55 protein-coding genes, 2 tRNA genes and 1 riboswitch are annotated in these 56,551 nt (G+C 44.3%); of the genes, 31 read left to right on the forward strand and 26 right to left on the reverse strand.

What is annotated here, in order from left to right; all coding sequences use genetic code 11:
• The 4 genes from Q4592_RS18525 (at position 1) to Q4592_RS18540 (ending at position 2,452) form a co-directional block, all read left to right on the forward strand.
• A tRNA-Ala gene (locus Q4592_RS18525) sits at positions 1-76 on the forward strand.
• Positions 77-207: 131 nt separating this feature from the next.
• Positions 208-606, forward strand: a complete 399-nt coding sequence (locus Q4592_RS18530; protein ID WP_303515968.1) for a hypothetical protein — start codon at positions 208-210, stop codon at positions 604-606.
• 146 nt (positions 607-752) lie between these two features.
• Complete coding sequence (locus Q4592_RS18535; RefSeq protein ID WP_137674982.1) at positions 753-1,445, forward strand: iron-sulfur cluster assembly scaffold protein; 693 nt, start codon at positions 753-755, stop codon at positions 1,443-1,445.
• Positions 1,446-1,456: 11 nt separating this feature from the next.
• A complete protein-coding gene (locus tag Q4592_RS18540; RefSeq protein ID WP_303515970.1) occupies positions 1,457-2,452 on the forward strand; it encodes a GGGtGRT protein in 996 nt (331 codons plus the stop codon).
• 224 nt (positions 2,453-2,676) lie between these two features.
• Here the strand turns inward: Q4592_RS18540 and Q4592_RS18545 are convergent, their stop codons facing one another.
• The 3 genes from Q4592_RS18545 to Q4592_RS18555 all read right to left on the reverse strand — a co-directional run bounded on the left by Q4592_RS18545 (position 2,677) and on the right by Q4592_RS18555 (position 6,369).
• Positions 2,677-3,402, reverse strand: coding sequence for an ion transporter (locus Q4592_RS18545; protein ID WP_303515971.1), 726 nt, complete (start codon positions 3,400-3,402; stop codon positions 2,677-2,679).
• Positions 3,403-3,517: 115 nt separating this feature from the next.
• Entirely contained in the window at positions 3,518-5,008 is a 1,491-nt protein-coding gene (locus Q4592_RS18550) for a DUF4041 domain-containing protein (RefSeq protein ID WP_303515973.1), read from the reverse strand.
• Between the two features lie 737 nt (positions 5,009-5,745).
• Positions 5,746-6,369, reverse strand: coding sequence for an FMN-dependent NADH-azoreductase (locus Q4592_RS18555; RefSeq protein WP_303515975.1), 624 nt, complete (start codon positions 6,367-6,369; stop codon positions 5,746-5,748).
• A 153-nt stretch (positions 6,370-6,522) separates the two neighbouring features.
• Between Q4592_RS18555 and Q4592_RS18560 the strand changes: the two genes are divergently transcribed.
• Positions 6,523-7,395, forward strand: coding sequence for a LysR family transcriptional regulator (locus Q4592_RS18560; protein WP_303515978.1), 873 nt, complete (start codon positions 6,523-6,525; stop codon positions 7,393-7,395).
• A 166-nt stretch (positions 7,396-7,561) separates the two neighbouring features.
• On the opposite strand, the gene Q4592_RS18565 is transcribed toward Q4592_RS18560, so the two are convergent.
• Positions 7,562-8,284, reverse strand: coding sequence for a sulfite exporter TauE/SafE family protein (locus tag Q4592_RS18565; RefSeq protein WP_303515980.1), 723 nt, complete (start codon positions 8,282-8,284; stop codon positions 7,562-7,564).
• A 140-nt stretch (positions 8,285-8,424) separates the two neighbouring features.
• Between Q4592_RS18565 and Q4592_RS18570 the strand changes: the two genes are divergently transcribed.
• Positions 8,425-9,294, forward strand: coding sequence for a LysR family transcriptional regulator (locus tag Q4592_RS18570; protein ID WP_303515982.1), 870 nt, complete (start codon positions 8,425-8,427; stop codon positions 9,292-9,294).
• A 44-nt stretch (positions 9,295-9,338) separates the two neighbouring features.
• On the opposite strand, the gene Q4592_RS18575 is transcribed toward Q4592_RS18570, so the two are convergent.
• The 3 genes from Q4592_RS18575 to Q4592_RS18585 all read right to left on the reverse strand — a co-directional run bounded on the left by Q4592_RS18575 (position 9,339) and on the right by Q4592_RS18585 (position 11,922).
• Complete coding sequence (locus tag Q4592_RS18575; protein ID WP_303516189.1) at positions 9,339-10,064, reverse strand: amino acid ABC transporter ATP-binding protein; 726 nt, start codon at positions 10,062-10,064, stop codon at positions 9,339-9,341.
• Between the two features lie 19 nt (positions 10,065-10,083).
• Positions 10,084-11,031, reverse strand: coding sequence for an amino acid ABC transporter permease (locus tag Q4592_RS18580; RefSeq protein ID WP_137674989.1), 948 nt, complete (start codon positions 11,029-11,031; stop codon positions 10,084-10,086).
• Positions 11,032-11,127: 96 nt separating this feature from the next.
• Positions 11,128-11,922, reverse strand: a complete 795-nt coding sequence (locus Q4592_RS18585) for a transporter substrate-binding domain-containing protein (RefSeq protein WP_137674990.1) — start codon at positions 11,920-11,922, stop codon at positions 11,128-11,130.
• Between the two features lie 493 nt (positions 11,923-12,415).
• Between Q4592_RS18585 and Q4592_RS18590 the strand changes: the two genes are divergently transcribed.
• Positions 12,416-14,275 (forward strand): TIGR00341 family protein, encoded by a 1,860-nt coding sequence (locus Q4592_RS18590; RefSeq protein WP_303515988.1) that lies wholly within the window; start codon positions 12,416-12,418, stop codon positions 14,273-14,275.
• A gap of 58 nt (positions 14,276-14,333) precedes the next feature.
• Here the strand turns inward: Q4592_RS18590 and Q4592_RS18595 are convergent, their stop codons facing one another.
• From Q4592_RS18595 to Q4592_RS18605, 3 genes are all read right to left on the reverse strand, one after another.
• Positions 14,334-15,242 carry a homocysteine S-methyltransferase family protein gene (locus Q4592_RS18595; RefSeq protein ID WP_303515991.1) on the reverse strand — a complete coding sequence of 303 codons (909 nt, stop codon included), beginning with the start codon at positions 15,240-15,242 and terminating at the stop codon, positions 14,334-14,336.
• Between the two features lie 207 nt (positions 15,243-15,449).
• Positions 15,450-16,178: an esterase family protein gene (locus tag Q4592_RS18600; protein ID WP_303515995.1), complete on the reverse strand. Its 729-nt coding sequence runs from the start codon at positions 16,176-16,178 to the stop codon at positions 15,450-15,452.
• A 2-nt stretch (positions 16,179-16,180) separates the two neighbouring features.
• A complete protein-coding gene (locus Q4592_RS18605) occupies positions 16,181-17,146 on the reverse strand; it encodes an acetylxylan esterase (protein ID WP_303515998.1) in 966 nt (321 codons plus the stop codon).
• 244 nt (positions 17,147-17,390) lie between these two features.
• Here Q4592_RS18605 and Q4592_RS18610 point away from each other — a divergent pair, with 244 nt between their 5' ends.
• Both Q4592_RS18610 and Q4592_RS18615 read left to right on the forward strand, forming a co-directional pair.
• On the forward strand, positions 17,391-18,083 hold the full coding sequence (locus tag Q4592_RS18610; protein ID WP_303516001.1) for a DNA-3-methyladenine glycosylase I: 693 nt from the start codon (positions 17,391-17,393) through the stop codon (positions 18,081-18,083).
• A gap of 104 nt (positions 18,084-18,187) precedes the next feature.
• The gene (locus Q4592_RS18615; protein ID WP_303516003.1) at positions 18,188-19,048 is read left to right on the forward strand and encodes a hypothetical protein; all 861 of its coding nucleotides are present in this window, start codon (positions 18,188-18,190) and stop codon (positions 19,046-19,048) included.
• A 15-nt stretch (positions 19,049-19,063) separates the two neighbouring features.
• On the opposite strand, the gene Q4592_RS18620 is transcribed toward Q4592_RS18615, so the two are convergent.
• Complete coding sequence (locus Q4592_RS18620) at positions 19,064-19,966, reverse strand: TIGR01777 family oxidoreductase (protein ID WP_303516006.1); 903 nt, start codon at positions 19,964-19,966, stop codon at positions 19,064-19,066.
• 85 nt (positions 19,967-20,051) lie between these two features.
• On the opposite strand from Q4592_RS18620, the gene Q4592_RS18625 reads away from it, so the two are divergent.
• Positions 20,052-20,765 carry an SDR family NAD(P)-dependent oxidoreductase gene (locus Q4592_RS18625; RefSeq protein WP_303516008.1) on the forward strand — a complete coding sequence of 238 codons (714 nt, stop codon included), beginning with the start codon at positions 20,052-20,054 and terminating at the stop codon, positions 20,763-20,765.
• Here the strand turns inward: Q4592_RS18625 and Q4592_RS18630 are convergent.
• Positions 20,724-21,203, reverse strand: a complete 480-nt coding sequence (locus Q4592_RS18630) for a 2-amino-4-hydroxy-6-hydroxymethyldihydropteridine diphosphokinase (RefSeq protein ID WP_303516010.1) — start codon at positions 21,201-21,203, stop codon at positions 20,724-20,726. The genes Q4592_RS18625 and Q4592_RS18630 overlap by 42 nt on opposite strands.
• 97 nt (positions 21,204-21,300) lie before the next feature.
• On the opposite strand from Q4592_RS18630, the gene Q4592_RS18635 reads away from it, so the two are divergent.
• The 8 genes from Q4592_RS18635 to Q4592_RS18670 all read left to right on the forward strand — a co-directional run bounded on the left by Q4592_RS18635 (position 21,301) and on the right by Q4592_RS18670 (position 27,725).
• On the forward strand, positions 21,301-22,362 hold the full coding sequence (locus Q4592_RS18635) for an AI-2E family transporter (protein WP_303516011.1): 1,062 nt from the start codon (positions 21,301-21,303) through the stop codon (positions 22,360-22,362).
• Positions 22,352-23,236 (forward strand): class I SAM-dependent methyltransferase, encoded by an 885-nt coding sequence (locus Q4592_RS18640; RefSeq protein WP_303516013.1) that lies wholly within the window; start codon positions 22,352-22,354, stop codon positions 23,234-23,236. The genes Q4592_RS18635 and Q4592_RS18640 overlap by 11 nt, the downstream gene beginning before the upstream one ends.
• Before the next feature lie 114 nt (positions 23,237-23,350).
• On the forward strand, positions 23,351-24,085 hold the full coding sequence (locus Q4592_RS18645; protein WP_303516015.1) for a DUF1538 domain-containing protein: 735 nt from the start codon (positions 23,351-23,353) through the stop codon (positions 24,083-24,085).
• The gene (locus Q4592_RS18650) at positions 24,085-24,879 is read left to right on the forward strand and encodes a DUF1538 domain-containing protein (RefSeq protein WP_137675002.1); all 795 of its coding nucleotides are present in this window, start codon (positions 24,085-24,087) and stop codon (positions 24,877-24,879) included. Before Q4592_RS18645 ends, Q4592_RS18650 begins: the two co-directional genes overlap by 1 nt.
• Positions 24,869-25,222, forward strand: coding sequence for a P-II family nitrogen regulator (locus Q4592_RS18655; RefSeq protein ID WP_137675003.1), 354 nt, complete (start codon positions 24,869-24,871; stop codon positions 25,220-25,222). The genes Q4592_RS18650 and Q4592_RS18655 overlap by 11 nt, the downstream gene beginning before the upstream one ends.
• 421 nt (positions 25,223-25,643) lie before the next feature.
• Positions 25,644-26,573: a DoxX family protein gene (locus Q4592_RS18660; RefSeq protein ID WP_303516018.1), complete on the forward strand. Its 930-nt coding sequence runs from the start codon at positions 25,644-25,646 to the stop codon at positions 26,571-26,573.
• A gap of 75 nt (positions 26,574-26,648) precedes the next feature.
• Positions 26,649-27,164, forward strand: a complete 516-nt coding sequence (locus Q4592_RS18665) for an RNA polymerase sigma factor (protein WP_303516192.1) — start codon at positions 26,649-26,651, stop codon at positions 27,162-27,164.
• Positions 27,165-27,725 carry a hypothetical protein gene (locus Q4592_RS18670; protein ID WP_303516020.1) on the forward strand — a complete coding sequence of 187 codons (561 nt, stop codon included), beginning with the start codon at positions 27,165-27,167 and terminating at the stop codon, positions 27,723-27,725. It begins immediately after the preceding gene.
• Positions 27,726-27,799: 74 nt separating this feature from the next.
• Here Q4592_RS18670 and pta read toward each other — a convergent pair whose 3' ends face one another.
• Both pta and Q4592_RS18680 read right to left on the reverse strand, forming a co-directional pair.
• The gene (pta, locus tag Q4592_RS18675) at positions 27,800-29,938 is read right to left on the reverse strand and encodes a phosphate acetyltransferase (RefSeq protein ID WP_303516023.1); all 2,139 of its coding nucleotides are present in this window, start codon (positions 29,936-29,938) and stop codon (positions 27,800-27,802) included.
• 68 nt (positions 29,939-30,006) lie between these two features.
• The gene (locus Q4592_RS18680) at positions 30,007-31,209 is read right to left on the reverse strand and encodes an acetate kinase (RefSeq protein WP_137672626.1); all 1,203 of its coding nucleotides are present in this window, start codon (positions 31,207-31,209) and stop codon (positions 30,007-30,009) included.
• 303 nt (positions 31,210-31,512) lie between these two features.
• Between Q4592_RS18680 and yfbV the strand changes: the two genes are divergently transcribed.
• Entirely contained in the window at positions 31,513-31,974 is a 462-nt protein-coding gene (yfbV, locus tag Q4592_RS18685) for a terminus macrodomain insulation protein YfbV (RefSeq protein WP_137672627.1), read from the forward strand.
• On the opposite strand, the gene rlmA is transcribed toward yfbV, so the two are convergent.
• The 4 genes from rlmA to Q4592_RS18705 all read right to left on the reverse strand — a co-directional run bounded on the left by rlmA (position 31,962) and on the right by Q4592_RS18705 (position 37,571).
• A complete protein-coding gene (gene rlmA / locus Q4592_RS18690; protein WP_303516029.1) occupies positions 31,962-32,759 on the reverse strand; it encodes a 23S rRNA (guanine(745)-N(1))-methyltransferase in 798 nt (265 codons plus the stop codon). The two genes, yfbV and rlmA, sit on opposite strands and share 13 nt — an antisense overlap.
• Before the next feature lie 30 nt (positions 32,760-32,789).
• Complete coding sequence (pflA, locus tag Q4592_RS18695; protein WP_303516032.1) at positions 32,790-33,530, reverse strand: pyruvate formate lyase 1-activating protein; 741 nt, start codon at positions 33,528-33,530, stop codon at positions 32,790-32,792.
• Positions 33,531-33,620: 90 nt separating this feature from the next.
• A complete protein-coding gene (gene pflB / locus Q4592_RS18700; protein WP_137672630.1) occupies positions 33,621-35,903 on the reverse strand; it encodes a formate C-acetyltransferase in 2,283 nt (760 codons plus the stop codon).
• A 126-nt stretch (positions 35,904-36,029) separates the two neighbouring features.
• On the reverse strand, positions 36,030-37,571 hold the full coding sequence (locus Q4592_RS18705) for a DUF3360 family protein (protein ID WP_303516035.1): 1,542 nt from the start codon (positions 37,569-37,571) through the stop codon (positions 36,030-36,032).
• Positions 37,572-38,432: 861 nt separating this feature from the next.
• Between Q4592_RS18705 and Q4592_RS18710 the strand changes: the two genes are divergently transcribed.
• From Q4592_RS18710 to Q4592_RS18735, 6 genes are all read left to right on the forward strand, one after another.
• Entirely contained in the window at positions 38,433-39,194 is a 762-nt protein-coding gene (locus Q4592_RS18710) for an ABC transporter ATP-binding protein (RefSeq protein WP_303516195.1), read from the forward strand.
• Positions 39,195-39,253: 59 nt separating this feature from the next.
• A complete protein-coding gene (locus Q4592_RS18715) occupies positions 39,254-40,018 on the forward strand; it encodes a transporter substrate-binding domain-containing protein (RefSeq protein ID WP_137672633.1) in 765 nt (254 codons plus the stop codon).
• Positions 40,019-40,075: 57 nt separating this feature from the next.
• Entirely contained in the window at positions 40,076-40,774 is a 699-nt protein-coding gene (locus Q4592_RS18720; RefSeq protein WP_303516037.1) for an ABC transporter permease, read from the forward strand.
• 9 nt (positions 40,775-40,783) lie between these two features.
• Entirely contained in the window at positions 40,784-41,503 is a 720-nt protein-coding gene (locus tag Q4592_RS18725) for an ABC transporter permease (protein WP_303516039.1), read from the forward strand.
• A gap of 54 nt (positions 41,504-41,557) precedes the next feature.
• On the forward strand, positions 41,558-42,700 hold the full coding sequence (iadA, locus tag Q4592_RS18730) for a beta-aspartyl-peptidase (protein ID WP_303516042.1): 1,143 nt from the start codon (positions 41,558-41,560) through the stop codon (positions 42,698-42,700).
• A gap of 77 nt (positions 42,701-42,777) precedes the next feature.
• Complete coding sequence (locus Q4592_RS18735) at positions 42,778-44,013, forward strand: cystathionine gamma-synthase family protein (RefSeq protein WP_303516044.1); 1,236 nt, start codon at positions 42,778-42,780, stop codon at positions 44,011-44,013.
• A gap of 59 nt (positions 44,014-44,072) precedes the next feature.
• Here the strand turns inward: Q4592_RS18735 and Q4592_RS18740 are convergent, their stop codons facing one another.
• The 4 genes from Q4592_RS18740 to Q4592_RS18755 form a co-directional block, all read right to left on the reverse strand.
• Entirely contained in the window at positions 44,073-44,552 is a 480-nt protein-coding gene (locus Q4592_RS18740) for an FKBP-type peptidyl-prolyl cis-trans isomerase (protein WP_303516045.1), read from the reverse strand.
• A gap of 118 nt (positions 44,553-44,670) precedes the next feature.
• Positions 44,671-45,651, reverse strand: coding sequence for an ion channel (locus Q4592_RS18745; protein ID WP_303516047.1), 981 nt, complete (start codon positions 45,649-45,651; stop codon positions 44,671-44,673).
• A 151-nt stretch (positions 45,652-45,802) separates the two neighbouring features.
• Positions 45,803-47,455, reverse strand: coding sequence for a tetratricopeptide repeat-containing response regulator (locus Q4592_RS18750; RefSeq protein WP_303516049.1), 1,653 nt, complete (start codon positions 47,453-47,455; stop codon positions 45,803-45,805).
• A gap of 170 nt (positions 47,456-47,625) precedes the next feature.
• Positions 47,626-47,710, forward strand: a riboswitch (cyclic di-GMP riboswitch).
• 291 nt (positions 47,711-48,001) lie between these two features.
• Positions 48,002-48,085: transfer RNA gene (locus Q4592_RS18755), tRNA-Tyr, on the reverse strand.
• A 165-nt stretch (positions 48,086-48,250) separates the two neighbouring features.
• Between Q4592_RS18755 and Q4592_RS18760 the strand changes: the two genes are divergently transcribed.
• The gene (locus Q4592_RS18760; protein ID WP_303516052.1) at positions 48,251-48,781 is read left to right on the forward strand and encodes a VC2046/SO_2500 family protein; all 531 of its coding nucleotides are present in this window, start codon (positions 48,251-48,253) and stop codon (positions 48,779-48,781) included.
• Positions 48,782-48,792: 11 nt separating this feature from the next.
• Here the strand turns inward: Q4592_RS18760 and purU are convergent, their stop codons facing one another.
• The 3 genes from purU to Q4592_RS18775 are packed head-to-tail and all read right to left on the reverse strand — an operon-like array spanning position 48,793 to position 51,761.
• Complete coding sequence (gene purU, locus Q4592_RS18765; RefSeq protein WP_303516055.1) at positions 48,793-49,629, reverse strand: formyltetrahydrofolate deformylase; 837 nt, start codon at positions 49,627-49,629, stop codon at positions 48,793-48,795.
• Positions 49,630-49,657: 28 nt separating this feature from the next.
• Positions 49,658-50,170: a YchJ family protein gene (locus tag Q4592_RS18770; protein WP_303516057.1), complete on the reverse strand. Its 513-nt coding sequence runs from the start codon at positions 50,168-50,170 to the stop codon at positions 49,658-49,660.
• 52 nt (positions 50,171-50,222) lie between these two features.
• Positions 50,223-51,761, reverse strand: a complete 1,539-nt coding sequence (locus tag Q4592_RS18775; protein ID WP_303516059.1) for a DUF3369 domain-containing protein — start codon at positions 51,759-51,761, stop codon at positions 50,223-50,225.
• A gap of 75 nt (positions 51,762-51,836) precedes the next feature.
• On the opposite strand from Q4592_RS18775, the gene cobT reads away from it, so the two are divergent.
• Genes cobT through Q4592_RS18795 form a run of 4 tightly spaced genes read left to right on the forward strand, consistent with a single transcriptional unit; the run spans position 51,837 to position 54,666 of the window.
• Positions 51,837-52,877: a nicotinate-nucleotide--dimethylbenzimidazole phosphoribosyltransferase gene (cobT, locus tag Q4592_RS18780; RefSeq protein ID WP_303516061.1), complete on the forward strand. Its 1,041-nt coding sequence runs from the start codon at positions 51,837-51,839 to the stop codon at positions 52,875-52,877.
• Complete coding sequence (locus tag Q4592_RS18785; RefSeq protein WP_303516064.1) at positions 52,864-53,667, forward strand: adenosylcobinamide-GDP ribazoletransferase; 804 nt, start codon at positions 52,864-52,866, stop codon at positions 53,665-53,667. Before cobT ends, Q4592_RS18785 begins: the two co-directional genes overlap by 14 nt.
• Positions 53,664-54,245 (forward strand): histidine phosphatase family protein, encoded by a 582-nt coding sequence (locus Q4592_RS18790; protein ID WP_303516067.1) that lies wholly within the window; start codon positions 53,664-53,666, stop codon positions 54,243-54,245. Before Q4592_RS18785 ends, Q4592_RS18790 begins: the two co-directional genes overlap by 4 nt.
• Positions 54,226-54,666: a lysozyme inhibitor LprI family protein gene (locus Q4592_RS18795; RefSeq protein ID WP_137672648.1), complete on the forward strand. Its 441-nt coding sequence runs from the start codon at positions 54,226-54,228 to the stop codon at positions 54,664-54,666. The genes Q4592_RS18790 and Q4592_RS18795 overlap by 20 nt, the downstream gene beginning before the upstream one ends.
• A gap of 59 nt (positions 54,667-54,725) precedes the next feature.
• Here the strand turns inward: Q4592_RS18795 and Q4592_RS18800 are convergent, their stop codons facing one another.
• Entirely contained in the window at positions 54,726-55,826 is a 1,101-nt protein-coding gene (locus Q4592_RS18800) for a ketoacyl-ACP synthase III (RefSeq protein WP_303516069.1), read from the reverse strand.
• 258 nt (positions 55,827-56,084) lie between these two features.
• Between Q4592_RS18800 and Q4592_RS18805 the strand changes: the two genes are divergently transcribed.
• Positions 56,085-56,405: a hypothetical protein gene (locus Q4592_RS18805; RefSeq protein ID WP_303516071.1), complete on the forward strand. Its 321-nt coding sequence runs from the start codon at positions 56,085-56,087 to the stop codon at positions 56,403-56,405.
• The last annotated feature ends 146 nt before the right edge of the window (positions 56,406-56,551 follow it).

Consider the following 56,551-nt stretch of genomic DNA (forward strand, 5'->3'; position numbering starts at 1 on the left):
GGGGCTATAGCTCAGCTGGGAGAGCGCTTGCATGGCATGCAAGAGGTCCGCGGTTCGATCCCGCGTAGCTCCACCAAATTTCCTTTTTGTTATTCCTATGTAATGGTTTGCTCACACCTGTGAGGCATCTATTCATTCCCCTTTGCTGTGTTTATCCCCCACAAAACACTAAACTGTTTTTGTTGTTTACTCCACAGAGCAGTCCTTATGTTGTTAGCAAACCTTAGGTCCAAAACACTGTGTTTACTCGGCTTGCTTAGTATTGTTAGTTCAGTACAGGCCGAGCCACTGCCTACCCGCGATCATGCCGCTCAGGCTCTAGCCGCCAGTTATAACCTCCAATCGCCAAGCTTTGAAGATAAAGCGCTCGCCAGCCATGCCAGTGCGCAGGGCGATGTAGTTCACTATCAGCTTACTTTGCCCAAAACAGCCTCAAATCAACAAGTGCAACAGCTTGCAGCCCAACTTAACAATGATATTTGTAAATATGACCAAGGCGCTTTGTACCGAGGGGTAAGGGTTAAGCTAAGTATTAACTCTGGCAACGGCTCGCTGCTTTACCAAAGTATTCAAAGTGATAAAAACTGCTCGCGCTTGCCTTATTAAGTGGAGTGTTTAGCTCTTATTGGCTTCAACCAATAAGGGTGTATATTTAGTTTACCAATTATTCGATTAGTTGATAGCTTGCGGTGTTATCGCCGAGCTTATCGTCTATCCTCTTGATAAGAAAAGTGTATTGAGGAGCTGAAAGTATGTCTTTTACAAATACCATCGAATCCATGTGTCCAATTGCCCGCGGGCCAGATCACCGCAACTCGCCCATCCCTATGGAAGGGAAGTGGGTGAACGCGATTGAAGTCACCGACATTTCGGGGTTATCTAATGGTGTGGGGACTTGCGCGCCGCACCAAGGCGCCACCAAAGTATCCATCAATGTTAAAAACGGCATCATTGAAGAATGCTTGATTGAAACGGTGGGTTGTTCAGGCATGACACACTCCGCTGCTATGGCTTCGGAAATACTTACTGGCAAAACCATACTCGAAGCACTCAATACCGATTTAATTTGTGATGCCATAAACGTTGCCATGCGCGCAGTATTTGAAAACTTGGCTTATGGTCGCAGCCAAACCGCCTTCTCCGAAGGTGGTTTGCCGGTGGGCGCTGGCCTAGACGATTTAGGCAAAGGTTTACGCTCGCAAGTGGGCACTGCTTATGGCACAAAAGCCAAAGGCGCGCGTTACCTAGAGCTAGCCGAAGGCTACGTAACCCGCATGGCCCTAGACGAAGACAACGAAATTATCGGTTACGAAATTGTGCAAATGGGCAAAATGATGAGTGCCATTGCCGACGGAACCGATGCAAACAAAGCCTTAGACGACAGTAAAACGCATTACGGTCGGTTTGAAGATGGTGTTCAATTTGTTGATCCAAGAAAAGTATAGGGAGCAAAATAATGGTCGAATTTGAAGGCATTGAGCGCCGTATCGAGCGGATCAATCAAGTATTAGCCCAGTACCAAATAGAATCTTTAGAAGCGGCTCTCGCACTGTGTCAGGCACGCGGCTTTGATCCACACGCCATTGTATTAGAAACCCAACCTATTGCCTTTGAGAACGCGGCCTGGGCCTATGTATTAGGCGCAGCGATTGCGATAAAGAAACAAGATAAAACTGCCGAGCAAGCCGCGCTGTCGATTGGCGAAGGCCTGCAAGGTTTTTGTGTACCGGGTTCAGTGGCCGACCAACGAAAAGTGGGCTTAGGGCATGGGCAATTAGCCTCGCGGCTACTGTCTACTCAGTCTGATTGTTTTTGTTTTTTAGCCGGGCATGAATCTTACGCAGCAGCCGAAGGCGCAATTAAAATTTCGGAGTACGCCAACCAAGTAAGAAGCAAACCGCTGCGGCTCATTCTAAATGGCTTAGGGAAAGACGCAGCCTACATGATTGCCCGTATGAACGGTTTTACCTATGTGCAAACCCAGTTTGACTACCAAACGGGTGAGCTGAATATCACTCGAGAAAAAGTATTTGGTAAAGGCCACCGCGCCAGCATTCGCTGCTATGGTACCGACGATGTAGTGGAAGGCGTTGCGGTAATGCATCACGAAGGGGTAGATATATCCATTACTGGTAACTCCACCAATGCCGCGCGTTTTCAGCACCCTGTAGCGGGCACTTATAAGAAAGAGCGTTTGTTATTAGGTAAAGAGTATTTCTCGGTAGCGTCGGGCGGCGGCACCGGCCGCACTATGCACCCCGACAACGTAGGCGCTGGCCCAGCCTCTTATGGCTTAACCGATACTATGGGCAGAATGCATTGCGATGCACAATTTGCCGGCTCGTCCTCAGTGCCCGCTCATGTAGAAATGATGGGTTTGGTTGGCATGGGCAATAACCCCATGGTGGGCGCGAGTGTTGCTGTGAGTGTAGCGATTGAGCAAGCTCAATAGCGTTCAGTAATAACTCTCTAACTCAAAAGCCGCTATATAGCGGCTTTTGTTGTTTTAAGAACGCTTGAATTACACGATAAGCTTAATAATGAAAATGTACTTAGCGCTTGATGCCCCTAGTAGCTGCTAACAAGTTTTTGGACAAAGGCGAGTTAGAGGTTTATGCCCAGCTTTATCTTTGAATAATTCAGTTTAGGTATTTTGTAAATCTGAATCTACTTTTACTACTCCTTGTCTTTCGCTTCTAGTTTTCTGGCTTTACCCAACGCAGAAGCGATAATTCCCGCTGGAATGGATACGACGCCCAGTCCAATCATAAGTATTCCAAATGTAAAAATTCGCCCGCCAACTGTAATTGGGTAAATATCCCCGTAACCAACGGTCGTCAGTGTGATTACCGCCCACCACAAACTATCAAAAATAGACGAAAAGCCTTCCGGCTGCATTGCATTTTCGAAATAGTAAATACCGACCGATGATAGAAAAACCAACATAATAGTGACTGAAAAGAATAGGACTAGCTCTTCTTTGGCTAACCGAAAAGCGATATGAAAACGCTTTAGGGCATTACTATATTTGGCGAGCTTTAAGACCCTGAATAGACGAAGAAGGCGGAAAATCCTAACCGATCTCAAGTCCAGACCAAGTGATAGATAAAACGGCAAGATTGCAAGTAAATCGATTACCCCAGAAAAAGAGGTGACGAAGGTTGTCTTTTTTTCTGCCACCCAAAGTCGCGCCAGATACTCCAAAGTAAAAACAGCAACACAGAATACTTCAATATATCTTAAGTATGTTCTTTCACTCATAGCTAAATTAGGCAAGGTTTCTAGTGAAAAAGTGATTATTGAAATGATAATCAGTGCTTGGATGAAACAATCAAATAGCTTACCAAGCTTTGTTCTTCTGGTTTCAACGACTTTTTTAACCGAAGATTTAAATGCATTCATTTTTAATTCTTTTGTTTGGTGTCTAGTTAGCTTTATTGCACTGAAATAGCGTATAGCAGTATTAGGTGATAGCTAGCATATAAAGTCTGAACAGAAGCACTTTGGGGGCTTTGAGTCAGATGGATTCAGAAAATACAGGACCTTTAGATTCAGTATCAATGACCGTCTGACCTGAGCGTAAAGCTTCTTTTATCCCCGCTTGCTTTAACATAGCTTTTGTTTCGTAATAATCCTGTGCTACGGCTGTTTCAATGAAACTAGCCTCTTCATTTGAAAACTGTTCAACAGCTTGCTTTATCTCTGCAAGGTCAACGTTGAAAAATTCTTTACGGCGATTGACCATGTTTAGCCTTTTATTATCGAACTGACGGTGCAGCCCTTTTTCCAATGAGGGAGCGTCTTTAGTATGAATCATTGCATGCACATCGAAGCTAAACGGCACTGACGCATCACCTAACTCTTTAACTCTATCCATTGGTTCCAATCGGCGTGTCATACCAATTTTATACACATCCTCTCCAAAGGAGCCTATGTTACTAATAATATACACATGTCCTTGCTTGGTTTGCTCGGCCATACTTTGCGCACGCTGGTGTTTTTGTTCCGCCGATTCTAAATCTGATTGTAGTTGAGCAATTTGTGCTTCTAGCTGAGCTTTGGCTTCTTCACTAGCAGACTCTAGTTGTTTCTGTGCGACTTTAAGAGCTTTTTGATATCTAGCTTCTTCCTTGATAGCCTCCTGTTCGGCCTTTTTAATCTCAGCTTCAATTTTAGCCTCCTCGCGCATCTGAGCCTTTATTTCAGCCTGTTCTTCTTTTTCGCGTTGCTTTTTCTCTTTGTACTCGTGAGTGAGTCGAAGCTCCTTAAGCTTTAGCTTCAAGTACTCATCTGAAATAATGACTCTATTTGATTCGTTGAGATTATTAATGGCTTCAAAAGCTTTTTGAATACGAGCTTCCATCTTAACTGCATTTTTCCATGTGCAATTCGCAATGGCCGCTTCACACTCGTTATTGAAGGCTCTGGCGGTAAGACGAATACCTCGATTTGTCATTTTACGGCCTTCAGCCTTCGAATCGCCAACTGTCCACTCAGTTGTGCAGTAGATAGCCCCAGTAGTACCCTTGTCGCGAAGTAACTGTTTTTGCTCTTCCTTGCATTCACGGATCTCGCCCTTGAACGCCTCTGATGTTTCGAAGTCAAAATGAGACTCATAAAAGCCCAACTCGAGTAATTCTGCGTCATCATTGTAGATGCCAATTTGATGGACGAGAGAATCAAAAATAGTTTTCTTTTGTTTGTATTGAGTTTGAAGGCCAGTGATATTTTCATTTGTTTGAGCATATTTTAGTTCTGCTTCTTTTTGATACTCAGATAGCTGTTTCTTTCGGAGTTCAACTTCCTTATCTATATCAATAACGCCTGAAAATTTTTGCTCGTAATCTGCAAGGGCTTGATAACTTGCGGCTGTCTCTTCTTTAGTCGATGAAAGTTGCTTCTTTATAGAATTGAGTTTTGCAACAGCGACCACTAAAGCGATAAAAAGTACACCAGTTGCAACGATGAAAGGCAGTGATGGTAGCGATTGGAAGAGTGTTTCAGGCATCTTAACTCCACGCGATAAATATCAGTAGGTACAGTTCGTATCTCGATGTGAACTGGTAAAGAGCTAGGTCGGAAAATAAACCTAGTCATTATTTACTATAAAGTCATTAGTATGCTCGACTCAGAGAACAACAGTCAAACAAACTCAAATGGAAGTGTGAACGAACACGGTTGTAACAAGAAGTGGGGCAAAAATGAGTTACGAAGACTGCTTGGGAAGTGAAATGTTGGATTAGTTTATATATTGATGAGGCGGAATTAACGCCAACCACGTTTGCGGAGTCTGATTGTTGGTTTTTGTTAAGCGCATTAAATGTTTAAAGCCGCTGCTTGAACAGCTGACATTCTGAATGTCCGAAGTTAAGTGGAAGTCTGTTCATCTAAATTAGTAAGGTACTTCCCAATGTCATTCTTCAATAAACATGCGTCGGACCGGATATACATGGGGCGCGATTAATTAACTGAGTGGCATTACTTCGTGACATGTTCTCTTATTACAGGACTCAGTAACCGATAGAGACGGTGACGTAACTTAAAAAAATATTGAAATCCTCGCCTTTAATGATCAAGTTCAGCATTTTACTTATGACATATTAACCCCACAATAAACGCTCTCAAATAAATACTTTCAGTGGGCCACACCTTCCGCAGGGAAGGAGGTGGCTGTCAGTGAGAACTACCCGAGATAAACTCAACTTATTCAAGCAACATGAAATGGCGTTTATATGGCTTATACTCTTACCTTAATTGCAATTGCCTCGCGGCTTGGCTGATCGTTCTTTTAGCAATGTTTTGACTGTGCTGCGCAACATCGTCTCCCCCATAAACCCCAAACGCGGGAATAAATTGGATGTGGTCCAAGCCGATAAACCCCAGCACTTCTTTTAACAGCGGCGTTTGAAAGTCGGTTTTTTTCGCTGGCCCTGAGCTGTAATCACCTCCTGCACTGGTAATGACATAGACCTGCTTGTTAGTTAAAAGGCCTTTGGGACCGTCGTCCATGTATTTAAATGTTATTCCAGGGCGAGTTACCTGGTCTATGTATGCTTTTAAAGCCGATGTTACCGTATGGTTATGCATCGCTGAGCCAATGATGACAATATCCGCATGCTGTAATTCTTTAATTAATAGCAAGCCTTCTGCTAATGACTGCTGTTGCTCTTCATTATGCTCGCTGGGATCATTAAAAAAACCAGATAATGCCATCTCGGTTAAATGACTCGGAGGGTTTATGCCAAGCTCTCTCGTAGTTATATTATAGTCACCAAGGGTCTGTAATTCTTGGGCAAAGAATGCAGTTAAGCGGGTTGAAATGCTCTGTTTAGGGCTGGGGCTTGAGTTTAGTATTAAGACATTTTTCATGGTTTTCTGCTTCGTTTATTAAGATGAAGTCATGATAGAACGTTTTTAATTATTGATTAATAGGCTGCTTATGTAATGATTGTTCTCATATAACTTCCAATAGAACATTAACCAAATAGGGAATGTAGTCTGGATACTCAATTACTCAATGGCATGGTGACATTCAAGCAGGTTGTTGACTGTGGCAGCTTCACCCAGGCCGCCAGGGAGTTAAAACACAGTAAATCTTTTGTCAGTGGTGAAATAAACAAGCTTGAGAGTCGCTTAGGCGTTAGGTTACTTAACCGTACCACTCGGCAACTCAGTCTAACCCATGCCGGTGAACTCTATTATCGTCGATGCCAAAACATCATTCTCGAGGCTCAACAAATTGAACAACAATTAACTGGTCAACAACATAGTCCGCAAGGCAATTTAAGGGTGAGCTGCCCTGTTAGTTTTGCTTTAGCGCATATACGACCGATACTGGGTGAATACATGACCTTATACCCAGAGGTCATTGTTGAATTAGAGCTCAATGATCAATTGGTTGATGTTGTCGCCGACGGCTTTGATTTGGTTCTGCGGGCTTCTGCAGAATTAGACGATTCAAGTTTGGTTAGCCGAAAGTTAACCGATGTTGAAACCGTCACTATCGCAGCGCCTGATTATCTTCAGCAATGGGGCACACCGTCTTCTCCTGACGAACTGGGTCAACATCGCACCATTAATTTTCGTTCTTCGATTAACCAAAATATTTGGCAATACCAAGATCAATCAGGCAGACAGAGCACAGTGAAAGTAAACAGCCATTTATTAACTAATAGTGCCGAAATGGAGCTGGCGATGTGTATCGCCGGACAAGGTATCGCTAGAGTGCCAAAATTAGTTTTAAACAATGAAATTGAACAAAGAGTCTTGGTACAGTTGTTTAGTGATTTTCGCCCAGAATTCACCGATATCTATTTAATCTATCCAAATCGAAAATACCTGCCATCAAAGGTCAGGAGCTTTATTGATTTTTTGATTGATAAGTTAGGCCGTTAATTCATAGAGTCACCGTGATATTTGATATTAGTAAAGGAGTCGCGGTAAGGATAATCGACAGAGGTTAACCCGATTGGCTACAAATACATTCGCAGAACACCGGATAGTAGTGCGCACAATTAATTTTGTCGCAGTTCGGAGTTGAATTGGGGAATACTCAATAAATTCATCCAATAAGCAGTTTCACTGCCGCGAACAAAATTAGCACTCTAATCGCCCAGGTCATTTGTTTGAGGTTTATCTTTTTAAGGATAAGAAAGCCTAAGGCGCAGCCGATTAACAAACTGGGTAGGGCGCTTAAGCTGGTTTTGGCGGTGTCGAGGTTTAGTAAGCCAATGCTGATTAGCATGGGTACTTTAGCCACATTAACTAATCCTGCTACCCAAGCGCGGGTGCTTACGTAGCTGGTTTTACCTAGTTGTTGCTGCATCATATACAAGCTAATAATTGGGCCAGCTGAGTTGGCTGTCATGCTAATAAAACCGGCAAATATGCCTGCGCCAGCCGCTACGTTTGGGTGTTTCATGCATTGTGATTTCCCTCTCTCTAAATATACGCTTAAGAAAAGCATACCCAGCACTATGCCACCAATAGCGGAGGTAAATTTGCTGGGGTCTAGTTTCGATAACAAGGCGGCGCCCGCTGCGCAACCCACCACCATAAACGCTAATAAACGGAGCAGTATTCGCCATTTTATTTGAGTTCGATACACCGCCATGGTGAGCAAGTCGGTAAGTAAAAACATGGGAATAAGTATCGCTAAGGCTTGCCCGTCGGGGTAAGCAATTAACAGCAGGGGCAAAATTAAGGCGCCCATACCGCCGATAGAAAATTTAGAAATGCCGGTCAACAAGGCAACAATATGAAGAATAATCAGTGAGCTATCCACATAACCTCTACTACTTGTGAATGTGGGCGTAGGGTAACAAAATAGATGAACGTAAAATAATGACTTATTTGTATCAACTTGATTGTTTTTGTCTATCTAGATTAAGCTTGGTTAAAGCGGTTTGCTAATAGGCTTACTAGATGAATCATGAACAGTTACGGGCATTTGTGGCAGTAGCTAGGTTAGGGAGTTTTAGAGCGGCGGCGTTGCACTTAAACAAAACCCAGCCCACGGTGAGTGCCTCGGTAAAAAACTTAGAGCAGCAGTTCTCTATTTTGCTGTTTAATCGTGATGCGTATCGGCCTAGCTTAACTGCCGAGGGCGAGGCCTTTCTTAGCAAAGCTAAAAGCTTACTTAAGCAAGCCAATGAGCTTGAATTATTAGGGCATGAGTTAGCACAAGGTGCGGATCCTGTGCTTACCCTCACGTTAAGCCCTATGTGTTACTTGCCGCCCTTAGTGAGCCAAATTCAAGGCTTTGGGCAAAGCCACCGCAATATGCAGCTTACCTTGGGTACCGGGCATTTATCCGGCATTTTGGAGCCTTTACTAAAGCAGCAATCTGATTTAGCGCTGGCGCCTAATATTGGATTAGATGGCCGTTTTGATTTTATTGAGGTGAGCCAAATCACCATGATAACGGTGGCGGCTAAGGGCTACATTGAGCAGGCTAGTGGCAGTATAAAACACAGTGAATTACGGACTAAACCGCATATTTTATTGGCCGATTCTGGCTCAGAGCAGCCTTTGGATAACGTAAACGTTATTGCTGGTGGCCAACGCTGGTTTGTGAATGATTATCACCTTAAAAAAGAGCTACTACTGGCAGGGATGGGCTGGGCACGTATTCCTGAACATATGATAAAACAAGAGTTGCAGCAAGGCATGCTGGTGCCGCTTAAGGTTGAGCAGTTTGCCTCAAGCAGCCAAGTCCCTATTTACCTGATTAAGTTGCGCGAGCGAGCGGATAAAGAGATTGTACGGGCTTTTTGGCAATCATTTAGCCAATAAAAAAGGGAGCGTTTGCTCCCTTTTAAAATTTTAGTGGTGTCTGCTTAGAGAACCATAGACAGAAACTGCTTTAGCCTTGGGTGGCAAGGGTTGTCGAAGAAGTTCTCTGGCGACTCTTCTACCAATAGTTCTCCGTCTTCCATAAACAATACGCGGTCGGCCACTTCACGGGCAAAGCCCATTTCGTGGGTAACCACTACCATGGTCATGCCATCGGCGGCTAAACCTTTCATTACGTCTAGCACCTCGCCAACCATTTCAGGGTCAAGCGCCGATGTAGGCTCGTCAAACAACATAATGTTAGGTTGCATTGCCAATGCACGGGCAATCGCTACACGTTGCTGCTGGCCACCAGACAAGTGAGAAGGGTAGTTAGCCATTCGGTCGGCCAAGCCAACTTTTAGCATTAAGGCTTTGGCTTCATCTTCTACTTGTTGCTTAGGTCGTTTTGCCACTTTTAAAGGGGCGAGCATTACATTGCCCAAAGCTGTTTTGTGCGGGAACAAGTTAAAGTTTTGGAACACCATACCTACTTCTTCGCGCAAGCTATTAATGTTGGTGTCTTTGGCGTACATATCGGTTCCGTCGATATGTACCGAGCCACTGCTTACGGTTTCTAGCTGATTAAGGGTGCGTAAAAAGGTTGATTTGCCAGAGCCTGATGGCCCAACTATCACCACCACTTCGCCGCGGTTTACCGTGGCTGATACATCTTTAAGTGCGTGGCAGCCATTGGGGTAAATTTTGTTAACCTTTTTTGCAACGATCATGTCGTCGCCTTGATAATCTTTAGTCACTGGCAGCTAACCTCTTTTCTAAGCGTTGAATAGCCCAAGACAGGCTGCTGGTAAGTACTAGGTAAAGCAGGGCAACGGTAAACCACACTTCAAAGGGGGCAAAACTACCACTAACTACCTCTCGGCCAGCTTTGGTTAAGTCGGTGATTGAGATAACCGATACCAATGACGAGTCTTTAATCAAGTTAATAAACTGGCCAGCCATAGGCGGCAAGGTGCGCTTAAAGGCCTGCGGTAAAATCACGTTTACCATGGCTTGCGGGTAGTTCATGCCCAATGAGCGGGCGGCTTCCATTTGTCCTTTCGGAATCGACTGAATACCGGCACGAATAATTTCTGCTACATAAGCGGCAGTGAATACCGACAGGGCAATAACACCTGCGGTAAAGCGCTCTAAATCGAATACCGTTCCAATGAAGAAATACACAATGAAAATTTGCACCAGCAGTGGTGTGCCACGAATAATTTCAATGTAGGTAATGGCTAGCTTACGCAAGGCTGGGTTGTCGGCGATGCGCATCAAACCAATCACTAAGCCAAGCAAAATGGCAAAAACCAATGAGAACAGTGAGATTTTTATAGTAACAATAAGGCCTTGGGTAAGCGGGCCAATGCGCCATTGTTCTGAAGACGCAAGCTGGTCGCCCTCAAACACCAAGTCACCTTCGTACACTGTGATGTTTTCATAGTCGGTTAGATCGACCAGTAAGTCACCGGCGTCTGATACTAGCTGTAAGTGTCCGGCGGCATTGCTGGTTATGCTGCCGTCTTGTGGGGCCGCCACGCTGGCCGCTTCGTTATTTACAATATAAGGAACTACACGTTGCCAGTTCCAGTTGTAGTCGATTTTTTCACCCGACAGGTAAATAAGGCCACACAGGCTAAGTAAAATGGCCACAAAAACGCCATTCCACAATATTTTGCTTGCTTGAGTTTGCATCTAAAGCTCTTTATCTATTATTGGTTTTTACTTTATGGGCGTGGTTAAGCACACCCATAAAGAAAAGTGGCTGTTAAGGCAGCCACTTGAGTCTTACTATTGAACTTGTTTTAACCAAGCATCATCTTTAAACCACTTGTCGTAAATGCGGTCGTAGGTGCCATCACCTTTAATTTGACGCAAGTAACCGTTCAAGAAGTTTAAGAAATCAGGATCGCCTTGGCGTACCGCCCAACCAAGAGGTTCAAAAGTGAACGGCTGGTCTAGGTGAGTAAGCTGACCTTGGTTTTCTGCTGCGTAAATAGCATTAAACGGTAAGTCGTAGATGAAGGCATCGGCTTTGCCGTTGGTGACTTCAAGTACTGCTTCAGATTGGGTTTCAAACAAGTTTACTTTGGCTTTAGGAATGTAACGTTTAATCGCGCCTTCACCGGTAGTACCTAGTTTAGTTACCACAGTGTATTGGTCGCTGTTTAAGTCACGGTAGCTAGTGACTTTGCCTTCTAATTTAGGGCTAAGTAGGATTGATTGACCAATAACTACGTATGGGTCGGCAAAGTTAACTTGCATGTTACGTTGTGGCGTAATGGTCATGCCGCCCATAATAAGGTGACACTTACCGGTTAGCAGAGTAGGAATGATGCCGTCCCAAGCGGTGTTTACAGGTACGTATTTAACACCCATAGCACGCGCCATTTGCTTGCCTAGGTCGATATCAAAACCAATAAACTGGCCGTTTTTGGCTTTCATTTCGAACGGCATGTAGCCAGCATCAAAACAGGCACGTAACTCACCTGATTCAGAAATTTCTTGTAGCAATGTTTGCTGAGCAAATGCTGCACTTGATAATAGTGCAACTGCGGCAATTGCAGATTGAATGACACGTTTCATAATGGTCCTTGTTGTGTTTTTAATTAATTATTTTTATTGAGTTCATGTTCTGATCTATCCGTGTAAAACAGCCTGAACTCTCAGTGTTTCAGGGAAGTTATAGCAGAATACGCTAATGATGAATAGCGAGGTTTTAACTCCAAGTTGCCGTAAATACTTTACGGTTTCACTAGTTACTTGGCCGCTTAGCCGTCTAAACGCCCGTATTTTAAGGCTTTGCGAAGATTTTGTGCGGTAAGCAAGTAACGACAATAGGCGAAAAAGAAACATGTAACTTTTTCTAGGATGTTTTCTGTTTGCTTAAATTAAAGCCAGTTTGGTTAAAAGCTATGCTACCGGCTGAACATGATAAGCTCGTTCGGCTACGTCATTTTTTGATCCGCTAGCACTGAATAAGGCCCTTAGTGGCTAAACTTTTTGCTTTGTTATCTTGCGATTTTTAAAGCCAGCCTCCATGCTGTGAGAAAATATAAACTCTTGTACGGAAACAGGAATGGCCGATAGTTTTTTATTGTTTGAGCCCGACGCTACGGAACTGGTGAGCCAAAAAATACAGCCTTTGTTTGAGTCTGTAGTGCTACCTAAATCTTGGGATTGTAATGAACCGCCGGAGTGGGAAGCGGGCAGCATTGTATATTGCTATTTAAGCGATAAAAACTTAAGCCAAGTGATTGATTTAGCCAGCAGCCAGCAATGGGTGGTGGCAATTCTGCCTCATCCTAAAGCGAGTCACGCCAAGCGTGCGTTTAGTTTAGCCAACAGCCTAGATAAAGCGGTTCAGCATGTTCAGCAAGCAGAAGTGGTGCAAATAGACGTACTGCGCTGTAATCAAGAGGTGGTGCTTAACCATCTCGTGGTGGGGCATAGCTTTAACCTGCGACCTGGCGGCCACAACGCGTCTTGGCGTCAGCGCATATTACAAACTTGGCAAAACATTAGAAAGATAGGCCAAATAAAGCCGCAGAAACTGACCATTACAACCGCAAGCGAAACCTGTTTAGAAACCTCGCTGGTTGGCTTAGTGCTTATAGAGCACGCCCATGGCTCTATGTTATCCAAGCAAATCCTTACCGATACCCACTGCAACGACGGCATGTTAGAAAGCATGTTAATTGCGCCGCGCAGTATTATGGAAATGTTTCGATTTTTACTGTTGGCCATGTTTGGCCGAGTGATTAGGAAACCACGCTTTCTTAGCTTGATTAAATCCAAAGCCATTACCATTAGTAAAGAGCAAGAAATGGTGTATTGGCATGACGGCTTAGAAAGAACTGCCAAAGCGTTAACCCTAGAATGCGAGCATAAAGCCTTAAGCGTTTTGCCTGCTGCAGATATGGTGTGCCAAGAGAATGTGGTTGCGGTAAAAGAAAGCCGCAAGATAAGCCATTTACCAGAGGGCGAAGCGATTAATGCCTTAGCAGCAAGGCCTTTACCATGGATAGCCCACGCCGCCACCGATGAGTTTAGAGAGCTGTATCAATTGTTGCGCGATAATGCCACTACCTCCCCGGCGTTTGTTACCTTAATGGTGTTATCAACCTTACTTGCCACCATTGGTTTGTATGCCAGCTCTGCGCCTGTGATTATTGGCGCGATGATACTCGCGCCACTAATGGCGCCAATTATTTCTTTATCAATGGGCCTAACTCGGCAAGATCCCAGTTTAACCACCGCTAGCTTAGGCACTTTAATTACTGGTTTATGTGTCGCCTTGGGTTTTGCTGCTAGTGCCAGTTTTATCATTCCCATGGAAGTGGTGACTCCTGAAATTGCGGCGCGCCTTAGCCCCAATTTGCTGGATTTAGGGGTGGCGATTATCTCTGGTATCGCCGGTGCTTATGCCCATGCACGGATCGACGCCGCCAAAAGCTTGGCTGGTGTGGCGATAGCCGTAGCGCTGGTACCGCCACTTGCGGTTGCTGGTATTGGTTTGGGTTGGTTAGATGCATCGGTAGCCTCTGGCGCATTATTACTGTTTCTTACCAACTTGGCGGGCATTGTATTCTCGGCGGCTTTAACCTTTTTAGCTTTAGGTTATGCACCGTTTACTCGGGCTAAGAAGGGGCTTGCCATTGCGTTGGCTGCAGTGGTGTTGGTGAGTGTGCCATTGGTGTTTAGTTTTAACCGGCTGTCAGAAGAAGCGCAAATCGTACAACGCTTACAGGGTAAAACCTTTAATGAGGTACTACTTAGAACGGTACGCGCTCAAAGCACCAAACCACTCACTTTACATGTGCAATTGGTTAGCGCTAAAGCCTTGAGCGACCAGCAATTAGACTTGCTTAAAGACAGTATTCAAGCCGAACTGAAGCGGCCTTTTAATTTAGAGGCCTCTATTATTATTCGGCGCTAGCATGTGCAGATACAGTCATCGCTTTTGTTACCAATGACCTCTAAGGTGACGCTGTTGGTTAATGCTCCCGTTTCCAATCGGCTATGGCTTGGATATGTTCTGGGTGAATACCGCAACAGCCGCCAATGATGGTGGCGCCTAGTTCATGCCATTGCTTTGCGAAAACCAAGTACTCTTCGGCCGATAGTTCTTTGGTTTGATTGAGTGAATCATTGGCTTTGTGGCCTGGTTTGATAGGACCAAAGCTATTGGCGTAAGCACCTATTTCAAGCGGTGTTTCAAGTTTGGTGCTGAGCTCTTTTGCTAGCTTAATCGCTTGCCCCATGACTTCTGGGATGGAGCAATTAAACAAAATACCCTCTCCACCATAAGAGCAAACTTGTTCCACTGCTTCTGATACAGATTCACCAGACCTTAGCAATGCTTTGCCATTAGGGCTGTCTTGTAGGGTAAACGCATAATACTTTTTCTTGGGACTAAAGCTAAGTGCCTGCTGAATGGCGTCGAGTTCTTTTAGGCTAGAGATAGTTTCGGCCAACCATAAATCAACGTAGGGTTCTTGAGATTGCACTAGTGTATCGAGGATACCTTTGGCTTTGTTTGAGTCAAATAGATCAGGTCGGTAGCTACCCAGTACTGGAGGGATGGCGCCGGCAACGGCGATAGAGCGGTTAGTGGTTGCTAATTCATCTTTGGCCACCGCGTTTGCAATAACGGCGGCTTGCTGCGCGAGTTCGGCTCCTTTGCTTTGATACAACGTTTCACCAAGGTGAAAAGGGACACAGGCGTAACTATTTACCGTAATGATTTCGGCTCCGGCATCAATAAAGTTCTGGTGGGCTTTTCGCACCAACGAAGGCGATTCAATTAGGGCCTGCGCACTCCACAGCGGTTGGGAAAAGGGCGCTCCCATTCTCTTTAGCTCGCGGCCCATTCCACCGTCTAACACCACAAATTGTTTTTTCATTATGTACACCATTACTCACCGGCAACTACTTTGGATATCATGAATGAGTTGAGCTCAAAGTAAATCTTAAAACAGTGAAATTTATTCATATTTGGAAAAGCACTATCGCTGAGTGATTCTGGTTGGTAGTTGAGAGTTGCTTAGTTGAAAATGTAGTTACTTTTACTGGGCAACTTAATACTTACTTAAGGTTTGTATGATCTTTTTCTATAAATGCAGCGGTACCATTTGTCGCCAGTAGCGTCCGCGGTGGGCGCGGCCATCCCATTCAATCATTTGGTGAGATAAGCCTTTGTGATTAAGAATGTGGCTTAAGGCATGATTGTTTTGTAGAAAGGGATCTTGCTTGCCAATAATAAACAGCAAATCTGTATTGGCTAGCGCGTTTAGGCGCTGCTGGCAGTGCATGTTCATTAGGTAGTGAGTAGGGGTATGAAAGTACACTTTGTCGTTGTAGAAACCGTCGAATAAATCTGAGAACGATTCAACCTGCCAAGTTAGGTCAAAACGCCCAGAAAAGGCGGCAAGCTTGTTAAATAGGTGAGGGTGGCGGAATACAATGTTGGCCGCATGAAAAGCACCTAATGAACAACCGTGGGAAATGGTGCAGGGATGATCATTCTTTTGCGCCATTAAGGGTAATACTTCGCGCAGTATGTAATCTTCGTATTGCTGGTGGCGCTCTATTCGCCCAGCTGGGTGTGCCCAAAAACAATAAATACTTTCTATGTCGATGCTGTCTACACAATACAGTTGCAGCTGACCGGCGTTAATTTTGTGAGCAATGGCGTTTACTAAGCCCAAGTTTTCGTATTCGTAAAAGCGCCCGCCACGAGTAGGAAACACCAGCACCTTAGCCCCAGCATGCCCAAATACCAGCAACTCCATATCGCGCTGTAAATTAGGGCTCCACCACCGATGATATTCACGATTCATGTTTATGCGAGCTCTGCAAAGTAGGCGGATAATTGTTGATTGAGTTGTTGCTGTTGGGTCTGTTTTTCTGGGTAATCAAAGTGTCCAGCGCTAAGCACAAACAGCTGTTTAGGTTGGGGCGCTTGATTGTAAGCGGTGAACTGCCCAGGAGGCGCTACATGAGGATCAAACAAGGCCAGCGCCCAATGACTAGGGCAACGCAGGTAGGTAGCGGCAGTAGCAGAGTCAAAATACCTGAGCGTGCTAAGGGCTAGTTTAGGTTGCTGCTGATAAAAACTAGCCAATGCTGCCCCACTGCCTAATGTGGGCAACTTTAGGCGCAGAGGAACATTGCCAAAAGTAGGGACATGAAAATGTGCCCGTTGGATGCGTGAGTCAAAAGCGCTAGCAAAAATACCTAAACCGCCGCCAAAGCTGCTGCCGATTAAGCCTAGTTTGCGGCTAACTTGAGGGAACAAATCCAGTAAGGCATTTACGCCGCACCATAAATCTTGTACGCAGCCACCAATAACGTAGCGCTGTTTGTCTTGAATGTTGTGTAGCACATGCCACATGGGGTTATCGGATATAGGCGGTTTAGGGCTTAATCCTATACCGCGAGAGCAAGGCATTAAGACCGCGGTGTTATTGAGTGTAATTGCACAATCAACTTGCTCTATGCCGCCATAGCCATGTGCGCTAATAATGGCGGAATCTACCACTCCGCTGTTGGGTAGCAATAACCACGCTCCGCAGCGAAGGTGTTTAGTTGAGTTGTAATAGCACTTGAAGATACGCCAGTTGTTTACCGTTTTATGGGTATTCTCAATGGAAACATGGCTTTTTATTTGAAGAGCTTGTTGGTATTTACCTTGCCAAAAGCCCATAAAACCGCGCGGTTTATCGTTTGGGTGCAGTGCTTTAAGCTGAGTGAGCTTGTATCCATAATCAGGTTCAAACTCAAAATTATGCTTAAGTTTACAGGGCATAAAGAGGCTACCAATAAGCTAGGTTTATGAAAACTATAGCCCTTTTTTGTTACAGATTTCTAAAGCGAAGCATTTAGCCAGTGAATGATTGATGGTTAAGCGAATGAAAGGCTTAGCTGCATATTCAGGTCAACCTTACAAATCAAAGAGACTATTTGCTTAATCTATAGTGACCCTAGGCCCCATTGCGGTTTAGAATTATTGCTATTGATGTTAGTTATCTTGTGATGATTTCCAATAAAGGATGAAAGTTTTGGTTGAAGATTTTTCTTCTATTTGGCAACGAGCTGCCGAGCGCAAAGGCGGCGATGCCGCCTTACAACACCTACTTACCACCCCATTAAGTCGCGAACATTTAGCCGGCATTAGCGATGACCGTTGGCTATCTGCTTTTACAAAAACTATTTTTCAATCGGGTTTTGTATGGCGGGTAGTAGAAAACAAATGGCCAGACTTTGAACGTGCATTTTTTGATTTTGAACCCGAGAAAATGCTAATGCTGGATGATAGCCATATTGAACGCTTATGTAATGACGCTTCGATTATTCGTAATCGGCAAAAAATTATTACCGTGCCACAGAATGCCCAAATGATTTTGGATATGGCTAGCGAACATGGCAGCTTTGCTAAATTTATTGCCCAATGGCCCACAGATGACATTGTAGGTTTGTGGCTGTTTCTCAAAAAACATGGTGCTCGCTTAGGCGGTAACTCTGCGCCTTATGCCTTACGTCGCATGGGTAAAGATACCTTTATTTTGTCTGGTGATGTGGTGGCTTATTTAGTTAACCGTGGCGTGGTGACTAAAGCGCCTACTAGCATTAAAGGTTTGAAAGCGGTGCAGCAAGTGTTTAATAGCTGGCAGCAACAAAGTGGTATGCCTTTAGCTGCCATTAGCCAAACGGTTGCTTACTCTATTGGTGAAAATAACCTTTAGTTACCGCTTTATGGGTTTCGCTGACAAAAATGGCACAAACTAAGCCGAACTACTCTCTGGGTTATGAGTCTACTGTTTTTTAAGCTTAGGTAGGCTAAACAGGGATGAGTAAGCGAGGGAGGCCATTTCCAATATGGGCCTTAGTTATTTCGATAAGTGCGCATTGTGGATTGTTGTATTGGCTGCTCAGCGATTTGTACCAACCACAAAAGCCACTAAAGAAAAAGGCTGGTGCTAGCTTGATTCAGGCGAACTTAGTGCTTGCCCCCATTAAATCGGCGCTTTCACCGGATTTATCTTCGGAAGTGCCAGAGCAACAATCACTTAAGCGACAATCACCTAGGCAGCCAGCGCTTGAGAACCCGCTAATTCACCCAGCTGAAACCATTGAAACAAGCGCCGCACCAGAAAGTAGCCAATCTTTAGACAGTCGTAAATTATCAAAAAATGGAATTGCGCTTAGTCACGACCTCACCCAGTTCGACAGTCATAGTAAGCTTACTCAGCCTCAAGGTGTGATTGCTGAAAACACTAATAGTCAGCCGCAGCTAAATGCGAAGGCCAGCAACAGTGAAGCTTTGCAGCAACCGGAACAATCTGTACAACCGGTGGAAGCGCGTTCGGCGGCTTCGTATTTAAAGGTGTATCAACAGCAGCACTTACACCAGTTAGCTAAGCAGCAGGCGAGTCGTTATCAGCAACAAAAGCGTACACCGGCAAAGCGAAAGTCTCCGCTTGTAAAGCGTGAGCTAACAGAAGATGAGATATTTAAAGCTAACGTGGCGGTAAAAGTTGATTGTAGTAATTCGGCAAAGCAGGCTGTAAGCATTGCAGCCGGTTTATTTGGAGGAACGATTCGTTGTGAATCATCGCCTCAACTAGATGCGTTTTTAGCTGAGCGGCGTCGGCAGTTGTTTGCAGAAGAAGAGCAGATTGAACCACTACGCTCGGTAGTGGTTGAGTAGTCGCTGAGTCATCAATTAGCTGCGCATCAAAATCTCTTTAAATGCATGGCTTAAGTCTTTATAGCGAAAATTAAAGCCTTCGTTGCATAAGCGCCTCGGCAATACTTTTTGCCCACCAGTGATGAGTGTGGCCATATCGCCCAGGGCGGTGTTTAGTAGCCAAGCCGGAGTACGTAATACGCAAGGGCGCTTGAGTTGTTTAGCTAGCGCGACACTAAACTCGTGATTGCTGACGGGATTGGGGGCGGTAAGGTTGTATGCACCTTGGCATTCTTTATTGTTTAGTAGAAAGATAATGGCATCAACCATGTCGCTAATGTGGATCCAAGACATTTGCTGTTGGCCGCCAGCGATTGGTCCGCCTAAACCTAAACGAAATGCTGGTAACATTTTGGCTAATGCGCCGCCTTCTATGCCGATTACAATGCCGGTTCTTAGCAAACATACTCGCGTATTTTCGCTGGCTGCTTTTAAAGCGGTTTGCTCCCAGGTTTTACACACCGTATGCGGAAACGAATCATCTTCAATAATGCTGGCTTCGTCTACGGCTTGTTGGCCTTGCTCACCGTAATAGCCAATAGCACTGCCGCTAATAAAGGTATGTGGCGGGTGATTGCTGTTCGCAAACTTTTCGCTAAGCTGCTCGGTCAGCTGCCAACGGCTATCACAAATACGTTTTTTTTGAGGCTCGCTCCAGCGTTTATTGGCAATGGGCTCACCTGCTAGGTTAATCACCGCATCGTACTCATCAAGGTTATCTAAGGCATCAAGTGAAGGAATAGCCAATAGATTATGACCCAGCTTTTGATAAGCCTTGATGGGGTTACGTGACAACACTGTCAGTTCGTGACTAAATTGTAAGTGTTTGACTAGGCGACTACCGATAAACCCGGTTCCGCCTGTGAGTAAAATTTTCATTAGGGTACGCAGTCCTTGTTAGGGCAAGTCGTGTTACTCTTTGATTTAGTTAACAATAGCAGAGTTTTTAAGGATGGGAAGCTAGATGGCAACTGTTTTGATCACTGGCGTAGGGCGGCGTTTAGGCTTTTTTCTTGCGCATCAGTTTCTTGGCTTAGGTTATCAGGTTATTGGTCAATATCGCAGTGAGAGGCCAGAGTTGGCCGAATTACGCAATAAAGGCGTGCAGCTTATTCAAGCCGATTTTAGCCAGCGAACGCAATTGCTTGATTTTATTGACGCAGTTAAACAACAGTGTGATTACTTAGAGGTGTTAATTCACAATGCTTCTTTGTTTATTAAAGATGACCCTTGCCACAGTGCCTCAGAACAGGCTGAGTTTTTTGACTCGATGTATGCGGTTCATATGCTAGCGCCAACCTTGATTAACGAAGCGCTTTATCCAGCGTTAAAACAGGCCAAGGGTAATGTGGTCGCAATGACAGATATTTATGCCGAGCAACCCCATAAGGCGTTTCGTTCTTATTGTGCGTCTAAAGCGGGCTTGGCTAATTTGGTAAAATCTTATGCCAGCCATTGGGCTCCAGAGGTGAGAGTGAATGCGATTGAGCCGGGCCCGATGTTATTTTTGGATGAACATGATCAACAGCATCGAGACAAGGTGCTGGCTCAAACACCGTTAGCTAAAGAAGGTGGTTTAATGCCAGTGTGGCAATCCATAGAACTGCTCATCAATAATGACTATTTAACGGGCTGTTCAATTAAAGTTGATGGTGGTAGGTCTCTCACCCAGTGGTAAAACAAGCCCGTTAGTGAGCTCGATAGTTAGGCTTAAGCTATCGGGTAGGGTATTGGGCGCGCTAGCAAATAGTTGCTGTTGTAGCGTTACTAAAAATGCATCTACGGGGGTATTACTTAAGGCAGCAAGGTTATGACAAGGGCCAAATAAATCGATGTCTAAACTACGGTCTTTGCTGCTTGATAAAGGGTCATTGCGATTTCTGCCGTGCCTAGCCTCTAATTGATTAAAAAACTGTTTTAACTGGGCTGGTGATTGCTCTGACTGAAACCAAGCCAGTGCATTAACAAACTTATTGGGTGTATCTAGTTCCATGGGCGTGGTTTCAATAAACGCGCTAAAGGTCATTATTTGTAGGCGTTCGCCTAGTTCTTGCACCGCTTTAGGCAAATGAATTAGTGGCTCGATATTGCTTCCAAGACTACAAAGATAATACATCTGCCACTCACTCCTCGTTATTGAGTTTTATTTAGCCTTTTCGCCAAGGCATATGCAAGCTAAACTGCTGAGCATAATCAGTTATTTCTAGGAGTGAATGGTGAATCAACCCACCTCGATACGCCATAGCTTGGTCACGGCTGCTGCTTTAGTGGTTTTATTGGCGGGATTAAAAGCCGCCACCCCAGTGCTTATTCCATTTTTGTTGTCGATGTTTATCGCCATTATCGCTAGTCCCATTGTTAGCTTTTTAACCCGCTTGCGTATTCCTCGGGTTTTATCGGTAATGTTAGTTCTGCTATTTATCGTGTGTTTAATTGTATTGTTAGCAGGCGTTGTAGGGAGTTCAGTTAACGATTTTCGGGCTTCAATTCCCATTTATCGTGAACAGTTATTGGTACAGCTCGCTGGGCTAGGGGAGTTTGCTGCCAAGTTCGATATTGATTTGTCGATGAACATTGTCACCGATTACTTCGACCCAGGCATTGTATTGGGGTTGTTTGCTAATACGTTAACCGGCTTAAGTGGTGCCGCAGCCAACATCTTTATTATTTTATTAGTGACTATTTTTATGTTGCTCGAAGCAGACACCATGCCACAGCGCATGCACGACGCCATTCATAATCCCGGCGTACGCATGTCTCAAGTGAATAAGTTTCTAAAATCGGTTAATAGCTATATTGCGGTGAAAACCATGATTAGTTTGCTTACCGCTGTTCCTATCACCATTGTGTTGAGCTTATTGGATTTAGACTATGCCATTTTATGGGGTATTTTAGCGTTTTTGCTTAACTACATACCTAATGTGGGCTCGTTAATTGCGGCGGTTCCACCGGTATTACTGGCCTTGTTACAACTTGGTGCGAGCCAATCACTAGCGGTGGCTGGTTTGTACGTTAGCGTTAATTTGGTGATGGGGAATATTGTAGAACCGCGCATCATGGGCAAAGGTTTAGGTCTGTCGTCGTTAGTGGTGGTGTTATCATTGATTTTTTGGGGTTGGCTATTTGGCAGCGTAGGTATGCTGTTGTCGGTACCTCTTACCATGATCATTAAAATTGGTTTGGAGTCGAGCAATAGCGGCCATTGGTTCTCACGTATTCTTAGCCATCCCGATGACCTAAAACCGAAAGAGAGTGAACAAATAGATGAAGCTTGATCTTCCCCCGCTTGAGCAGCAAGCCCTAAGAGTTATTCATGGGCGCGGGCACTGTATTGAAGGCGCAGAGTCTTTTAACATTGAGTGGTTGCCACCCGTTATGTTGATAGTGGCTTATGCCCCCTTAAGTGCAGATTTAACTCGGCAATTGCTTGAGCAGCTAAAAGCTGAGCCCTTGGTGGAAGGGGTTTTCTTGCAACAGCGAGACCAGCCTATGGCGCCGGTTAAGCATTTGTGGGGCAGTGAACAAACCCCGGCAACGGTTAATGAGCATGGTTTAGCCTATAAAGTTGAAGTTGGTACACATCAAAACTTTGGTTTGTTTCTGGATATGGCTAAAGGGCGTGAGTGGGTAAAGCAGCATAGCGAAGACAAAAATGTGCTTAATCTGTTCTCTTACACTTGCGGTTTTGCGGTTGCTGCTATTGCTGGTGGAGCAAATGCGGTGGTTAATATTGATATGAGCAAAGCCGCGCTAAGCGTGGGGCGGGATAACCTGCGACTTAATCAGCTAGACGATAAGAAAGCCCGTTTTTTTGGCCACGACTTATTTAAGTCTTGGGGAAAACTTCGCAAACATGGGCCTTATGACTTAGTGATTGCCGATCCTCCATCAATGCAAAAAGGCAGCTTTTTAGTGGAGAAAGATTACCCTAGAATTATTCGCCAGCTGCCTAGTTTACTCAGCGAAAATGGTATCGCCATGCTGTGCTTAAATGCACCTTGGTTAAGTTGTCAGTTTTTATTAGATGCGGTTGCTAGTGAAGCGCCACAATTACGTTTAATAGAGACTTTAGACCGCCCGGAAACTGTGTTGGAACAAAGCCCAGACGATGGCTTAAAAGTACTCATTTTTGAGAATAGCCCCGCTTAAACAACTGTAAAGCTCACACTTTTCATTTTCTATCGGCCTTAAACATAAGCCTTAACAAGGCTCTGCTAAGCTTGTATTAACCCTTAAGGTAAAGGGTTAATACAAGGAGCTAGTATGGGCTTTCGTTTCTCTCACCTCTTTTCCTCTCTCATTAAAAGTCTTCGCGATATATCACCGATAGTGGTGGTGATTTTGTTTTTCCAGCTCTTTGTTTTAGATAGCTCACTACCCAATGTATTAGAGATTCTGTCGGGTACTGCGATGGTGGTGCTGGGCTTAAGCTTTTTTGTGATGGGTTTGGAGTTGGGCCTGTTTCCAATAGGTGAAAACTTAGCGCATGCCTTTGCTAACAAAGGCAGCTTAAGCGCGCTGCTGGCGTTTGCATTTTGCTTGGGCTTTGGCACCACGATTGCCGAACCTGCTTTGGTGGCGGTTGCTAAAGAAGCAGCCGACGTCGCAGCGCAGGCTAGGCATATTGAAAACAACGCCGACAGCATGGCGGAATACGCGGCAGGGCTGCGTTTAAGTGTGGCTTTTGCTGTAGGGCTGGCGATTGTGATTGGGGTGATCCGCATTATTAAAGGCTGGCCACTGTACTTAATCATTATTGGCGGCTATGTACTGATTGTTATTCTTACACTGTTTGCGCCGCAAGAAATCATAGGTATAGCCTATGACTCTGGCGGAGTAACTACCTCCACAATCACGGTTCCTCTGGTTACTGCTTTAGGTGTGGGTTTAGCCTCATCAATAAAGGGGCGTAACCCTTTGCTTGATGGCTTTGGCTTAATTGCTTTGGCATCCCTAACCCCTATGATGTTTGTGATGTTATATGGGATTTTCTATTGATGACGAGTTGGTTAGTTTTTTTTGAAACTCTATTTGGCACGCTTGGCGATATCTTTCCCATCGTGGTGACCATTCTAGTGTTTCAATACTTGGTGATTAAGCGCCCCTTACATCAACCCAAGCAGCTGTTGTTGGGAACCGTTTTTGTCATTTTAGGCATGGTGTTGTTTTTGCTGGGCTTGGAGCAAGCGCTGTTTCCATTGGGTGAGTCTATGGCCAAACAACTCACCAGTGCTGAATTTTTGGGTATTGAACAACCAGAAAACTACCAAGTCTCTGAACATTGGATGGCTTATGCTTGGATTTACTTATTTTCGGCGGCCATTGGTTTTAGTACTACTATTGCCGAGCCTTCTTTACTGGCGGTGGCGATTAAGGCCAATGCGGTGTCTGGCGGGGCAGTTTCGGTTGGCGGCTTACGTATCTCGGTAGCGTTTGGGGTGGCCTTTGGTTTGGCTTTAGGCTCTTATCGAATTGTGGTGGGAGATCCACTGCATTACTACATTATTGCCGGCTACGTGCTGGTGGTGATTCAAACACTGTTCTCGCCCAAAGCCATTGTGCCTTTGGCCTACGACAGCGGCGGGGTGACGACCTCCACTGTTACTGTTCCCTTAGTTACAGCATTAGGCTTAGGCTTGGCTGAAGCCGTACCTGGTCGAAGTCCACTGTTAGATGGTTTCGGTTTAATCGCTTTCGCTAGCTTATTTCCAATTATTTCTGTTTTGGCTTATGCCCAAATCACTCACTATTTAGCTCGTTCTACTTTGTCAGGAGATGAAGATGAAATTTAAACTCATTTTGGCCTTTGTTGACGACCAAAAAACAGCCTTGGTATTAGATTCGGCACGTGCGGCCGGTGCTACCGGAGCAACTGTAATAAACAACGCGCGAGGCGAGGGTGTTCATCGTAAAAAAACTTTCTTTGGTTTGAATCTAGAAGCGCAGCGCGATGTATTGTTGTTTGTGGTTGAAAGCCACTTGGCCAAGCCCATTTTGAATACGATCAGTGCTGTGGCTGAGTTTGATCAAGAAGAAGGACAAGGTATCGCTGTTTTGCTTGATGTAGAAGAAGCTGTTGGAGTTGCCCATCAAATACAAGCTTTAACCCACAAAGTCCCTATAGATGAAGAATAAACGACATAAGTGTGAATAAATAACAGCCTATAGTTCATTATTTGTTACCACCTGTGTGTAACTTTGGTCTTTCAACTTTCTTATCCACACATTCTGTGGATTAAAGTGTGCATGAAACGGGTGTTTTTAGCTAAGGTGCTGTTTTAAATAGTATTTTAATACTGTTCAAAAAAGAAGCGCTGCTTTTAAGGGCTTAAAAAACTTGTTGCAATTCAAGTTTTACTTGGCGTTGTTTATGACAAAAGTGGCTCAGCTGGACCACAATATTTTTAACTTACCTTTATTGTTGATCACCTGTAGTTGGCTTTAAAAGGAAATTCGCTGTTTTATCTACGCTTTGATCTGTTAGTTCCTTCTAGTGATAAATCTGAAAATAATTCTTAAGTTATGCAATCAAATGCTCGTTTGGTTCGTTACTGCTATGCAATATCTATTAAATTACGTTAAAAAGGGAATGATGATGGAGCAAAAGCAGTTTGATACAGCGGCACTTTGGTTACGCTTAGGTCTTGGTTTAGTGTTTATAATTGGCGGAACCTCTAAGTTGAGTTTGTTACTCGACCCCACTAGCCAAGCCGCGATGGTAGCCAACTACATGGGGACCACAGGTTACATCAATGAGTTGTTTCAGGATTATTTGTTTTCTGCTGGCTGGTTAACCCCATGGTCTTTCTTAACCGCCTTATCTGCCTTTGAGCTGTTCTCGGGGTTAGCATTGTGCGCCGGATTTTTAGTTCGTCCATTAGCCTTGTTTTATGCTTTCCTGTTGTGGACTTTTGTGGTGTCACTGCCCGTAGACACAGTGCCTGGCGCGTCTGTTGGGGTGAGTACTTATACTTCTCCCGCTATTTTTGTGCAGATTAGGGATATCACCTTATCGGGAATGATGTTTGTATTGTTCAATCTTGGCTCTGGGCTGTATAGCGTAGACAAACGCTTATCAAGCCAAGAGCACCATATAGATTGGCAAACTTTAGGTCTACTGCTTCGTTTTTCTTTAGGAATGACCTTTATTGTGGCAGGCTTTTTTGCTGGTTATGCCAAGATCCCCAGTTTTGCTACTCATCAGGTTATTTTACTTACCTTGGGCTTAGTATTGATTTTCGCTCAAGGAAAAACACTCAAAGTGGGGGCGTTGCTTTGTGCGCTGGTGATGCTGTGGTTTATGTTACAGAAGTTTTCTATAGATAAATCCTTTATTAAAAATCTTAACGGATTTAAGCGCGAGTTTGCTTTGTTAGCCGCTGGCGCGGTAATCGCTCTGTTAGGTGGTGGTGAGCGGTTTAGTTTAGCCGATTTAGCTCAACGAGCTAAAAGCTACTATTTGTTTCGTCGAGCTACGAGTAAGTGAGTGGGTACTCGGCGTTAAAGCGCCGAGTTTGTTTCTGCTACAAAGGAATGTCTGCTTAACAAGCAGCAGGATGTGATGTTTAAAATTTTTAGACGCCCGACAAAACCAGTTTTTTCAGACGAGCTACTTAATCAGCTTTATCGCTATGCCTTGTCGTTATGCAATAACGACCAACAAGCTTATGATTTACTGCAAAGCTGTTGTGAAAAGGTACTGCAGCAGGCTAGGTTACCTGAGCCATTAAAGCCCTATATGATGCGGGTGATTCGCAATCAATTTATCGATCAATATCGCCGGCGAAAGTTAGAACTGGTTGCCGATGAAGCCCTGCAGGCCGAATTAGTTAAGCCTGAAGACCATTGGCAAGATATGGAGTCTTTGGTGATTGACCAACAGCACGTTGCGCTGTTAATACAAAAACTCTCGGCTGACGATGCTGAGTTATTGTACTTATGGGCGGTAGAGGGTTTTAGTATGCAAGAAATCTCAAATGCTAGTGGCATTGCAAGAGGAACGTTGTTATCTCGGGTTTCTCGATTAAAGAAGCGTTTGAGCGATGAGTTTAGCCATTTGGTTGAGGAGGTATCTTAAATGAGTGTGGAACCTAAAACCGGAAACTTTAAAGCTCAAATTAGTGCTTACTTTAAACAGCAAACACTCTCAGCTGCTCAGCTTAAACATCTACAAGCCTTAGAGGGAAAGCCTAAGTCTACAACTTGGTTATTGGCTAGCGCTGCCTCATGCTTATTGGCCGCTTCCGTTTATATATTTATGTTTACTGGAATTAATTACTCGGCCATTTCTAAAGAGATTGCTTATAACCATAACAGCCAAATGCAAATGGAAGTGGTGTCTTCGTCTATCGATGACATTCAGCAGCACCTCAATCGTTTGGATTTCAATTTGATTGATTCCAGCCAGTTGGACCAACAACAATGGGAGTTATTAGGTGGTCGTTATTGCAGTATTGGTGGGCGTATTGCGGCTCAGTTGAAAGTGAGAAACCGCCAAAGCCAACAGGTACATACTTTTTACCAAGCTAAATTACCGGATGAATGGCTAAATATAACTCAGCAAAAAGAGCTCAATGTTGATGGAGTTACGGTAAAGGTGTGGCAGGAAAAAGGCTTGCTAATTGGTTTAGCTAAATAACCCTAAACTTGTTAATTACTGTATCGCAGGTATAAAAAAAGCCGATCTAAGATCGGCTTTTCAGAATGGTGTATTTACACCTTTCTTTGACCTGCTTGAATTGCAGTGAGGGCGATGGTGTAAACAATGTCGTCTACCAAGGCACCACGCGACAAATCGTTCACTGGTTTTGCCATACCTTGCAGCATAGGACCAATACTGATTAAGTCTGCACTACGCTGTACCGCTTTGTAGGTGGTGTTACCGGTGTTTAGATCTGGGAAGATAAACACCGTAGCTTTACCGGCTACAGGGCTGTTTGGCGCTTTACTCTTAGCTACGTTTTCCATGATGGCGGCATCGTATTGCAATGGACCATCAATGATGAGCTCAGGGCGGCGTTCTTTAGCAATCTTGGTAGCTTCGCGTACTTTCTCAACATCTGAACCAGAGCCTGAGCTACCAGTAGAGTAGCTGATCATTGCTACACGTGGCTCAATACCAAAGGCTTCAGCAGACTCTGCAGACTGAATCGCAATATCTGCTAGCTGCTCAGCAGTTGGGTCTGGGTTAATTGCACAATCACCGTAAACCAATACTTGATCAGGCAATAGCATGAAGAAGATTGAGCTTACTAGGTTGTAACCCGGTGCTGTTTTAATTAACTGAAGTGGCGGACGAATGGTATTTGCTGTGGTGTTAACCGCACCAGATACTAGGCCATCAACTTCGTCGTTGGCTAACATCATCGTACCAAGTACAACGTTGTCTTCAAGCTGCTCTTTAGCAACCACTTCGGTTAGGCCCTTGCCTTTACGAAGCTCAACCATTGGTGCAACGTACTTGCCTTGGATTTCTGCTGGGTTGAAAATTTCAACATTCTCACCCAACACCACACCTTGCTGGCTCGCGGTGCGTTGAATGACTTCAGGATTACCTAGCAATACTGGGCGAGCAATACCGCGCTCAGCACAAATAGCTGCAGCAGCAATAGTACGTGGCTCTTCACCTTCTGGTAGAACAATGCGTTTGTTAGCATTGCGCGCCATTTCTGTTAACTGGTAACGGAAAGCCGGCGGTGATAAACGGCGAGCTCGTGCAGAAATAGCCGTGAGTGACTCAATCCAATGCTTGTCGATGTGACCAGCAACGTAATCTTGAACTAGCTCAATACGCTGAGAATCATCTACAGGGATTTCTGCGTTAAAGCTTTGCAGAGCTAGTGATGTTTGCCAAGTGTTTGAGTTAATTAGCATTACTGGTAAGCCAGTAGCAAAGGCACCTTCACACAACTTAAGTACTTGAGGCTCTGGTTGGTACCCGCCAGTTAGCAGTAGTGCACCTACTTTAACGCCATTCATGGCTGCCAAACAGGCAGAAACAATCACGTCTGAACGGTCACCTGATGTGACTAATAAGCTGCCGGCATTAAAGTGCTCAACCATGTTTGGAATACTGCGAGCACAGAATGTTACTCGGCCTAGGCGAGTATCCATGTCACCTTCATTAATGACGGTGGCATTTAAGTGATTAGCTAAATCTCTAGCACGAGGGGCAACCAGCGGGGCGTTCCAAGGAATACACCCTAGAATGCGTAGCGGGCTTTTGCCAAACATTTGCAGAACTTCAAGGTTGGTTGAATGGTCTGATTTGTTATCAAACATTTCAGTAAGATCAGGACGAGTAATTTCGTGCTCGTCGATCGGGGCGCCAACCTTGTTGATGATACAGCCAATGATACGTTTGTTTTTCAAGCCGCCAAAGTTGTTACATGCGATTTCCATGCGTTCTTTAAGCTGCTGAGAGGTATCGCTGCCAGGGTTTGTTACAAACACCATGTCAGCATCGAGCGCTTTAGCAATACCGTAGTTTACGTTAGTAGCGTAAGGAGATTCTGAGGTAGGAACTAAACCTTCTACTACCACTATTTCGGCGTTAGACGTAGCAGAATTGAAGCGTGCAACAATACCTTCTAGCAAGTCGTCGATTTGATTGGCACTAATTAGGTTTTCAGCATAAGCCTGAGTGAAGGGCTCTGGAGGAATAATGTTTGACGCTTGACGAATAATTGCGGTAGAACGTTCAGCACCTTTTTCGCGGCTTTTTGGCTGCGCAATGGGCTTAAAGAAATTAACGTTTACACCATTGCGCTCCATGGCGCGAACCATACCAAGACTGACTGATGTAACACCAACACCTACGCCAACTGGGATTAACATAATTGTACGAGCCACGGCTGTACCTCTTAAGTTAAGTAATAGAACAAGGCTAAGCGACACTTAGCCTTGATAATGAATGTGTATTAAGCCTGGGTTAATGCAACAGCATCTTGCGCAATAACCATTTCTTCATTGGTTGGAATAACCAAGATTGGTCGGCTTGAACTCGTACCAATATTACCTGAATTACCAAAACGTGCATCTAAGTTGCCTTGCTCGTCTAGAGTAAAGCCTAAAAGGCCGAGTTTTTCGATGGTGAGTTTACGTACTAAAGCCGAGTTTTCACCAATACCACCGGTAAAGACAAGTGCGTCTAACTTACCATCCATCGCTGCCGCGTAAGACATAATGCTTTTTGCTAAGCGGTAGGTAAATACGTTCATTGCACGTATTGCTGGCTCTTTGCCTTCGCCATAACCTTCTTCAGCAAAACGACAGTCGCTGCTTGCTTCAGTAAGACCCATAAGGCCAGACTGTTTATGCAGCATGTTGTTTACTTCTTTTAAAGTGTAACCTTCGCGGTCTACTAGGTGGAAGATAATCGCCGGGTCGATGTCGCCACTACGCGTACCCATCACCAAACCTTCTAATGGTGTTAAGCCCATGCTGGTATCAAAGCTAAGACCATTTTTAACTGCACAAATTGATGCGCCATTACCTAGGTGAGCGGTAATAACGTTGGTTTGTTCGATAGGCTGATCTAACATTGCAGCGGCTTCACGCGATACAAACAAGTGGCTGGTACCGTGCATGCCGTAACGACGGATGCCTTTTTCGCGGTATAGCTTGTAAGGCAGTGCGTACAAGTATGAGCTTTCAGGCATGGTTTGGTGGAAGGCGGTGTCAAATACAGCAACGTGAGGCTGTTGTGGGAAACAAGCTTGAGCTGCTCGAATACCAATAAGTGCTGCAGGGTTATGTAAAGGCGCTAGACCTGAACACGCTTCGATACCTTCAACCACTGCTTCATCGATAATAGCTGACTTAGTGAATTTTTCGCCGCCGTGTACAACTCGGTGACCAACAGCAACAATATCGTTTAAGATTTCTGGGCTTGTTTCTAGAATATTTTTTACAATATATTCGATCGCTTCGCGGTGAGCTGAATAAGCACCAAGGCTTGCTTCGTTTTTCTCACCTAGCGCTTTCCATTTAAGGCGCGCATCTTCCAGATTAAAACATTCTGCTAAACCAGAAATAATCTCTTCGCCACTTACTGCGTTAAGCACAGCAAATTTTAGAGAAGAACTACCACAGTTAAGAACGAGTACCAGCTTGTTGCTCATTTATAGACACCTGTTGTTGAATTTGTTCAATTATAGACAGTGGAAGAAAAAACGTTGGGCATAGCGAGACACGTTCCTTCTTCAAAAATTCTACCTCTCACCAAGCCAAATTAGATTTGACCTAGTGCCATGGTCTCAATCAAGCTACACTTAACAAATAAGCTGATCTATATGAAACCGTTTGCCAAGGTTATGATAACCGAAAGCATGTTTTAATCATATATGTCATACTAATAACTAGACGAAAATGTAAAAAAATTACTAGTTTATTGGTTTAAGTCAATTTTAGGTCGCGAGGTGCCCATGGGCAAATTCTCTGAAATGTTAAATGATGGGCGCGAGTACATGAAACGCTGGCCTAACCAGCGAGTACTGGCTCCGATATTTCCCGAGAATAGAGTTATATTTGCTACTTCTTTAGCAATGAAAACCATGCCAGCGATTGCAGTGGTGACTGTAATGATGCCATATATGGCTAATTTGACTGAAATATTACCACAATCTGTGTTGATGGCGACGGTGATCTTTTTGATGCCTTTGCATGGTTTATATTGGTTGGGGCGTAGAGCTAATTCTCATTTACCCCCTAGCTTAGCTAACTGGTATCGTGACTTGCATCACAAGTTAGCTGAGGCTGGTGAGAGTATTACCCCGGCGGTTACTCAGCCCCGTTATGCTGAATTAGCTGATTTATTAAGAAAAGCGTTTAAGCGTTTTGATAAGAGTTTTGTATTAGCCGATGAGCTAGATAATCAGTCACGCTGATATATTTGTAATACAAATTCAAAGTTCATTTCAAACTCACTTTGTGCAGCTAACTGCTGCTCAAGTTGCTGATTCTTCTTCCAAGCGAAGGGGGTCATCATGCACAAAGCCTCCATATCTTGGCGATTTAACACTGCCTCTTCAGCTATTTTTTTCTGTTCGACCAAACGCCAACCTTGCATGGTTTCTGCCTGCTCTGAATGGGCTTGTAGCTCTTTGTATAATAGCTGGCGTAGTTTCGATAAATGCTGAGCCCCAGGCACAACTTTAAGTAAGTAAGCTCCGGGCTTGCTTACTCGTAATAGCTCTTGTTCGTCGCTAGGTGCAAATACCCGCATAACACAATCAACAATATTATCTGCAATAGGAAGGCGATGATTACTGGCGACAAAAAACTGTGCCTGTTGGCAGCGTTTGGCCGCCATTCTTATGCCATCTTTGGCAATGTCTATGCCCGTGACAGATTCCGCTTGTTCTTGCTCTTTGCAAAGAGCGTCGGTGTAATAACCTTCGCCGCAACCAATATCCAAGATACGTTGTACTGAGAGTGGTGTAAGCGCTTGGTTAATGGCCTTAGCCAAAAATGCAAAATGCCCTTGGTTAAGAAAATGCTGACGTGCCTGCAGCATTGCTTTGCTATCACCAGGCTGCTTTGAGTGTTTGTGCTGTACCGCCAATAGGTTGGTATAACCTTCTTTGGCTTGATCAAAACAATGGCCATTTTCACAGGACCATTGTTTGTGTTGTTTGCTCAAATTGGCTTGGCAAATCGGGCAGATTATCATTTACGCAGTAACCCTTGTGTCGAGAAAGTGCTAGTAGATCACTTTTGAGTGGTACTGCAATAAAATGTCTTTGATGGTTTCCATGGTTTCTTTACTCGGCGGTTTAACACCTGCAAGTGGGTAGTCTTCGCCCATGGCGGTCCATTTATGCTTTCCTAGCTCGTGGTAGGGCAGCAATTCAATTTTTTCTACGTTATCGAAAGGTGCTAAAAATTCGCCGAGATCATGGGCCGATTGCTCATCATCGGTAAAGCCGGGCACAACCACATAACGTAGCCACGTTGTCTGGCCAATTTTGTGTAGGTAGCGAGCAAAGTCTAAAGTACGTTTGTTGCTTACACCAACGAGATCTTGGTGAACATCATCGTGGATCTGTTTAATGTCTAGCATGACTAAATCAGAGACTTCCAGCAGCTCATCAATAACTTCGGTATGCTTGCGCACATAACCGTTGGTATCTAAACAGGTATGAATACCTTGTTCTTTACACGCTCGGAATAAATCACGCACAAACTCAGCTTGTAAAATGGCTTCGCCACCACTGGCGGTTACACCACCACCACTGGCGTTCATAAAACGTCGATAAGGGGTAAGGTCACTCATTAAGTCACTTACGCTTACTTCTTTACCGTCGTGTAAGTCCCAAGTGTCTCGGTTATGACAATACTGGCAGCGCATTAAGCAACCCTGCATAAATACAATAAACCGGATCCCTGGTCCATCAACGGTTCCGCAAGACTCAGTAGAATGAATTCGCCCAATCTTTGACATTTGTTTCTCCAAAAAAAAACCTTGCCCAAAAACTTGGGCAAGGTTAATTATAACCGTAGTCTCTGCTAAGCAGAACTACTTAACGTTCAATTAGATACTTTGTGTGAAAGTACGTGTAATTACGTCTTGTTGTTGCTCTGGCGTTAGTGAGTTAAAACGCACTGCGTAACCAGAAACACGAATGGTAAGCTGAGGGTATTTCTCAGGGTTTTCCATTGCATCAACTAACATTTCACGGTTCATCACGTTAACGTTTAAGTGTTGGCCACCTTCAACGTCAGCATTGTGATAGAAGTAACCATCCATCAAACCCGCTAAGTTAGATTTTTGAGTATCGTCGTCTTTACCTAGTGCATTTGGCACGATAGAGAAAGTGTATGAGATACCATCTTGTGCGTTAGCAAACGGCAGTTTAGCAACCGAAGTTAATGATGCTACTGCACCTTTCTCGTCACGACCGTGCATTGGGTTAGCACCAGGAGCAAAAGGAGCACCTGCTTTACGACCATCAGGAGTAGTACCTGTTTTCTTACCGTATACAACGTTAGACGTAATAGTAAGAACTGACTGAGTAGGAATCGCGTCACGGTAAGTTTTAAGCTTACGGATCTTAGTCATGAAGCGGTTTACTAGGTCTACAGCAATATCATCTACGCTATCGTCGTTGTTACCAAATTTAGGGTAGTCACCCTCAATGTCGAAATCAACAGCAATACCGTCTTCATCACGAATAGGCTTAACTTTAGCAAACTTGATAGCAGACAATGAGTCAGCAGCAACTGATAGACCAGCAATACCACAAGCCATTGTACGGCGAACGTCACGATCGTGAAGAGCCATTAATGAAGCTTCGTAGCTGTACTTGTCGTGCATGTAGTGAATACAGTTAAGTGCGGTCACGTACTGCTCAGCTAACCAATCCATGAATGTGTCTAAGCGACCCATTACATCGTCGTAGCTTAATACTTCGTCAGTAATCTTGTCAGACTTAGGACCAATTTGAATCTTAAGCTTCTCGTCTACACCGCCGTTTATTGCGTAAAGAAGAGTTTTAGCTAAGTTGGCACGAGCACCGAAGAACTGCATGTGTTTACCAACAACCATTGGTGATACACAACAAGCAATTGCGTAATCATCGTTGTCGAAGTCACTACGCATTAAGTCATCGTTTTCGTACTGGATTGACGACGTATCGATAGATACTTTGGCACAGTATTTCTTGAAATTAATCGGTAATTGCTCAGACCATAGAACAGTAATGTTCGGCTCTGGAGAAGGACCCATTGTGTAAAGTGTGTTCAAGAAACGGAAAGCTGTACGGCTTACAAGTGTACGACCATCGGTACCCATACCACCCATTGATTCTGTTGCCCAGATTGGGTCACCAGAGAACAAGTCATCGTATTCAGGAGTACGTAGGAAACGAACCATACGTAGCTTCATTACCAAGTGATCTACTAGCTCTTGAGCTTCAGACTCAGTTAGCGTACCAGCTGCGATATCACGCTCAATGAATACGTCTAAGAAAGTGGTAGTACGACCAAACGACATTGCAGCGCCGTTTTGAGATTTAACTGCGGCTAGGTAGCCGAAGTAAGTCCACTGAACTGCTTCTTTAGCTGTAGTTGCTGGACCAGAGATATCACAACCGTATTTAGCTGCCATTTCTTTGATTTGAGCTAAAGCGCGGTGTTGCTCGCTGATCTCTTCACGAAGCTTCATTGTTGCTTCAAGATCTGAACCGTTTACAAAGTCAGCTTCTAAAGAGCGGTGCTGCTTAACTTTGTCAGCCATTAGGAAGTCAATACCGTAAAGTGCTACGCGACGGTAATCACCAATAATACGACCACGACCATATGCATCTGGCAAACCAGTTAAAACGCCAGACTTACGGCATTTCATAATAGAGCCAGTGTATACGTCGAATACACCTTGGTTATGTGTCTTACGGTAGTCAGTGTAAATCTTGCTTACCATTGGATCTAATTCGCGATCGTAAGCTTTACAAGAACCTTCAATCATACGAATACCGCCGTTAGGGATAATCGCACGTTTTAGTGGCGCTTCAGTTTGAAGACCAACAATTGTCTCAAGATCTTGGTTGATGTAACCCGCATCGTGAGAAGTGATGGTTGAGATAACTGAAGTATCGAAGTCTACCGGCGAGTGAGTGCGGTTTTCTTCTTTAATGCCTTCCATAACTTTGTCCCAAAGCTGATCCGTAGCTTCGGTTGCGCCAGCTAGAAAGCTTTCATCGCCTTCATATGGAGTGTAGTTAGCTTGAATAAAGCTACGAACGTTAACTTCATTTTGCCATTCGCCGGCTGTAAAGCCTGCCCAAGCACTAGCAAAAACATCGTTCTTCTCTGCCATTTTTTGTCCCACCTATAAGTTGGTATACAAATGAATATTCTATGGTTTAACCAATAGCCGTTATGCGGCTATTGCTGTTCTTGGAACAAGTATAGTGCTTGTTCCAAGAGGTAAAAAACTTTAACTCTATAGTAGTGCTGGAATACCGTATTTGCCTTCCAACATACCTACCGCCATCATGGCGACAAAACAAATCAACAATACTGATGCTGGGATAATGATACGGTCCGCAAACGATAGTTTCTTCGGACGTTCTTTATCACCAATCAAACCATTGTTATCAAGTAACATGGTTAGTGCCCATGCCAATACTGGGTTAGTTACCGCAGCTGCAAAGATACATATACCAGCAGATTGTGAATCTTTAGTATCTTTAATCATTTGCATGCCGGCTTCTAATAGCGGTAAGAATACACCTACTAATAATGCAATCTTCATTACTGGAGGCCATACAGCCACATCCATTGGGAAACCTAAGATTGCAATAATGATACACAATGAACCTAGCAAAATTGCGCCGCCAGGAATTGGGCGTTTAGCAATGGCTGCAGGAATCATGTACGTACCCCAGCTAGACGTGATGTTACCGCCACCTACTGCTGTACCTACGATTTGACGTACAGAACAGGTCGTCATGGTGTCATCTACATCCATTAGTACTTTGTCTGTACCGCGTGGGTAGTTTAACTCTTGGAAAATACGGTGGCCTAAGAAATCAGGAGACCACATTGCTACCGCTAAAATAGCGAACGGTAATGAAGCAATAAAGTGTTCTGCATTAGGTAAACCTAACTGCCAACCTTGCTCAGTAGAGCCCCACCAGTAAACAGGGTTTAGGTTTGGTAAGCCCATTTCTGTTTTAAAGGTAAGGTCGAAACCAGCACCAAAGGCTAAGGCAATCGCTAGGCCCATTACAGCACAAGCTGGAATAGCTAACCAACGCTTACCTATTTTAGCTAAGAATGCATACAGTACGATGGTAGCAGCCAATACCACTAAGCCCACATAACCCATTTCGCCTGCTGCAATGCCTGCGTCAACAGATTCTAGCCCTTTCGCCCATGATTGAATGTCGCCAATCATTGACATGGTGCCGCCAAAACCTAAGAACACCAACAAGCCGCCGGCTACCCCTTCACTGGTTAAGTTCACCAGTTTAGAACCACCTTTAAAGAAACTTAATAGTAAGCCGAATACGCCCAACAGAATCGCTAAGGCCAGTGGGTGAGCACCCGCTAAAGCAATCGCGCCAATTAATGGAATCATTGGGCCGTGGTTACCGGCTAAGTTCGCCCGTGGATTAAATATCCCAGAGGCCAATACACAGAACAGCAATGCAGGTATAAGCATTTCTACTCGTGCCACTTCAATGGCGAACTCAGTACCTAGGTTGATGTGATCCCAACGCTCGGTTAATCCGTCTGCCCAAGCCATCATTACTGCTGAGTACATGGCGATAATGCCAATAGTACCGGCAATGGCTGGAACCAAATCTTCCCATTCAAAGCGGAAGTCACGACCTGGTAAATTTAAACCCCAGCGACGAGGTTTCATGATTTGTAGTTCGTGGTCTAAGTAATCAGAGCGAGTTTCAAATTCAGAAGCAGGGCGGTGTGCTTCGGAATAACTCAGCTCTTCGTCTTGAGACTGGTGGTTGTTACTAGACATAGTTTCCTCAAAAACAAAAATAAAAACTGATTAATCGCAGATGCTTAAATTAAGTAGCTTTAAGCCTGAGATCCTTCTCACTGGCGATAATCGTCTCAACAGGACGAACAACATATAAGGATAGTGAGTATAAAAAGTGAAATAACTGCATGCAGTTTAGCGTAAAAAGTGCAGTGGGTAACTGTAGTAAAGAAACATTAAAGAAATACAAAATACGGCGACGATTAAGCGGCGAAGCGCTGTTTGCTATGTCCGTTCTTTTGCTGTTTGCTACCACAACATCTGCCTTCTACTTTAGTTAGCGAAATTGTATCAAAGTAAGCAAGTTTTGGAATTTGATCTACATCAAAAAAGCCCATAATTTGTGTAATTTTACTACTTTTTTGTGGGTTTTGCGGGATGAAATTCTGCTTAATTCTGATTATTCTGTAATTTACTTACTAAAGTTGTGGTTGTTAGATTGAGAGCTAAGTCACTTAAATAGACTTCTAATATAGGCTTCTTTTTACAAAAAAATAACAATTCTTTGGGGCGTATTAGCTTACACCCGCAAAAACCTTAATAAGCTAAAATTTTGAGCTAAAATTCTAAAACTGAAAATAAATGCGCTAGCTTGGCTTGTGAGCATATAACTATGCAATCTGCTTGAATATAAAGATGCTGACAATTTGGCTTATTAGGGTGTTTTGTAATCATAAGAGCGCTAGATGCCCCATAAAATGTTGAGTTTTGTCTTTTGCGGTGATACTTTTTGTTGGGTTGAACGTGTAACAAATGATTTAACAATCGTACGCGCCTCAGGAATTAGGCATGGTTGCTGCTAGCAGTCATTAACAAGGTAAAAAAATAACTATGAGTGAAGTGGCTGCACTAGAAGCTTCAAATATCCACAAGGTATTTGGTGATAATGAAGTACTAAAGGGCATTGACCTTACAGCAAACAAAGGCGACGTAATTTCTATTATTGGCTCTTCGGGCTCTGGTAAAAGTACTTTTCTACGTTGTATGAACTTACTTGAGATCCCCACTCAAGGCGAAATTTTGGTTCATGGTGAGCAAATTGGCTTTAAGCATTTGCGTAACGGTGAACGCTTACCTTCAGACAATAAGCAAGTTGAACGGATTCGTTCTCGGCTCTCAATGGTGTTCCAAGGGTTTAACCTGTGGTCACACATGACGGTATTAGAAAACATTGTCGAAGCCCCCATTAACGTATTAGGTATCTCCAAAAAAGAAGCCACAGAGCACGCTGAAAGTTTGTTAGAGCGGGTTGGCTTGTACGATCGTAAAGATTACTACCCCGCGCACATGTCTGGTGGTCAGCAGCAACGGGCGGCGATTGCTCGTGCCTTAGCCATGAACCCCGAAGTGATGCTATTTGATGAACCTACGTCTGCATTAGACCCTGAATTAGTGGGCGAAGTGCTTAAAGTGATGCGCAGCCTGGCAGAAGAAGGCCGCACCATGTTAGTGGTTACTCATGAAATGGCCTTTGCACGTGATGTCTCTAACCAAGTACTGTTTCTTCATCAAGGTATTGTTGAAGAACGTGGTTCACCGAAAAAAGTTTTTGAAAACCCAGATTCTGAGCGTATGAAGCAATTTCTAGCGCCAAAATACTAAAATTATAAATATGGAAGACAAGCGTTTATTCGCTTAAAGCAAACAACACGGAGTAACACATGAAAAAAACACTAGTCGCGATGATCGGTGCTATTGCACTAAGCACCACAGCAGTTGAAGCAAAAGATTGGGAAGTTGTACGTTTAGCAGTAGACGTGCCTTACGAACCATTTGAGTATAAAGCGCCAGACGGCTCTCTAACTGGTTTCGAAATCGATCTAGGTAATGCGGTTTGTGAAGAAATGAAAGTGAAGTGTGAGTGGGTTATTCAGGCATGGGATGGCATTATTCCAGGTTTGTTAGCACGTAAATATGATGCGATTTTCTCTTCAATGTCTATTAACGAAGAGCGCGCTAAAAAAGTACTATTCTCAGAGGCTTACTACAACACGCCTACCGGCTTTTTTGGCCCTCAAGCTAGCGCGGTTGATCCTGCCAAGCCAGACACTCTTAAAGGGCTACGTGTAGGTGTTCAGCGCGGTACTATTCAAGATACTTACGCTACCGACAACTACTCAAAAGTTGCTGACATTAAACGTTACACTACTGGTGATGACCTAGTGGTTGATTTACACGGCGGCCGTTTGGACGTTGTTGTTATCGATTTCCCTGTAGGTGTAAGTACTATTCTTGAAGTAGAGAAGGGTGCTGAATTTAAAGTACTTGGCGACAACGTACAATTGGGTGAAGGCGTTGGTGTAGCTGCACGTAAGCGTGACGGCCAATTGATTGAAATGTTCAATAAAGCCTTAGCTACAGTTAAAGCTAACGGTACTTACGACAAAATTAACGACAAATACTTCGAATACAGTATTAAAAAGTAAGCCTTGCACTACCATTAACCCGAGCAATGCTCGGGTTAACTTTCTAAGAGACTCATTATGTTAGATCTTCATGGTTACGGCCCTTCCATATTTATGGGGGCAATTATCACTATCGAAGTGGCCTTCTTATCATTGGCGGTAGCATTGGCTTTAGGGATGTTAGCCGCGGTAGCGCGTTTATCTAAAAATCGAATTGCGAATTTTGTCGCTGTGGCTTACACCACCATTATTCGCGGTGTACCTGATTTGGTGTTAATGCTACTCATCTTCTTTGGTGCTCAAATCGGCGTTAATGCTGTTTCTGATTGGGTATACGACAATTTTGATATTGAATACTACATAAATATTAATGAGTTTGTCGCTGGCGTAACAACCATTGGATTTATCTTTGGCGCTTATATGGCAGAAACTTTTCGCGGAGCATTTTTAGCGGTAGATAACGGCCAGATAGAAGCAGGCAAGGCTTATGGGATGAGTGCCATGCAAGTGTTCCGCCGAATTACCGTGCCGCAAATGATGCGCCATGCCATTCCGGGGATTGGTAACAATTGGCTAGTGCTGGTTAAAACCACTGCTCTAGTTTCGGTGATTGGTTTGGCTGACATGGTACGCTTAGCTAAAGAGGCTGCCGGTGCAGTGCATGAACCTTTCTTATTCTTTATACCGGTAGCATTTGTTTATCTTGCGCTGACCAGTGTGTCTGAAATTTTCCTCAAGCGTTTAGAGATTCGATTTAGCGCTGGAACAGTAAGGTAGGCGATTATTATGTATGAAACTATCGAAAACTTACTCGCCAACAACGACATCTTCACCCTCACCACGGTTCTAGGCTATTGGGACGGTTTAGTTATGACCGTGCAGTTAGTCTTTTTATCATTGATTTTGGGTTTGATTCTGGCGGTACCGCTAGCCATTCTTCGCGCCTCAGATAATCTGTTAGTTAGTCGCAGTGTGTGGCTATTTACTTATGTATTTCGTGGTACGCCGTTGTTGATTCAGCTCTATATTATTTATTACGGCGTAACCTACATTGAAGGCATTCAAGAGTCGATGTTCTGGCCAATTGTGCGAGAAGCCTTCTATCCATGTTTATTGGCCTTTGTGCTGAATACGGCTGCCTACACCACCGAAATCTTCCGTGGCGCGATTGTGGCTACACCACGTGGCGAGATTGAAGCAGCTAAAGCTTACGGTATGTCTGATGCTAAAGCGATGACGCGTATTATTTTGCCTAGTGCTTTACGTAGAGCATTACCCGCCTACAGCAACGAAGTCATCTTTATGCTGCACGCTAGTTCGATTGCCAGCATTGTTACTATTATTGATTTAACCGGTGCCGCTCGCGATGTTTATGCCAAGTATTACGCGCCGTTTGAAGCATTCACTTTTGCTGCATTGATTTATCTCTGTGTCACTTTCTTACTGGTGTTTGGATTTAAGCAGTGGGAAAAACGTTGGCATCGTCATTTACGGCCATTAAGTTAATTATTGAAAGGGGCGAAAGCCCCTTTTGTTTATCAGCTCAAAAAGAATCACATCATGCTTACTCTGCTTAAAAATGCTCAGCTCTATTCGCCAAGCCCAAAGGGTAAAATGGACTTACTGATCGCTAATGGAAAAATTGCCGAAATTGCTCCACACATTGAGCTGAAAAGTAATCAGGCACTGTTTTCCACCTTGGATTTGGCTGGCGCAATTTTAGCGCCGGGGTTTGTTGACGCGCTAGTGCATTTTACTGGCGGTGGCGGCGAGGGTGGTTTTGCTTATCGTACCGCTGAGTTAAGTTTTGATGAAGCTGCGCCAACAGGCGTGACCACTTTGGTCGGTGCTTTAGGTACTGATAGTGTCACCCGCAGTCCCGCACAAGTGTTGGGAAAGGCACGTGAGTTAACGGCACAGGGTTTGAGCTGTTATTGCTACACTGGCTCTTATCATTTGCCAGTGAAAACCATCACCGGCTCTATTGAGCAAGATATCGTACTCATTCCCGAAATGATTGGGGTGGGTGAAATTGCTATTGCCGACCATCGAGCCAGCCAAGCCTCGGTTCAAGCCTTTATTGAAGTGGTCGCCGAAGCGCGTGTTGCTGGCTTATTGGCAGGTAAAAAGGGCATCAGTTTTTTCCATGTTGGTGACGGTAAAGGCAAACTGAGCATGTTAAGAGAGATTATTGCGCAATCAGATCTATCAATCACTCAGCTTTACCCTACACATTGTAATCGTAATCAAGCCTTGTTTAACGACGCATTAGCTTTTTTGAATGAAGGCGGCGCCATCGATTTTACTACCAGTACTATTCCGCAGTTTATTGAAGAAGGCGAGGTTAGCTGCCCGCAAGCACTAAAAACTATTTTAGATAAAGGCTTAGCATGGCAACGGGTGAGCTTTAGCTCCGACGCCAATGCGAGTCTGCCATTATTCAACTCAGAAGGCGAATTAGTGGGCATGCAAGCCGGTAAACTCGAGAGTTTGTATGAAGCGGCGAGGCAAGCAGTTCAGGGTTATGATGTTCCTCTAGAGGTTGCTTTGTCGGTGATCAGTGCCAACCCTGCTAAGATTCTGGGTCTTACTAATAAAGGTAAGCTTGCCAAAGGATTTGACGCCGACATGGTAGTATTGGCCCCCGATACACTAGAGATCAAGCAAGTTATTGCTAAAGGGCAGAGTATTTGGGCTAAATAAGCCAAATGCCTCGGGTCGTTTTTGGCTAAGGGCTAGGGCATAATAGCTTCAATTGGATTTTTAGCAGAAGTAGCCCTATGACGTTTAAAGGATTTACTACCCAGTTGGTACATTGCGACCGCTTAGCTGGTGTAGAAGACGGCGCAGTACATGCACCTATTCATAACTCAGTGCCTTATGGATATGCCGCCACACAAGATTTAGTTGATGTATTTCAAGGCAAACAAGTAGGGCATGCTTATGCTCGTCAATCTACTCCTACCTTAGATTACCTGCAGCGCAAAATTGCCATGTTAGATGACAGTATAGGCTGTTTAGTATTTGGCACAGGCATGGCGGCAATTGGCACAGTATTTCTTACTCTGCTAAAAGCGGGTGATCACATTGTTGCTAGCCGCTTCTTATTTGGCAATACCAGCAGCATTTTTGGCACCTTAAAAGGTTACGGAATCGAAGTTACTTTGGTTGATGCCACCAATGCAGATGCGGTAGAACAGGCTTGCCAAGCTAACACCAAAATGGTGTTTGTAGAAACCATTGCTAATCCTGCAACTCAAATTGTTGATTTAGCGGGGATCGGCGAGCTTTGCCAGCAACGTGGTTTACTTTACGTGGTAGACAATACCCTAACGTCTTCTTATTTGTTCCAGCCAAAAACCGTGGGCGCTAGCTTAATCGTTACTTCGTTATCCAAGTACGTGGGTGGCCATGGCAATGCGCTAGGCGGCTCGGTAAGTGATACTGGCTTATTTGATTGGACGAATTACCCCAACATATTTGAAGGTTATCGTAGCGGTGACCCTAAAATGTGGGGCATTAATCAGATTAAGAAAAAAGGCCTGCGTGACTTTGGTGGCGCCCTTTGTTCGCAAACGGCTCATTTGTTATCGGTGGGTGCGGAGACAATGGCGTTACGTATGGAGCGCCAATGTGCCAATGCGCTAGCCTTAGCTAAGATGTTAGACGCTCACCCTAAAGTGGCCCAGGTGTATTACCCTGGTCTGGAACAACATCCGCAGCATCAGCGTGCAAATGACTTGTTCAAGCATTTTGGCGCATTAGTGAGTTTTGATTTAGTTGACGGAATTGATTGTGCAGAATTTTTAGATAAAACTGAAATTGTGATTAATGCCACTCACCTTGGTGATAATCGCACACTCGCTTTGCCGGTAGCTCAAACTATCTATTTTGAAATGGGCTTAGCTGCTCGCCAAGAGTCTGGCATTAGTGAAACAATGATCCGTTGCTCTATTGGTATCGAAGACACCGAAGACTTACTGGCTGATTTTTCTCAAGCGCTAGCGCAGTTTTAGTCTGGTAGAGGTTGTTTGAATAAAAAAGCCTTGGCAATACCAAGGCTTTTTTATGGAATTTATTTAGTGTCGATGGAGATGAGCTCTACATCAAAAACCAGGGTTGAACCCGGTGGGATAGAAGCCACGCTGCGGTCGCCATAGGCCAGTTGACTAGGAATGAAAAAACGGAATTTTTCGCCTGCACTCATGTATTGCAAACCCTCTGTCCAGCCGGCAATTACTTGACCTAAAGGAAATTGAGTTGGGCGGCCGCGATCAACTGAGCTATCAAAGACCAGTCCGCTTAATAGGGTGCCGTGATAATGTACCGTTACGGTACTGTTGGCCGATGGCTTTTCATCACTATTAACCACATCTTCCAATACTTTGTATTGCAGGCCGGAGTCAGTGGTAATAATGCCGTCTTCTTGGCCGTTTTTACTTAAGAAATCTTGGCCTAATTGACGGTTTTGCTTAGTAGCTTTCGCGCTGTTATTGGCGCGTAAAATAAATAAGATTACAAATATCGCCAGCACCGCCAGCACAACAAATTTCAATGTATTGATCCTTCTCTGTTTTTATTGCTAATCAATGATTAGCGAAAAGCTTAGCCTAAGACTAAGCCAAAACGCTTCATTTTTGTAGATTGATTTGCTGTGGTTTTTTCTAGGGTGGTTAGCGGGTCATTTTTTTTACAAATACCACCACAAAAAGCGCAATAATAAAACTCCCGCTAAAGGCCTCAATAGCGGCAAAAATACGTGAAAAACCTACTGGGGTAAAGTCGCCGTAACCAAGGGTGGTAAAGGTGACCACGCTGTAATACAGACACTCAAAAAACGCGACAATATTGCGTCCAAGGCTTTGGCTTAAGTCTAAAGATACAACATTGCCGTTAAAATGAATCCCGGTAAAAAAGTAGACCACTGCACAACTTAAGATAATTAGTAGCGAGGTAAGTACAACCCTCATTGGTTGTTCGCCATAACCACACACTAAATCCACCAGTTTTGAGATGGCGCGCTTATAAGAGTATTTGGGCATTTGATAGCGTCGCATGGTGAGTTCTTTTTTGAGAAATATCCCTGCGGTGGTAAATAAGCCTTCTGATTCAGCGGTTTTACGTAAACAGCGGTAAACTTCTTCGGCCTGCTGGTAGTAGTCTGCCATTGCATCTTTGTCTTGCTGCTTCTCTGCTGCGCTGCCAAGCTGCTCTTGCAGTACTTTTTCTCCCACACAAAGACTATCGCATTTACACAAGTCCATTTTTGCACCCAGCAAGTTAGTTTTGGTGAGGTTGGCATGATTGAGGTTAGCATCACGTAGGTCGGCTTTCATTAAGCTGCCGTGTTGCAGGTTAATGTTAAATAAGTGGGCACCTCTTAGGTTGCTACGATAAAGGTCTACGCCGGTCATGTCATAGCCTTGTTTATTGTTGTAATTGACTAAATCGATGCCGGCTAGGTTGGCTTTTTTTAAACTGATACCACGCAACATTCCGCCGCGTTTCGCGTAGCTTTCGAGCTTTTCTTTTATCTCGTCTCCGTTTTTATCTTCGTCTGGATCATGCCAGAAACATAAACCACTGCTTAGGGCTGGCTCTGTACAGTTTGCACCAGAGCTGTCTTGATATAAACATTCAGAGCATTTCGCCATTGCTTGTAATTTCCTGTCGCTTACCAACAAACTGATTATTAGCTAGTTTTTAAGCTTGCTTAATCATAAGTGTATTGCAAAAGCGGGATTTTGCGAGCATGGCAGCACTAGCATGTTAAGTACCTTGGCGGTGCTTATTGTCGAGCAATGGCTATTTGTTTTTGCTACCTAGTTGTTGAAACTCACTTTTCAGGGTTGAGTAACGTTCGGCGTGGTTATCATTGAGTTTCAAGCCGTCGAGCAGCTTAATTGTGGTTTTGCAGTCGGTGAGCAGTTGGCCACTAATGCCTTTTTGTGATTGATTTAATTGTTTAAGTATTGCTTGGATCTTGTTGAGAATGGCACCAGTGTTGCCAGGGGCCACTTGGAGCGCTTTGTCAAAGAAGTTAGTGGCTTCAATGTAGCGACTCTCTTCGTAAGCCTCGATACCCATTTTGTTGTATTCGCGGAACTGGCCGAGTTTCAATTCAAAATCTTCAGCTCTCAGTACTTTTTGGGCCGAAGAGAGTGAAATTGGGTCTATATCTGCTCGTTTTTCTAACTCTTCAGCAAAGGGCATCGCATATTCAAACTCACCCACTGAGTTCAACGTTAGAAAGGTATCGGGTAACAGTTCGCCGCTTACTTTACTGGGCTCTTCTAACAAGCCTTCGTGGCTATCAAATAGTAAGCGCTTGGCTTTGTTCATTTCGCCTTTAGTGGCATGTACACGCGCTTGGCTAATGCCTTCAAAGGCGTCAAAGTTAAAGTCTTCGTCTTTACCTTCTTCTCGGCGGGCGTGAAATAGCACAGAGTTTACTTCTTGTAGCAGGCGGTTTTTACGGTATAAGTCATCTTCATTCTGAGCTTCATCAATCAGGCTACGAACGTAATTACATAGATGATGTGGACCACGGTGAATGGAGCGTCGCGCTAACTGTAAAATGGTAGAGAAGGTTTCTTTAGCTAAGGTAAGGTCACCTGCTTCCATGGCGAGCTCGGCCAACAACTGTTGGCGTTCGATACTATTTACTGCCAACTTTGAGGCTTTAAGCACCGTTTCCAACGCTTTGTCAGTTTCGCCTTCGGCGCGATAGGCGCGGGCTAACCAGTCGTAACCAGTAAGTAATAGGGGGCTTTCGGTTACCGAACGGCTAAGTGTATTAATTGCGCTTTTATTGTCTTTAAGTAACAAGTGCACTCGGCCAAGTGTTGCCTTAGCCCAAGTTTGTTTGCGTTCTTCAAGTATGGTTTCGAGAGCCACTTTGGCGGCTTCAAATTCACCTAAGGCAATTTGAGCCTCTACCCGCATGTTGCGGCAATAATTGGTGTAGCGACTTTCTGCTTCAATCTGTTGATCACATAGCTCAATGACTTTGGTGTAGTCTTTCTTCGCTAATGCTTGGAATACTTCACGTAGGCTTTGGCGCTTAACATGGGCTCTGGCTAAGCGATTGTGTAATTGAAACTGCGAGAAGGGTTTAGTGATAAATTCATCGGGCTCCATCTCTAACGCACTTAACACCATGCTTTTGTTGTTATCACCGCTAATGATAAAAAATAGAGCGTCTACTTCTAATAGTTGGCTAACTCTTAGCTCTTCAAGTAATTGGCCACCGTTTTTGCCGGTGCCTAAATTGTAATCAACCAACAAAATGTCAAATTTTCGTTTACGACAGGCTCTTACTGCTGCTTCACCAGTATTGGCAAAAAAAACATCGTTTGCGCCAAAATTTTGCAACATAGCCTTAAGCATGACCTGAAACGCTCGTTGGTCATCAACAATAAGTATTTGCTTCCCGCTGTAATTGTATTGCGCTGCCATTTATGAGTTTTCTGATCACTTTTCGCTATCCTAGCATAAGTTTATCTCGGTTAAAGCAGAGAAGGGCGCAGAGAGTTAGTTGAGTAATACTATCGTTTATTTGATCTTGCCAAACTGGCCGGAATTGATTTAATATTAATCTGTTGGTGAGACTTTTGGTCTCACCAACGCTGAGTCAAAGCCAAACTTGGAGTGATCCAAGGTCGGAAAGTTACAGATCTTAAGGCTTATCCTTAAGATGGCTGGACCGCCTTAGTTGAGTGGTTAGATTTGCACAATGTATGTCTTTCTACTTAGTAAGTTAGTCTATTTACCGTTTATTACTTTCCGTATTTGGTTGGAACGCCAAGCTAAAATTAGCTTGGCGTATTTATTTCTCTTCTCGTACTGCCCATTCGTTTCAGTTTATTCTTACCTGTAATAGCTCTTATTCACTTGAGTTGTGTTTTTCTGTGTCTGCTGGTTTTGATCAAGCGATGATGTAACGATTGGCATTTATTGCGGGCATAAAAAAAGACACCCTAAGGTGTCTTTCTTTAACAAATATGGTGGAGGGAGGTGGATTCGAACCACCGAAGCTTTCGCGACAGATTTACAATCTGTTCCCTTTGGCCACTCGGGAACCCCTCCTGCTTGTGGAGCGGCATATTACCAGAACAAAGTGGGCTGTAAAGTAAAAATAAGCAGATTTTTACTGACTGACTACTGTTTGCTTATTATCTGCGCGTTTGATGCGAATAGGCTAAAGTTTTGGCCAGCTTTTCCGATAGCTAGAGATAGAACCGGAGGGGCAATATGTTAGTTGAACAAATTAGAAATAGCAGCTTATGTGACGAACTGCAGTTGGGCGATACGCTTAACCAAAGTACCGCTCATGGTGAGCAAGCGCGTTTTCATTTGTTACTAAGCATGTTGAGCCAAAACGTTTGTGACCAAGCTCAGTTTTCGATGCAGAAGCAAAATCGAGAGCAAATTCAACAAAGCCTTCGAGATAAGTTTCAATTAGCGAGTCGACGCCCCTTGTTGGCACAAGACGATGAGTTTGCTGTGCAAGCCAATTGGAGCAAGAGAGCGCAAGTGGGGGATATCAGCAGTATTCGCTTAGAGCAAGCTTTAGGTGGCTATGCAGCCTATGCTGATGACAGCGTTGAAGGCGTGCCCGTTGAAGTCATCAATAACGTGGACTTACTCACACGTTTAAAGCACTCAGTAGCCAAGCAACCTAAGCAGCAAGAAGTAGATACTGAAGTGAAAGGCGTGGATATGTATAAGGTACTAAGTGACTTTGATTACTCAAAGCCACTTAAGGTGCAGTATTTTAATTAAAAAATGCTTAATTAACGAAATACCACGGTACGATTTCCGTAGACAAAAACTTTCTCGTCTAATACTTGCTGCAGGGCTTTACTTAATACCGCTTTCTCAACATCACGTCCCGCTTTAGCCATTTCTTCAGCGCTGTATGAGTGATCCACATGAATAACATGCTGTTCAACAATCGGCCCTTCATCTAAATCGTTATTTACGAAGTGAGCAGTAGCGCCAATAATTTTCACACCACGGTCGTAAGCCTGTTTATAGGGCTTAGCACCAATAAATGCCGGCAAGAACGAGTGGTGGATATTCAAAATTTTGTTATTGAATGCTTCTACAAAGGCTGGCGTAAGAATACGCATGTATTTAGCTAATACTACGTAGTCTGGCTGGTATTGCTGAACCACTTCAATCACTTGTTGCTCATGTTCTTCGCGGCTTAAATCTATATGGCTAATGTGATGGAAGGGAATATCGAACTTTTCAGTCAGGGTTTGCAGGCTATCGTAGTTACCAACTACCGCGGCAATCTCTACGTCCATGTCTCCGTATACCGCTTTCATTAGCAAGTCACCCAAGCAATGGGCTTCTTTAGTCACCATGATCACAATGCGTTTACGACCTGCGCTTTCTAATCGGCGAATACTACCAGCAGGTAAAGCGCCGTCTAAATCGGCTAACAGGGTTTTATCGTTAAAGTAGCCCTCTAGCTCGGTGCGCATAAAGAAACGGCCGGCAGCATTATCAACAAATTCGTTGTTTTTAATGATATTAAGTTGGTGCTTAGCACAGATGTTGGTAATGCTCGAAATTAAGCCTTTGGCATCTGGGCATTCGGTTAAAAGGATTTTTCTTTCCATTGTCTTTTCGATTTATTCAGTTTTAAAGTTAAGATTTCTTACAGCACTGCTTTAGCTTTTTGCCGCTATTACAGGGGCATTTAGCATTGCGAGCCAAAGACTTCGGCGCAAATTCGCCATCGGTATAAAACCAGCGGTCTTGGCTTTTTACAAAGTTAGAACGCTCGTGCAAAATGTTTAATTGATCATGCTCTTGGTAATAGGCTTTAAATTCCACTATGCCAGCTAGGCCATTAATAAGGTGGCAGCTAAAGAGAATTTGTAGCTTCTTCCATTGATTTTTTTCGTCTTCGCTAAAGGCGCTAGGCGCATCACCTTGACGAAAATCAGGGTGGTGGGTTTGCCATAGATAGTTAGCATCTCCAAGTGTGAAGGCGGTGTAGCGCGAACGCATTAATTGCTCGCAACTAACAGGCTTGGAAGTACCGTTTATAAAAGGCTGGCAGCACTGATGAAAATCACTACCGCTGCCGCAAGGGCAAAGTAACACCGGAAGACCCCAAATTTGACCAAGGGCGAAGTGTAGCAAGAAGCTGCCCATAAGGCAGCTTAATATTGGTTAGAGTTTACACATTGATGAGCTAAATTTGCGCTTAGATAAGGTTATTAGTCGCATATGTTGCTAATTGCGGGTCAAAGCGCTGGCCTGCGCGTTGCTCAAGCTGCTGTTGTAGTTGCTCACTGTTGCTGTACTCGGCCAAAAATACCGCCAGTGCAATGATTCGAGCGAAGGGGTGGATAGCTTCGGCTGCTAGGCCCAACGGTTGGCCGCTACCATCCCAATATTCTTGATATTGGTTCGCCACGATTAAGGCGGCGTCTATTATCATTTGTACGCTGGGATCTTGAAGATACTCAGGTAAGCCGCAGTGCTCAGAAATTCTATTCCAGCTATCTTTATTTAGCATATTACAGCTGAGCAGCACGTCGGGAAGGCCGACATTGGCTAAATCATAAAAGCCTGCAATTTGGCGCAGGTAAAGGCACTCTTGAGGGTTTAGCTTTAACGCGGGCGCTAGCTGCTCACAGTTGATTTCAATAGTGCGCTGTAAATCTGTTTTGGGGCGTTCGCTTTGAATACTTTGGTAGATCATTTCGACTAGCTGTAGTTGACCGTGAGCCAATTGCTTTTGTAATTGACGGTTCTCTAATCGTACCGAGGTACTTTGAATATAAAAGCTTAAGGGTTCGAATTGCGGCTGGTCTTGCTCTGTCCAACCTTCTAAATAAAACATCATTGGTTCGCTATCACTATTCGCTAAATAAAACAGCGCATTACCTTCTGCGTATTGATGTTGTTGTGTTTGTTGAACTTGGTTTATCAGGTTTTGGATCCGATTGGGGAGCTCATGTAGATTGTGAATTTCTTTTAAATAGTCCAACTTACCTTGGCTATGTAAAACACATAGTTTTGAGCGATAAACGCTAATCGCCATTCCACTAATAGAGACATTATTAAGTTGTTTGCTAAGTAAACTTGATAGCTCTTCAAAGGCACTGGTGGCCAGCTTTTGTTCGTTTTCACAATTGGCTAAGTGACTAGAAGAGTTTATCACCGCACGCAGGTTGTTGCGTTGCAAATGCAGTTCAGTGATTTCTTGATAAGCCCTCAAAGAAGCACACATTAAGGTGTCTAAGTTTACATCACTAAGCTCGGTTTTATTTTTGTAATCACTGACATCATATCGACGAATAACATCTCTAATAGGCGCTAAACCGGGTTGGCCAGTCCGTAAAATAAGACGGATTTCGTGATTATTTAAACGCTGACGAATATCATCAATCAACAGTAAACCAGCGTCATCACTTTCCATCACTACGTCTACTAAAGCGATTGCTACGTCGGCATGGTTGCTGAGTAGCTCGTAAGCTTCGGCGGCGTTGTAGGCATCAATAAAGGTCAGTTTGCGCTCTTGGTAAGAAAAATTATTAAGCACTAGCTTGGTTACCGTGTGCATCTCGCTGTCATCATCAACAATGAGCACCTTCCAAGGCGTAAGCTCTATTGAGTCATTGGCGGCTTCGTCTTCTTCATCAAACAAAAATAGCTCTGCACTATCATCCATCGCGACGCTCCCCACAAATAGATTAAGACTTTTATCATCAGTATAGAAAATTCCTAGAGTCTTCATGGATATTTTTCTTAAAACCCGATATTAAACACGCTAAGCTAAAGGGATTGCGCATACCTTGCTAGGAAATTGATTTTGCATAATAAATTTGTCATTGAAGCCTTAGACTCTGGATTGGCTGAAGCCCTGAAAAACAAGATTAATCTTAAAACCAAGCCGCAAGGTTCCTTAGGGCAACTTGAAGACTTGGCCTGCCAGATTGGCCAGATTCAATCTACCCTAGAGCCTGAGATTCGTAAGCCTAAAATGATAGTGTTTGCCGCCGATCATGGAATAGCGAGTGAAGGGGTGAGCGCCTACCCACAGGCTGTTACGGCGCAAATGGTGCAAAATTTTGTTAATGGTGGCGCTGCAGTTAATGTGTTTTGCCGCCAACACCGCCTCGATTTCGAAATTGTAGATGTAGGCGTGGCTGAATTACTGTCAGAAGAGGGTATTGAGTGTTGTAAGGTAGCGCCAAGTACCCAAAGTTTTTTAACGGGTGATGCAATGAGCCAAGCACAATGCATTCAAGCCATTGAAGTGGGCGCAGAGCGGGTAGCACAAGCCGCACGAGAAGGCTCTAACTTATTAGCTTTTGGGGAAATGGGTATTGCTAACACGGCTAGTGCGGCAGCGTTAATGGCGGGTTGTTTACAGCTTGATGTTGCAGAGTGCGTAGGCCGCGGGACTGGATTAGATGACCAAGGCTTACAGCATAAAGTCACAGTGTTAGAGCAAGCTCTAAAGCATCACCAAGGTGACCATAGTGCTCAGCAGTGGCTGGCTAAAGTAGGTGGTTTTGAAATTGCGGCTATGGTGGGTGCAATGTTAGAAGCTGCTCATCGCCGAATGGTTATTTTAGTGGATGGATTTATTTGTTCTTCAGCAGCTTTAGTCGCCAGCCAAATCAATCCTTTAGTAAAACAATACATGGTGTTTTGCCATCAAAGTGCCGAGCAAGCACATCAGCGTTTATTAAAAGCATTAGGCGCCAAGGCCTTGTTAGATTTGTCTTTACGTTTGGGCGAGGGCAGTGGGGCGGCGTTGGCCTATCCGTTAGTGTGTTCGGCAGTTCACTTTTTAAAGGAAATGGCTTCATTCGATTCCGCCGGAGTTAGCCGTGAGCATAGCTAAGCTGCTTAAGCATGAGCTTAATCTGCTGTTTAACGCCTTAAGTTTTTTTAGCCGAGTACCGGTGCCTAACAGTGTCACTTACAATGCGACCAGTTTAAGTCGGTGTGTGGCTTATTTTCCTTTTGTAGGCTGGTTAGTTGCGTGGCTTAGCGCAGCGGTAATGATTGGTTTGATTCCGGTATTGGGTGCGCCATTAGCGGTGTTGTTGTCGATGGTAGCCAGTTGCTGGGCGACTGGCGCATTTCATGAAGATGGTTTTGCAGATTGCTGCGATGGCTTTGGTGGCGGTTACCAAACCGAACAAATACTCACCATTATGAAAGACTCCCGCTTAGGCACTTATGGTGTGCTGGGTTTGTGTTGCATGTTGGCGTTAAAGTTTTCCGCCTTATTAAGCCTTAGCCAGCAATTGTCGATGATGAATCTGTTATTGGTTATCTGGCTTGCTCATAGTTTAAGCCGCTTTAGCGCGGTGTTACTGATATGGCGCTTAGATTATGTGCGCGAGCCATCTGAGCCAAGCAAAGCTAAAGCCGTCGCGCAGTCTATTGGGCGTAAAGAACTTGTGCTCGCATTATGTTGGGTAGCTGTTCCGGCACTCTTAATCAGTACTCATGTTTTGGCACTTGCTCTGATAAGTAGTTTGGTCGTTACTGTGCTTTGGGCTAGATACCTTAAGTTAAAGCTTGGTGGGTATACTGGCGACGGTTTAGGGGCTCAGCAGCAGCTCGCAGAAGTGATGATTTATATTGCCTTAGTGGCTGGGTTAAATACCGGTGTATTGGTGTGACCCGAATATTATTGATACGCCACAGCGCTCCAGATATTGCGCCAAATCATTGTTACGGCCAGTTAGATGTCTTAGCCGAATCGACAGGCTTAACACAGGTGGTCACTAAACTCAGCGCTCAGCTTGCTGCATTATCTATCGATAGGATTATTTGCAGCCCACTACAGCGTTGCTCACAGTTAGCTGACGCTTTGGGGTTAGCGCAAGTAGTAGAATACCAAACTTGGCTCAAAGAGATAAACTTTGGCCTTTGGGAAGGGCAAGGCTGGGATACTATTCCAGCCGCAGACTTACAAGCTTGGGCCGATAACTTAAGCACTTTTCGCTTAGGAAGAACCGGCGAAACGGTGACCGAGTTTCGTACGCGAGTATTGAATGCATGGCAGCAACTGTGCGCACTTCCAGAGCAAGAAAACACCATAGTATGCATCTGCCATGCGGGTGTTATCCGCACCATTGTGGGAGAGGTACAAAATTTAGCTATCGAGCAGTCTATGAAGCTTCCACTTAACATGGGCTCACTCACTAGCCTTAAGATCCATTCTCAAGGAGTTACGCTTGAATACACCAATCGTTAGTTTTTTTACAGCGGTAGCGCTGAGCTTTTCTATGCCGAGTGCGTTTGCTCAAGAACAAGCTCTGGGCGGCGCTGAGGCGGGTTCACCCAAAGTGAATATTATTGGCAAGTGCTGGCAGCGAGACACCAAGCCAGAAGTAAACAAATGCTTAGAAAACAGCTTGGCGCAATTGGACCATCAAGTGCGGCAACGTTTAGTGGCGTTAAATCATCAAGCTGTTGAATTGGAATCCATTAGTGAAGGCGCAAGAGGGATCGTGAGTGCACTAGATAACGCTAAGATTGAGTTTGGTGAATTTAGACGCTCTTTGTGTGAGTGGGAACGTTTAATGATGGCTGGAGGCAGCGGATCTGGTAGCCAATATTTAAGTTGCGAAATAGAGCTCACTCAGCATTGGTTAACTCGTTTAAGTCAGTGGTAGTGCTGAGTTAAAATGGATACAGCTAGACCTAGTATCTAGCTGTATCAGGTTTTAGTTAATTAGGCCTCAGCTTCCGCCTTACGAGCCTCTTGGCAGCCCTGAATGGCTGGCGCAAGGATCTCTAAGGCAGTTTTATCGCAAGGGCTTAAGCTGGCGTCTGATTGATTTATTGGCGTAACCCGCTTACCCCAGCGAATAGCAGCCGCTCCCCAAGTTAAACCTGCACCAAAGGCTGCAAGCAATACGTTATCACCGGGTTTGATTCGACCTTCTTCTAAGGCTTCACAAAGCGCAACTGGTACGGTAGCAGCAGAGGTATTACCGTATTTCTCAATGTTCACCATAATGTTGTCGTACGGAGCATCAATACGTTTAGCCAGCGCATCAATAATACGTAAGTTAGCTTGGTGAGGCACAATAAAGTCAACTTCGTTATTGGCTATATTGGCTTGCGCCAGCACATTAGTCGCCGCTTCGCCCATGCCTTTTACTGCGCGTTTGAAGATTTCTGGTCCCTCAAACTGAAAGTTGTATAAGGTGTCTACACCAGAAAAACGCTTACGGTTTGTTCCGAAATCAGAGATAAACAAAATCTCACGCTTTTCGCTGTCACAACCTAATTTGGCCGCTAAGAACCCCACTTTTTCTGCGTCGTCATTAGCTTCTAAAATAACCGCTCCTGCGCCATCGCCAAATAATACGGCGGTATCGCGTTTGGTCCAATCGAGCAGTTGAGTCAGGCGCTCAGCACCAATTAACAAAATGCGCTTCATTGCTCCGGTTTGAATAAGTGCAGACGCCGTTTGCATACCGTAAACAAAGCCACTACAGGCGGCGTTCATATCAAATACTGCAGCCTGGTCAGCTTTTAAAATTTGTTGAACACGGCTGGCGCTGCTCGGTACCGAGGTGCCAGGGGTACAGGTACACAAAATAATCGCGTCTAGCTGATCTGCTGTTAGGCCGGCGGCTGCCAAAGCTTGTAAGCCTGCTGTTGCTGCCAATTCAGCAATATCAACGTGCGAAACACAGCGCTCTTTAATCCCTGTGCGGCTACTAATCCACTCATCCGATGTGTCGAGAAATGTACTTAAGTCGTGGTTAGAGAGTCGTGCTGGAGGCATACATTTGCCCCAACCAGTTATTTCAGCATTGTGCATAGCGAGCTTAAAATCCTAGCTAATTTATAGTGCAAAGGATTATGCCTGATGCTCGGCAAATAACCAAACGAGAGCAAAATTTAGTCTCGAACTGCTAGTTTTGAGGCTTAGTTCAAAATTTTAGTCAAAGCTGTCGTTTTGTAGGACTTTTTGTGCAATAATTGCCCGAAATTGATGGACTAGACCTACAGAAGTGTAGGCATATTTGTGTGACAGGGATGCTTTATTTTTCTCTGGCTAACGTAAATGAGGTCTATTATGACTATTCACAATATACATTCCACCCTGTCGCCGCCTGGTGCGCAAGATAATAAAACTACTTGTTTTAATGATAATACGCGTTTTTTTGTGCTAACCGTTGATTTCTACGCGGACTCTTTAAGTTTATTGGCCTTTGGTGGTGATGTGATTGGCAATTTGCCTCCTACTAAACAGGTGGCGGTAAATGGCGAAGTGGACGATCTTGATAGTTTTTTCCGCACCATGTTTATTTGGTCGTTTTCCAATATCTCCGAAGTGGACGCTCCCTCCCCATTGAATCCTCAAGATTGGTTGTTACTAGACGCGAACGAAGCGTAGATTAACCCAAGGACTAGGGCGCTAGTTGTATAGCGTCCAATTGTTATTTTTCTGAGAGTCAAAGCAACGTGCCCCCGAAGCTTTTAATTCAATAGTCTGGAGTGGTGCAAGCCTTAGTGCCAGCAACTCTGCTGTATCCTTAGCTA

The organism is Agarivorans sp. 1_MG-2023 (genome assembly GCF_030548385.1).
Lineage (GTDB): Bacteria > Pseudomonadota > Gammaproteobacteria > Enterobacterales > Celerinatantimonadaceae > Agarivorans.

Bases quoted from the DNA above. Each gene is read 5' to 3' on its own strand.
- Q4592_RS18775 (WP_303516059.1), bottom strand. From the start codon at position 51,761: ATGAAGACTCTAGGAATTTTCTATACTGATGATAAAAGTCTTAATCTA.
- Q4592_RS18625 (WP_303516008.1), top strand. From the start codon at position 20,052: ATGGCAACTGTTTTGATCACTGGCGTAGGGCGGCGTTTAGGCTTTTTT.
- Q4592_RS18770 (WP_303516057.1), bottom strand. From the start codon at position 50,170: ATGGGCAGCTTCTTGCTACACTTCGCCCTTGGTCAAATTTGGGGTCTT.
- pflA (WP_303516032.1), bottom strand. From the start codon at position 33,530: ATGTCAAAGATTGGGCGAATTCATTCTACTGAGTCTTGCGGAACCGTT.
- iadA (WP_303516042.1), top strand. From the start codon at position 41,558: ATGCTTACTCTGCTTAAAAATGCTCAGCTCTATTCGCCAAGCCCAAAG.
- Q4592_RS18725 (WP_303516039.1), top strand. From the start codon at position 40,784: ATGTATGAAACTATCGAAAACTTACTCGCCAACAACGACATCTTCACC.
- Q4592_RS18575 (WP_303516189.1), bottom strand. From the start codon at position 10,064: ATGATCGTTGCAAAAAAGGTTAACAAAATTTACCCCAATGGCTGCCAC.
- Q4592_RS18530 (WP_303515968.1), top strand. From the start codon at position 208: ATGTTGTTAGCAAACCTTAGGTCCAAAACACTGTGTTTACTCGGCTTG.
- Q4592_RS18595 (WP_303515991.1), bottom strand. From the start codon at position 15,242: ATGAAAAAACAATTTGTGGTGTTAGACGGTGGAATGGGCCGCGAGCTA.
- Q4592_RS18735 (WP_303516044.1), top strand. From the start codon at position 42,778: ATGACGTTTAAAGGATTTACTACCCAGTTGGTACATTGCGACCGCTTA.
- Q4592_RS18750 (WP_303516049.1), bottom strand. From the start codon at position 47,455: ATGGCAGCGCAATACAATTACAGCGGGAAGCAAATACTTATTGTTGAT.
- Q4592_RS18600 (WP_303515995.1), bottom strand. From the start codon at position 16,178: ATGAATCGTGAATATCATCGGTGGTGGAGCCCTAATTTACAGCGCGAT.
- Q4592_RS18715 (WP_137672633.1), top strand. From the start codon at position 39,254: ATGAAAAAAACACTAGTCGCGATGATCGGTGCTATTGCACTAAGCACC.
- Q4592_RS18570 (WP_303515982.1), top strand. From the start codon at position 8,425: ATGAATCATGAACAGTTACGGGCATTTGTGGCAGTAGCTAGGTTAGGG.
- Q4592_RS18660 (WP_303516018.1), top strand. From the start codon at position 25,644: ATGCAATATCTATTAAATTACGTTAAAAAGGGAATGATGATGGAGCAA.
- Q4592_RS18605 (WP_303515998.1), bottom strand. From the start codon at position 17,146: ATGCCCTGTAAACTTAAGCATAATTTTGAGTTTGAACCTGATTATGGA.
- Q4592_RS18800 (WP_303516069.1), bottom strand. From the start codon at position 55,826: ATGCACAATGCTGAAATAACTGGTTGGGGCAAATGTATGCCTCCAGCA.
- Q4592_RS18550 (WP_303515973.1), bottom strand. From the start codon at position 5,008: ATGCCTGAAACACTCTTCCAATCGCTACCATCACTGCCTTTCATCGTT.
- Q4592_RS18805 (WP_303516071.1), top strand. From the start codon at position 56,085: ATGACTATTCACAATATACATTCCACCCTGTCGCCGCCTGGTGCGCAA.
- Q4592_RS18630 (WP_303516010.1), bottom strand. From the start codon at position 21,203: ATGTATTATCTTTGTAGTCTTGGAAGCAATATCGAGCCACTAATTCAT.
- Q4592_RS18540 (WP_303515970.1), top strand. From the start codon at position 1,457: ATGGTCGAATTTGAAGGCATTGAGCGCCGTATCGAGCGGATCAATCAA.
- Q4592_RS18665 (WP_303516192.1), top strand. From the start codon at position 26,649: ATGTTTAAAATTTTTAGACGCCCGACAAAACCAGTTTTTTCAGACGAG.
- Q4592_RS18705 (WP_303516035.1), bottom strand. From the start codon at position 37,571: ATGTCTAGTAACAACCACCAGTCTCAAGACGAAGAGCTGAGTTATTCC.
- Q4592_RS18645 (WP_303516015.1), top strand. From the start codon at position 23,351: ATGGGCTTTCGTTTCTCTCACCTCTTTTCCTCTCTCATTAAAAGTCTT.
- Q4592_RS18610 (WP_303516001.1), top strand. From the start codon at position 17,391: ATGAAAGTTTTGGTTGAAGATTTTTCTTCTATTTGGCAACGAGCTGCC.
- Q4592_RS18545 (WP_303515971.1), bottom strand. From the start codon at position 3,402: ATGAATGCATTTAAATCTTCGGTTAAAAAAGTCGTTGAAACCAGAAGA.
- Q4592_RS18585 (WP_137674990.1), bottom strand. From the start codon at position 11,922: ATGAAACGTGTCATTCAATCTGCAATTGCCGCAGTTGCACTATTATCA.
- Q4592_RS18560 (WP_303515978.1), top strand. From the start codon at position 6,523: ATGGTGACATTCAAGCAGGTTGTTGACTGTGGCAGCTTCACCCAGGCC.
- Q4592_RS18555 (WP_303515975.1), bottom strand. From the start codon at position 6,369: ATGAAAAATGTCTTAATACTAAACTCAAGCCCCAGCCCTAAACAGAGC.
- rlmA (WP_303516029.1), bottom strand. From the start codon at position 32,759: ATGATAATCTGCCCGATTTGCCAAGCCAATTTGAGCAAACAACACAAA.
- Q4592_RS18745 (WP_303516047.1), bottom strand. From the start codon at position 45,651: ATGGCGAAATGCTCTGAATGTTTATATCAAGACAGCTCTGGTGCAAAC.
- Q4592_RS18580 (WP_137674989.1), bottom strand. From the start codon at position 11,031: ATGCAAACTCAAGCAAGCAAAATATTGTGGAATGGCGTTTTTGTGGCC.
- Q4592_RS18635 (WP_303516011.1), top strand. From the start codon at position 21,301: ATGGTGAATCAACCCACCTCGATACGCCATAGCTTGGTCACGGCTGCT.
- Q4592_RS18615 (WP_303516003.1), top strand. From the start codon at position 18,188: ATGAGTAAGCGAGGGAGGCCATTTCCAATATGGGCCTTAGTTATTTCG.
- Q4592_RS18655 (WP_137675003.1), top strand. From the start codon at position 24,869: ATGAAATTTAAACTCATTTTGGCCTTTGTTGACGACCAAAAAACAGCC.
- pflB (WP_137672630.1), bottom strand. From the start codon at position 35,903: ATGGCAGAGAAGAACGATGTTTTTGCTAGTGCTTGGGCAGGCTTTACA.
- Q4592_RS18590 (WP_303515988.1), top strand. From the start codon at position 12,416: ATGGCCGATAGTTTTTTATTGTTTGAGCCCGACGCTACGGAACTGGTG.
- Q4592_RS18535 (WP_137674982.1), top strand. From the start codon at position 753: ATGTCTTTTACAAATACCATCGAATCCATGTGTCCAATTGCCCGCGGG.
- Q4592_RS18720 (WP_303516037.1), top strand. From the start codon at position 40,076: ATGTTAGATCTTCATGGTTACGGCCCTTCCATATTTATGGGGGCAATT.
- yfbV (WP_137672627.1), top strand. From the start codon at position 31,513: ATGGGCAAATTCTCTGAAATGTTAAATGATGGGCGCGAGTACATGAAA.
- Q4592_RS18760 (WP_303516052.1), top strand. From the start codon at position 48,251: ATGTTAGTTGAACAAATTAGAAATAGCAGCTTATGTGACGAACTGCAG.
- Q4592_RS18680 (WP_137672626.1), bottom strand. From the start codon at position 31,209: ATGAGCAACAAGCTGGTACTCGTTCTTAACTGTGGTAGTTCTTCTCTA.
- Q4592_RS18620 (WP_303516006.1), bottom strand. From the start codon at position 19,966: ATGAAAATTTTACTCACAGGCGGAACCGGGTTTATCGGTAGTCGCCTA.
- Q4592_RS18640 (WP_303516013.1), top strand. From the start codon at position 22,352: ATGAAGCTTGATCTTCCCCCGCTTGAGCAGCAAGCCCTAAGAGTTATT.
- purU (WP_303516055.1), bottom strand. From the start codon at position 49,629: ATGGAAAGAAAAATCCTTTTAACCGAATGCCCAGATGCCAAAGGCTTA.
- Q4592_RS18650 (WP_137675002.1), top strand. From the start codon at position 24,085: ATGACGAGTTGGTTAGTTTTTTTTGAAACTCTATTTGGCACGCTTGGC.
- Q4592_RS18670 (WP_303516020.1), top strand. From the start codon at position 27,165: ATGAGTGTGGAACCTAAAACCGGAAACTTTAAAGCTCAAATTAGTGCT.